The organism is Ruegeria sp. AF5 (assembly GCF_056541905.1).
In genome coordinates, this window is sequence record NZ_JBQFYZ010000003.1 from 1 (window position 1) to 55,905 (window position 55,905).

General features: G+C 57.9%; 54 protein-coding genes (1 of these 54 only partly in view). 27 read left to right on the forward strand and 27 right to left on the reverse strand.

Translation table 11 applies throughout. The annotated features are described in order from the left end of the window. Positions 1-203 precede the first annotated feature (203 nt). The 3 genes from ACR0DS_RS06230 to ACR0DS_RS06240 form a co-directional block, all read right to left on the reverse strand. Positions 204-2,024, reverse strand: coding sequence for a M3 family oligoendopeptidase (locus tag ACR0DS_RS06230; RefSeq protein WP_480558667.1), 1,821 nt, complete (start codon positions 2,022-2,024; stop codon positions 204-206). Positions 2,025-2,109: 85 nt separating this feature from the next. Further along, positions 2,110-3,084, reverse strand: a complete 975-nt coding sequence (locus ACR0DS_RS06235) for an alpha/beta hydrolase (RefSeq protein WP_480558665.1) — start codon at positions 3,082-3,084, stop codon at positions 2,110-2,112. Beyond that, positions 3,084-3,374 carry an SCP2 sterol-binding domain-containing protein gene (locus ACR0DS_RS06240; RefSeq protein ID WP_209504212.1) on the reverse strand — a complete coding sequence of 97 codons (291 nt, stop codon included), beginning with the start codon at positions 3,372-3,374 and terminating at the stop codon, positions 3,084-3,086. The genes ACR0DS_RS06235 and ACR0DS_RS06240 overlap by 1 nt, the downstream gene beginning before the upstream one ends. A gap of 69 nt (positions 3,375-3,443) precedes the next feature. Between ACR0DS_RS06240 and ACR0DS_RS06245 the strand changes: the two genes are divergently transcribed. The 6 genes from ACR0DS_RS06245 (at position 3,444) to ACR0DS_RS06270 (ending at position 9,304) form a co-directional block, all read left to right on the forward strand. Beyond that, the gene (locus ACR0DS_RS06245) at positions 3,444-4,013 is read left to right on the forward strand and encodes a tetratricopeptide repeat protein (RefSeq protein ID WP_480505551.1); all 570 of its coding nucleotides are present in this window, start codon (positions 3,444-3,446) and stop codon (positions 4,011-4,013) included. Positions 4,014-4,033: 20 nt separating this feature from the next. After that, entirely contained in the window at positions 4,034-6,859 is a 2,826-nt protein-coding gene (locus ACR0DS_RS06250) for a helicase-related protein (protein ID WP_480558663.1), read from the forward strand. 6 nt (positions 6,860-6,865) lie between these two features. After that, positions 6,866-7,231 carry an RNA-binding S4 domain-containing protein gene (locus ACR0DS_RS06255; protein ID WP_480558661.1) on the forward strand — a complete coding sequence of 122 codons (366 nt, stop codon included), beginning with the start codon at positions 6,866-6,868 and terminating at the stop codon, positions 7,229-7,231. A 66-nt stretch (positions 7,232-7,297) separates the two neighbouring features. Next, positions 7,298-7,636 carry a ferredoxin FdxA gene (gene fdxA, locus ACR0DS_RS06260; RefSeq protein ID WP_480558659.1) on the forward strand — a complete coding sequence of 113 codons (339 nt, stop codon included), beginning with the start codon at positions 7,298-7,300 and terminating at the stop codon, positions 7,634-7,636. 279 nt (positions 7,637-7,915) lie between these two features. Further along, positions 7,916-8,425, forward strand: coding sequence for a CarD family transcriptional regulator (locus ACR0DS_RS06265; protein WP_209504207.1), 510 nt, complete (start codon positions 7,916-7,918; stop codon positions 8,423-8,425). Between the two features lie 117 nt (positions 8,426-8,542). After that, positions 8,543-9,304: a potassium channel family protein gene (locus ACR0DS_RS06270; RefSeq protein WP_480485945.1), complete on the forward strand. Its 762-nt coding sequence runs from the start codon at positions 8,543-8,545 to the stop codon at positions 9,302-9,304. Here the strand turns inward: ACR0DS_RS06270 and cobS are convergent. Then, on the reverse strand, positions 9,301-10,065 hold the full coding sequence (cobS, locus tag ACR0DS_RS06275; RefSeq protein WP_480616713.1) for an adenosylcobinamide-GDP ribazoletransferase: 765 nt from the start codon (positions 10,063-10,065) through the stop codon (positions 9,301-9,303). The two genes, ACR0DS_RS06270 and cobS, sit on opposite strands and share 4 nt — an antisense overlap. A 78-nt stretch (positions 10,066-10,143) precedes the next feature. Between cobS and cobT the strand changes: the two genes are divergently transcribed. Next, positions 10,144-11,154 carry a nicotinate-nucleotide--dimethylbenzimidazole phosphoribosyltransferase gene (cobT, locus tag ACR0DS_RS06280; protein ID WP_480537630.1) on the forward strand — a complete coding sequence of 337 codons (1,011 nt, stop codon included), beginning with the start codon at positions 10,144-10,146 and terminating at the stop codon, positions 11,152-11,154. A 30-nt stretch (positions 11,155-11,184) separates the two neighbouring features. On the opposite strand, the gene ACR0DS_RS06285 is transcribed toward cobT, so the two are convergent. Both ACR0DS_RS06285 and ACR0DS_RS06290 read right to left on the reverse strand, forming a co-directional pair. Continuing rightward, positions 11,185-13,065 (reverse strand): monovalent cation:proton antiporter-2 (CPA2) family protein, encoded by a 1,881-nt coding sequence (locus ACR0DS_RS06285; protein WP_480558657.1) that lies wholly within the window; start codon positions 13,063-13,065, stop codon positions 11,185-11,187. Positions 13,066-13,084: 19 nt separating this feature from the next. After that, complete coding sequence (locus ACR0DS_RS06290; RefSeq protein ID WP_209504202.1) at positions 13,085-13,540, reverse strand: Lrp/AsnC family transcriptional regulator; 456 nt, start codon at positions 13,538-13,540, stop codon at positions 13,085-13,087. 147 nt (positions 13,541-13,687) lie between these two features. Between ACR0DS_RS06290 and hppD the strand changes: the two genes are divergently transcribed. Continuing rightward, a complete protein-coding gene (gene hppD / locus ACR0DS_RS06295) occupies positions 13,688-14,785 on the forward strand; it encodes a 4-hydroxyphenylpyruvate dioxygenase (protein WP_480558655.1) in 1,098 nt (365 codons plus the stop codon). Between the two features lie 87 nt (positions 14,786-14,872). On the opposite strand, the gene ACR0DS_RS06300 is transcribed toward hppD, so the two are convergent. Continuing rightward, complete coding sequence (locus ACR0DS_RS06300; protein ID WP_480558653.1) at positions 14,873-16,825, reverse strand: hypothetical protein; 1,953 nt, start codon at positions 16,823-16,825, stop codon at positions 14,873-14,875. A 155-nt stretch (positions 16,826-16,980) separates the two neighbouring features. Between ACR0DS_RS06300 and ACR0DS_RS06305 the strand changes: the two genes are divergently transcribed. After that, positions 16,981-17,685: an SIMPL domain-containing protein gene (locus ACR0DS_RS06305; protein ID WP_480604233.1), complete on the forward strand. Its 705-nt coding sequence runs from the start codon at positions 16,981-16,983 to the stop codon at positions 17,683-17,685. Between the two features lie 2 nt (positions 17,686-17,687). Here the strand turns inward: ACR0DS_RS06305 and ACR0DS_RS06310 are convergent, their stop codons facing one another. From ACR0DS_RS06310 to ACR0DS_RS06320, 3 genes are all read right to left on the reverse strand, one after another. Then, entirely contained in the window at positions 17,688-18,398 is a 711-nt protein-coding gene (locus tag ACR0DS_RS06310; RefSeq protein WP_480505537.1) for a GNAT family N-acetyltransferase, read from the reverse strand. Between the two features lie 2 nt (positions 18,399-18,400). Continuing rightward, positions 18,401-19,693 carry an O-acetylhomoserine aminocarboxypropyltransferase/cysteine synthase family protein gene (locus ACR0DS_RS06315; RefSeq protein ID WP_480485932.1) on the reverse strand — a complete coding sequence of 431 codons (1,293 nt, stop codon included), beginning with the start codon at positions 19,691-19,693 and terminating at the stop codon, positions 18,401-18,403. Between the two features lie 71 nt (positions 19,694-19,764). Continuing rightward, entirely contained in the window at positions 19,765-20,760 is a 996-nt protein-coding gene (locus tag ACR0DS_RS06320) for a hypothetical protein (RefSeq protein WP_480558649.1), read from the reverse strand. 144 nt (positions 20,761-20,904) lie between these two features. On the opposite strand from ACR0DS_RS06320, the gene ACR0DS_RS06325 reads away from it, so the two are divergent. From ACR0DS_RS06325 to preA, 4 genes are all read left to right on the forward strand, one after another. Continuing rightward, a complete protein-coding gene (locus tag ACR0DS_RS06325) occupies positions 20,905-21,537 on the forward strand; it encodes a cupin domain-containing protein (protein WP_480558647.1) in 633 nt (210 codons plus the stop codon). 159 nt (positions 21,538-21,696) lie between these two features. Then, on the forward strand, positions 21,697-23,031 hold the full coding sequence (locus ACR0DS_RS06330) for an NAD(P)-dependent oxidoreductase (RefSeq protein WP_480558645.1): 1,335 nt from the start codon (positions 21,697-21,699) through the stop codon (positions 23,029-23,031). Between the two features lie 46 nt (positions 23,032-23,077). After that, positions 23,078-23,914 carry a class I SAM-dependent methyltransferase gene (locus tag ACR0DS_RS06335; RefSeq protein WP_480558643.1) on the forward strand — a complete coding sequence of 279 codons (837 nt, stop codon included), beginning with the start codon at positions 23,078-23,080 and terminating at the stop codon, positions 23,912-23,914. A gap of 18 nt (positions 23,915-23,932) precedes the next feature. Further along, on the forward strand, positions 23,933-25,237 hold the full coding sequence (gene preA, locus ACR0DS_RS06340; RefSeq protein WP_480481342.1) for an NAD-dependent dihydropyrimidine dehydrogenase subunit PreA: 1,305 nt from the start codon (positions 23,933-23,935) through the stop codon (positions 25,235-25,237). A gap of 47 nt (positions 25,238-25,284) precedes the next feature. Here preA and ACR0DS_RS06345 read toward each other — a convergent pair whose 3' ends face one another. Beyond that, positions 25,285-25,893: a TetR family transcriptional regulator C-terminal domain-containing protein gene (locus ACR0DS_RS06345; RefSeq protein WP_480558641.1), complete on the reverse strand. Its 609-nt coding sequence runs from the start codon at positions 25,891-25,893 to the stop codon at positions 25,285-25,287. A gap of 172 nt (positions 25,894-26,065) precedes the next feature. On the opposite strand from ACR0DS_RS06345, the gene ACR0DS_RS06350 reads away from it, so the two are divergent. From ACR0DS_RS06350 to ACR0DS_RS06395, 10 genes are all read left to right on the forward strand, one after another. After that, on the forward strand, positions 26,066-27,316 hold the full coding sequence (locus ACR0DS_RS06350; protein ID WP_480558640.1) for a Zn-dependent hydrolase: 1,251 nt from the start codon (positions 26,066-26,068) through the stop codon (positions 27,314-27,316). Between the two features lie 92 nt (positions 27,317-27,408). Beyond that, a complete protein-coding gene (hydA, locus tag ACR0DS_RS06355) occupies positions 27,409-28,863 on the forward strand; it encodes a dihydropyrimidinase (RefSeq protein ID WP_480558638.1) in 1,455 nt (484 codons plus the stop codon). Positions 28,864-28,917: 54 nt separating this feature from the next. Continuing rightward, on the forward strand, positions 28,918-29,715 hold the full coding sequence (locus ACR0DS_RS06360) for an ABC transporter ATP-binding protein (protein ID WP_480558636.1): 798 nt from the start codon (positions 28,918-28,920) through the stop codon (positions 29,713-29,715). Continuing rightward, positions 29,705-30,148, forward strand: coding sequence for an N-acetyltransferase family protein (locus ACR0DS_RS06365; protein ID WP_480558634.1), 444 nt, complete (start codon positions 29,705-29,707; stop codon positions 30,146-30,148). The genes ACR0DS_RS06360 and ACR0DS_RS06365 overlap by 11 nt, the downstream gene beginning before the upstream one ends. Then, on the forward strand, positions 30,145-31,062 hold the full coding sequence (locus ACR0DS_RS06370; protein WP_480558632.1) for an ABC transporter permease: 918 nt from the start codon (positions 30,145-30,147) through the stop codon (positions 31,060-31,062). The genes ACR0DS_RS06365 and ACR0DS_RS06370 overlap by 4 nt, the downstream gene beginning before the upstream one ends. Then, positions 31,059-31,904, forward strand: coding sequence for an ABC transporter permease (locus ACR0DS_RS06375; RefSeq protein ID WP_480558630.1), 846 nt, complete (start codon positions 31,059-31,061; stop codon positions 31,902-31,904). The genes ACR0DS_RS06370 and ACR0DS_RS06375 overlap by 4 nt, the downstream gene beginning before the upstream one ends. A 65-nt stretch (positions 31,905-31,969) precedes the next feature. Next, positions 31,970-32,965: an ABC transporter substrate-binding protein gene (locus tag ACR0DS_RS06380; protein WP_480558628.1), complete on the forward strand. Its 996-nt coding sequence runs from the start codon at positions 31,970-31,972 to the stop codon at positions 32,963-32,965. A 158-nt stretch (positions 32,966-33,123) separates the two neighbouring features. Beyond that, positions 33,124-33,837, forward strand: a complete 714-nt coding sequence (locus ACR0DS_RS06385; RefSeq protein ID WP_480485912.1) for an ABC transporter permease — start codon at positions 33,124-33,126, stop codon at positions 33,835-33,837. Then, complete coding sequence (locus tag ACR0DS_RS06390; RefSeq protein WP_480558626.1) at positions 33,830-34,564, forward strand: ATP-binding cassette domain-containing protein; 735 nt, start codon at positions 33,830-33,832, stop codon at positions 34,562-34,564. The genes ACR0DS_RS06385 and ACR0DS_RS06390 overlap by 8 nt, the downstream gene beginning before the upstream one ends. Before the next feature lie 20 nt (positions 34,565-34,584). Continuing rightward, positions 34,585-35,400 carry an ABC transporter substrate-binding protein gene (locus tag ACR0DS_RS06395; RefSeq protein WP_480558624.1) on the forward strand — a complete coding sequence of 272 codons (816 nt, stop codon included), beginning with the start codon at positions 34,585-34,587 and terminating at the stop codon, positions 35,398-35,400. Between the two features lie 64 nt (positions 35,401-35,464). Here ACR0DS_RS06395 and ACR0DS_RS06400 read toward each other — a convergent pair whose 3' ends face one another. From ACR0DS_RS06400 to ACR0DS_RS06445, 10 genes are all read right to left on the reverse strand, one after another. Then, positions 35,465-36,337, reverse strand: coding sequence for a substrate-binding domain-containing protein (locus tag ACR0DS_RS06400; protein ID WP_480558622.1), 873 nt, complete (start codon positions 36,335-36,337; stop codon positions 35,465-35,467). After that, positions 36,338-36,463, reverse strand: coding sequence for a hypothetical protein (locus ACR0DS_RS06405; protein ID WP_480485904.1), 126 nt, complete (start codon positions 36,461-36,463; stop codon positions 36,338-36,340). It abuts the gene before it with no gap. A gap of 13 nt (positions 36,464-36,476) precedes the next feature. Further along, positions 36,477-37,739 (reverse strand): c-type cytochrome, encoded by a 1,263-nt coding sequence (locus ACR0DS_RS06410; protein WP_480558620.1) that lies wholly within the window; start codon positions 37,737-37,739, stop codon positions 36,477-36,479. Then, the gene (locus ACR0DS_RS06415) at positions 37,740-38,942 is read right to left on the reverse strand and encodes a formate dehydrogenase subunit gamma (protein WP_480558618.1); all 1,203 of its coding nucleotides are present in this window, start codon (positions 38,940-38,942) and stop codon (positions 37,740-37,742) included. Between the two features lie 75 nt (positions 38,943-39,017). Then, positions 39,018-39,611 (reverse strand): formate dehydrogenase FDH3 subunit beta, encoded by a 594-nt coding sequence (fdh3B, locus tag ACR0DS_RS06420; RefSeq protein ID WP_209504177.1) that lies wholly within the window; start codon positions 39,609-39,611, stop codon positions 39,018-39,020. 12 nt (positions 39,612-39,623) lie between these two features. Continuing rightward, positions 39,624-42,518, reverse strand: a complete 2,895-nt coding sequence (locus ACR0DS_RS06425) for a formate dehydrogenase subunit alpha (protein ID WP_480558616.1) — start codon at positions 42,516-42,518, stop codon at positions 39,624-39,626. Between the two features lie 104 nt (positions 42,519-42,622). Further along, positions 42,623-42,811: a ubiquinol-cytochrome c reductase iron-sulfur subunit N-terminal domain-containing protein gene (locus ACR0DS_RS06430; protein ID WP_480558614.1), complete on the reverse strand. Its 189-nt coding sequence runs from the start codon at positions 42,809-42,811 to the stop codon at positions 42,623-42,625. A gap of 57 nt (positions 42,812-42,868) precedes the next feature. After that, entirely contained in the window at positions 42,869-43,480 is a 612-nt protein-coding gene (locus ACR0DS_RS06435) for a TorD/DmsD family molecular chaperone (protein ID WP_480476674.1), read from the reverse strand. A gap of 4 nt (positions 43,481-43,484) precedes the next feature. Then, positions 43,485-44,060, reverse strand: coding sequence for a DUF3306 domain-containing protein (locus ACR0DS_RS06440; RefSeq protein WP_480558612.1), 576 nt, complete (start codon positions 44,058-44,060; stop codon positions 43,485-43,487). Further along, positions 44,057-44,611, reverse strand: coding sequence for a DUF3305 domain-containing protein (locus ACR0DS_RS06445; RefSeq protein ID WP_267365561.1), 555 nt, complete (start codon positions 44,609-44,611; stop codon positions 44,057-44,059). Before ACR0DS_RS06445 ends, ACR0DS_RS06440 begins: the two co-directional genes overlap by 4 nt. 289 nt (positions 44,612-44,900) lie before the next feature. Between ACR0DS_RS06445 and ACR0DS_RS06450 the strand changes: the two genes are divergently transcribed. Continuing rightward, positions 44,901-46,853, forward strand: coding sequence for a 4Fe-4S binding protein (locus tag ACR0DS_RS06450; protein ID WP_480537660.1), 1,953 nt, complete (start codon positions 44,901-44,903; stop codon positions 46,851-46,853). Here the strand turns inward: ACR0DS_RS06450 and ACR0DS_RS06455 are convergent. Beyond that, positions 46,847-47,575, reverse strand: coding sequence for a hypothetical protein (locus ACR0DS_RS06455; protein WP_480485895.1), 729 nt, complete (start codon positions 47,573-47,575; stop codon positions 46,847-46,849). The genes ACR0DS_RS06450 and ACR0DS_RS06455 overlap by 7 nt on opposite strands. A 132-nt stretch (positions 47,576-47,707) precedes the next feature. Between ACR0DS_RS06455 and ACR0DS_RS06460 the strand changes: the two genes are divergently transcribed. The 3 genes from ACR0DS_RS06460 to ACR0DS_RS06470 are packed head-to-tail and all read left to right on the forward strand — an operon-like array spanning position 47,708 to position 49,940. Continuing rightward, on the forward strand, positions 47,708-48,769 hold the full coding sequence (locus ACR0DS_RS06460; RefSeq protein ID WP_480558610.1) for an Mrp/NBP35 family ATP-binding protein: 1,062 nt from the start codon (positions 47,708-47,710) through the stop codon (positions 48,767-48,769). Continuing rightward, entirely contained in the window at positions 48,766-49,464 is a 699-nt protein-coding gene (locus ACR0DS_RS06465) for a biotin/lipoate--protein ligase family protein (RefSeq protein ID WP_480558608.1), read from the forward strand. Before ACR0DS_RS06460 ends, ACR0DS_RS06465 begins: the two co-directional genes overlap by 4 nt. Next, a complete protein-coding gene (locus ACR0DS_RS06470) occupies positions 49,461-49,940 on the forward strand; it encodes a DUF6505 family protein (RefSeq protein WP_480558606.1) in 480 nt (159 codons plus the stop codon). The genes ACR0DS_RS06465 and ACR0DS_RS06470 overlap by 4 nt, the downstream gene beginning before the upstream one ends. On the opposite strand, the gene ACR0DS_RS06475 is transcribed toward ACR0DS_RS06470, so the two are convergent. From ACR0DS_RS06475 to ACR0DS_RS06495, 5 genes are all read right to left on the reverse strand, one after another. Beyond that, on the reverse strand, positions 49,937-50,437 hold the full coding sequence (locus tag ACR0DS_RS06475; protein ID WP_480481309.1) for a flavin reductase family protein: 501 nt from the start codon (positions 50,435-50,437) through the stop codon (positions 49,937-49,939). The two genes, ACR0DS_RS06470 and ACR0DS_RS06475, sit on opposite strands and share 4 nt — an antisense overlap. A gap of 90 nt (positions 50,438-50,527) precedes the next feature. Beyond that, on the reverse strand, positions 50,528-51,940 hold the full coding sequence (locus ACR0DS_RS06480) for a 3'-5' exonuclease (protein ID WP_480558604.1): 1,413 nt from the start codon (positions 51,938-51,940) through the stop codon (positions 50,528-50,530). A 2-nt stretch (positions 51,941-51,942) separates the two neighbouring features. Further along, positions 51,943-52,461 (reverse strand): hypothetical protein, encoded by a 519-nt coding sequence (locus ACR0DS_RS06485; protein ID WP_480485883.1) that lies wholly within the window; start codon positions 52,459-52,461, stop codon positions 51,943-51,945. A 27-nt stretch (positions 52,462-52,488) separates the two neighbouring features. Continuing rightward, positions 52,489-54,312 carry a putative nucleotidyltransferase substrate binding domain-containing protein gene (locus tag ACR0DS_RS06490; RefSeq protein WP_480558602.1) on the reverse strand — a complete coding sequence of 608 codons (1,824 nt, stop codon included), beginning with the start codon at positions 54,310-54,312 and terminating at the stop codon, positions 52,489-52,491. A gap of 108 nt (positions 54,313-54,420) precedes the next feature. Further along, positions 54,421-55,905, reverse strand: partial view of a sodium:solute symporter family protein gene (locus ACR0DS_RS06495; RefSeq protein ID WP_480481301.1) — the 3' portion only. Its footprint extends 300 nt past the window's final position; the window shows 1,485 of its 1,785 coding nt (coding positions 301-1,785); its start codon lies beyond the right edge, outside the window; its stop codon occupies positions 54,421-54,423.

Sequence of the window (55,905 nt, forward strand, 5' to 3'; positions counted from 1 at the left end):
ACCTTGCGCCACCTGCCTCGGTCCCATCATCGCCGCACCTCCGCTCATAAAACGAGTGAATCAGCGACAGACCGACCAATCAATGGACTTTTTCAACACTATCTCCGCTTAGCGGGCATTCAGGAGCCCCTTGGGTGTGACATTGCCAAGCATAGCAGGTTATTTCAGCTAGGCAGATGTCGCCACCCTCTGTCGAGGTTGTCTCAGCCCTCCATCGCCTCCAGCTCGTCAATGAAGCCTGAGATCATCGACAGGCCTTTGTCCCAGAACTTGGGATCGCTGGCGTCCAGGCCGAACGGGGCCAGCAATTCCTTGTGGTGCATTGAACCACCAGCGCGCAGCATGTCGAAATACTTGTCCTCAAACCCATCCGCGCCGCTTTCGTAAACGGAATAGAGCGCATTCACGAGGCCGTCGCCGAAGGCGTAGGCATAGACGTAGAAGGGCGAGTGGACGAAGTGCGGGATGTAAGCCCAGAAGGTCTCGTACCCGTCCATGAATTCAAATGCGGGGCCAAGGCTTTCGGCCTGAACGCTCATCCACAGGGCGTTGATGTCATCCGGGGTCAGCTCGCCCTCACGTCGGGCGGCGTGCAACTTGCATTCAAAGTCGTAGAAGGCGATCTGGCGGACCACCGTGTTGATCATATCTTCGACCTTGCCAGCCAGCAGAACCTTGCGCTGTTCCGGGGTTTCGGCCTGTTCCAGCATCTTGCGGAATGTCAGCATCTCACCAAAGACCGAGGCGGTTTCCGCCAACGTCAGCGGGGTGGATGACAGCATCTCGCCCTGACCGGCGGCCAACACCTGATGGACGCCGTGACCCAGTTCATGGGCAAGCGTCATCACATCGCGCGGTTTGCCCAGATAGTTGAGCATCACATAGGGGTGGACATCGGTGACCGTCGGATGTGCGAAGGCCCCCGGCGCTTTGCCCGGTTTCACAGCTGCGTCGATCCATCCTTTTGAGAAGAAAGGCGCCGCGATTTCGCCCATCCGGGGATCAAAGGCGTTATACGCGTTCATCACCGTCTTTTGGGCCTCTTCCCAATTCACGATACGCGTATCTTCCATGGGCAGGGGCGCGTTGCGGTCCCAGACCTGCATGACGTCCAGTCCAAGCCACTTGCGCTTCAGCTCATAGTAGCGGTGGCTCAGCTTGGGGTAGGCGGCCACGACCGCCTCGCGCAGGGCCTCGACCACCTCGGGCTCGACATCATTCGACAGGTGACGCCCGGTCTGAGCGGTCGGCATCTTGCGCCAGCGGTCGACGATTTCTTTCTCTTTGGCCTGCGTGTTGTGAACGCGGGCAAAGGTTTTGATATTGTCCTGAAAGACCGATGCCAGTTCACGCGCCGCGGCCTCACGTTTCGCGCGGTCCTGTTCCGTCAGTAGATTCAGGGTGCCTTCGATGTTCAGTTCTTCACCGTCGACATGAAAGGCCAGTCCGGCAATCGTTTCGTCGAACAGACGTTCCCACGCGTCGCCGACAACCCCCAGATCATGAAGGAACTTTTCCAGTTCATCAGACAGCTGATAGGGCTTCATTGCGCGGATGCGACGGAACACAGGTTCGTAGCGGGCGAGATCCGTGTTCGCCGCAAAATGCGCCTTCAGAACATCGTCTTCGATCCGGTTGATCTCGAGCGTGAAGAACACCAGCGGAGTGGTGAAGATCGTAATCTTTTCCTGCATGTCCGACAGGAATTTGGCGCGCTCTGCATCTGTGGTCAGTTGATAATAGCGCAGACCGGCAAAGGACATGATACGCCCGGCGATGGCGTTGATCTTTTCGTTGCGATGCACACAGGTCAGCAGGTCTGCGGCCTCCAGATCAGCCAGCTTGCCTTCGTAATCAGCAGCAAACGCGGCACATTCACCTTCCAGCCAATCCAGATCGCGCGCTAATTCGGGTGCGTCTTCCGAGGTATAGAGATCGCTCAGATCCCATTCCGGAAGATTGCCCAGATTGCCGGAACCACCGATTGCGTTCGCGTCACGGACAGGGAAGGGAAGGTCGCGCATGGATCACCTTTAGTAGACTGCTTTTGCAAACATCTAGGGCTGGCGCGCCCGGATCACAAGCGGCCAATCCCAAAGGTGAAAAGGTTTACGAGGAAACCAGCTTGGAAGCGCCATTGGCCTGGTTGGCCAGAAAATGCGCCGCGATCTGGTCCAGAACAGGCCCTCGAACCTCGGGTGCTTCCATCAGCACCTCGTGTTCACCATCCGGAATTTCGATCAGCGTTCCGTTGGGCCAATTGGCCATGCGCGCACGAATTGCCTTGCGGTCCACAATTTGCTCATGGCTGCCCAAAAATGTCAGGCAAGGAGTTTTCGGGGCGGGCTGTTCCATCAACCATGCACATTCGTCCAGCGACTCGCGCAGCCACAGGTTTGAAGGGGCACCCAGCGCGAGTTCAGGATGTGCGTTCAACTGATCCTGCATCATCCGGTACATGTCCGGGTCGCGGGTCAGCATGTTTCCCTCGAAAGGTTGCGACAGAACATAGCTTTTGAGCGTCGTGGTGGGGGGTGTGCGCTCGCCCAGGCCAAGTGCTGTGCCCCAATAGGCTGTCACGCGGCTTAGGGGTTTCATGACCGGAGTAAAGAAAATTCCCCACATAGGGCCCGTGAAGGCACACGCGGCAAAGCAGCCATTCTCGATGACGGCACGCAACCCGATTGCACCGCCCATCGAATGCCCGACCACGTACCATGGTTTCGGCAGGTCCAGCGCGCTTGCAAGTTTCAGGGTGACCTGAACGTCCTGCTGGTAATCGGTGAACTGATCGACATGTCCGACCCGAGCATCGTCCAGCAACCGATCTGCAAGACCCTGACCGCGCCAGTCGACGGCCAGCATGGCGAACCCACGCTCTACGAATTCGCTGGCAGTATTGCCGTATTTTTCAATGTATTCCGTGCGTCCCGGAAACATCATGACAGTGCCATGTGCCTTTCCGTCCGGAAGCCAGTGAGCAACGCGGATGCGTTTTTGATCCGACGTCGTCAACCAGTGGGCCTTTCCACCGGCGGGGCCGCCGGCCACGTCTTCAAACAAGAGGGCCGGCGAGAACTCCATCAGGCCAGTACCGATGCCAGCTTCATGGCAACACCCATGTCGCCATCAATGCTCAGCTTGCCGGACATGAACGCACCTGTAGGGTTCAATTCGCCGCTCAGGATTTGTTCGAACGTGTCGGCATCCGCGCTGAGGGTGACATCAGCATCGTCGTCGCTGACCCGCGCACCGTTAGAATCCAGGACAATGGCACCCAGATCGGCGATATCAAACTTGGCCGAGGCATCAAACGCGCCGCCTTCCAGTTTTTCATTCAAAGCGGCGGCTGCCTTTTCAAGAGTCTCGCTCATATTTTTCCTCATATTGTTAGTGCGCCGTGAATGGACATCCCCGGTCGCAACGCTACACTGACTATTGTTATGAGCATTGCAATCTACAATCTCAAAGGTATCGTCGCGGCACTTTTTGTCCTAGTCACGATTTCCTCCACTTGCCTCGCGCAACAGGCGGATTTGCGCGATGAGGGCGAATTGCTGCAAAAACTTGCCCAATCGACGCCCGAGCAGGCCATTGCTCTGGATCGGCAGTTGCAAGCTCTGTGGGCCCAGTCCGGTTCAGCATCGGCCGATCTGCTGCTGGAACGTGGCCGTGAAGCGCTGGATGACGGTGACGTAGGTGCGGCGCTGGAACATCTGACCGCCCTGACGGACCATGCGCCCGATTTTGCTGAAGGCTGGCACCTGCGCGCTTCGGCCTTTTTCGGGATCGAACGGTTTGGCATGGCCGCTGCCGATCTGGAACATGCCCTGACCCTGAACCCCAACAATTACGAGGCAATCTACGGTTTGGGACTGATCTTTGAGGTTATCGGACAACCTGACAAAGCCTACGAGGCCTATTCACGGGCATTGGCTATACATCCCCACCACGAAGAAGTAACCAATGCGGTGAATCGACTGAAGCCGCAGATTGACGGCGCAGCGCTGTAAGGTCCGGGCAGGGGGCAAAGGTGAGCGGGTCATCCCGAATAGTGGCCGTTTTGGGCCCTACGAATACAGGTAAAACCCATTACGCAATCGAACGGATGCTGGGATACCGCACAGGTGTCATCGGTCTGCCGCTGCGTCTGCTTGCGCGCGAGGTCTATGACAAGATCGTCGCCATCCGCGGGCCATCGGTTGTTGCTTTGGTTACCGGCGAAGAGAGGATCGTGCCGCCTCGGACCCAGTATTGGGTCTGCACGGTCGAGGCGATGCCCGAAGGTATGGGCGCGGATTTCGTGGCAATTGATGAAATCCAGCTGTGTGCCGATCCCGAGCGCGGCCATGTCTTTACGGATCGCCTGCTTCGGTCGCGCGGAACAAACGAGACACTTTTCCTTGGCTCTGACACCATGCGCGGCCCGATTGCCGCGCTGGTGCCCGAGGCGCAGTTTGTCCGACGCGAGCGGATGTCGCAGCTGGTCTATTCCGGTTCGAAGAAACTCAGCCGGATGCCGGCCCGCAGCGCTATTGTCGGGTTTTCGGTCGAGAATGTGTATGCCATCGCGGAACTTCTGCGCCGCCTTAAAGGTGGCGCGGCGGTGGTCATGGGGGCCCTGAGCCCACGGACGCGGAATGCTCAGGTGGAACTTTATCAAAATGGCGAGGTTGATTATCTGGTTGCCACAGATGCCATAGGCATGGGCTTGAACCTGGATGTAAACCACGTTGCATTTTCATCCCTGACCAAATTCGACGGGCGGCGGATGCGCCCGCTGGCCCCGAATGAACTGGCCCAGATCGCAGGCCGTGCCGGGCGTGGCATGTCGGACGGCACCTTTGGCGTGACCGGCGAGGCACCGCCGCTGGACGAAGGTGTCGCGCAGGCAATCATGGACAGCCGGTTTACGCCGATGAAAAAGCTGAACTGGCGGAATGCCGCCCTCCGGTTTGGTTCGATTGATGCGCTGATCAGCTCGCTTGAGGTCAGCCCGAGTGACGAACACCTGATCAAAGCCCGCCCTGCTGATGACCTGAATGTGTTGAAATCGCTGTCACAACAGGCCGAGATTGCCGCCCGTGCAAGTGACGGTCCATCCATCCGATTGCTGTGGGATGTGTGCAGAATCCCTGATTTTCGCGGCATCAGCCATGCAGAGCACGCCAGTCTGCTGGAAGTGATCTATGGCCACCTGCACGAACGCGGCAGTATTCCTGATGATTTCATGGCCCGGCAGATACGGCGGATTGACCAAACCCATGGGGATATCGATGCGTTATCCAAAAGGTTGGCATATATTCGCACCTGGACATATGTTGCGCAACGAAACGGTTGGGTGCGTGACGAATCACATTGGCGTGACGAAACGCGCACTGTAGAAGACAGACTGTCTGACGCACTACATGAGCGACTGACTCAAAGATTTGTGGACCGGCGTACATCGGTTTTGTTGCGGCGGCTCAAACAGAAGGAGGCCCTTTTGGCCGAAGTAAATGACAAGGGTGAAGTGACCGTCGAAGGCGAATTCGTCGGTCGTTTGGAAGGGTTCCGGTTCAGCCCGGACAAAAGCGCGCAAGGAACCGAAGCGAAAGCGCTCAAATCGGCATCTTTGCAAGCACTCGCGCCGCAATTCCATCTGCGTGCCGATCGCTTCTACAATGCGCCCGATACCGAAATTGATTTCACCGATCAGGGCGGCCTGATGTGGGGCGAATATGCCGTTGGCAAACTGGTTGCCGGGGCCGAACCTCTCAAGCCTGTGGTCGAGGTTTTTGTGGATGAGGCCGCCGGTCCGGATGTCGAACAGAAGGTGCGGCGCCGGTTGCAACATTTCATCGACCGCAAGATCGCTGCGCTATTCGAGCCGTTGCTGAATCTGTCGCGCGACGAGGAACTCAACGGTCTGGCGAAAGGGTTTGCTTTCCGCATGGTCGAGGCGCTGGGCGTTCTGCCGCGCGCCGGTGTCGCGCAAGAGGTCAAGGATCTGGATCAGGACGCCCGCGGCGCCTTGCGCAAGCACGGTATCCGGTTTGGCCAGTTCACCATCTTCATGCCGCTCTTGCTGAAGCCCGCACCGACGCGTCTGCGCCTGGTGCTGTGGGCGCTGTATGGCGGTTTGCAGGAATTCCCCGAAGCACCGCCTCCGGGGTTGGTAACAGTACCGGTCGCCAAAGATGCACCGCAAGGTTACGATACCATGTGCGGCTACCGCGATGCGGGCGACCGATCGATCCGTATCGATATGCTGGAACGCCTGGCGGACATGCTTCGTTCGGAAGACAGCCGTAGCGGGTTCGAAGCCAAGCCGGATATGCTGTCGATCACTGGCATGACGCTTGAGCAGTTTGCAGACCTGATGCAGGGGCTCGGCTACAAAGCCGAGCGCGGCGAGCGTGGCAAGGTCAAACCGGCACCGGCAGAGCAGCCTGTGACAGAGGCGGCTGAACAAGCCGTTATCGATGAGACGCCAGCACCTGACGAGGCAGCAGAAGATGTCGCCGCGACCGCCGAGGCGACAGCCGAGGCCACCGAAAGCACCGAGGCGGCAGCCGAGGCCGTCGCAGAGGGTCAGGTTGCGGAACCTGCGTCGGATGAACCCGAGGTTGAAGTGTTTTACACCTTCACCTGGGGTCGTCAGCGCCAGCCGAGCCGTGGCCCGCGCCGCGAGCCGGGGCAGGGCAAGGGGAAACCACGGGGCAAACCGCAGGACGGCCGTGGCAAACCGCACGGCAAGAAGGGCGGCAAGCCGCAGGGGGCCAAGACCTTCTCGTCACGGCCACCGAAAAAGGAAAAGGCCATTGATCCCGACAACCCGTTCGCCGCAGCGCTTATGGGTCTGAAGGACGGCAATTGACGCAAGATGGCCGAGGCCAAACTGCGAATTGACAAATGGTTGTGGCAGGCGCGGTTCTTCAAGACCCGCAGCCTTGCCGCCAAACAGGTCAGTGGTGGCCATGTCCGGCTGAATGGAAACAGGGTGCTGAAACCGGCGCAGGCCGTGGTCCCCGGTGACGTTCTGACCTTCTCGCAGGGCCGCATTGTCCGCGTTATACGTGTGGAAAAACTGGGGGAACGCCGCGGTCCGGCGCCCGAGGCGCAAACGCTGTACTTTGATATGACCGAAAACCAGGAAGCGCCTCCTGTAAATCCGGGTTTCGAGGGAAAAGGTCGACCAACCAAGAAAGATCGACGCGCTATTGATCTTTCTCGCCCGGAAGATCACTGATCCTGTCTTGAAGAGCGGGCCAGACTGAATTAGCTAGTCGCTCAAACCGCAAACAGGAATCCGACCATGACCTATGTAGTCACCGAAAACTGTATCGCCTGCAAATACACCGACTGTGTCGAAGTGTGTCCGGTGGACTGTTTCTACGAAGGTGAAAATACGCTGGTCATCCATCCTGACGAATGCATTGACTGCGGCGTGTGCGAGCCCGAGTGCCCCGCCGACGCGATCCGCCCCGATACCGAGCCGGGTATGGAGGAGTGGGTTGAGTTCAATCGTAAGTTTTCCGAACAATGGCCGGTGATTGTCACCAAGAAAGACCCGCTGCCAGATGCGGAGGAGCGTGACGGTGAAGAGGGCAAGATGGAGAAGTATTTCTCGGAAGCGCCCGGCGAAGGCGGCTGAGTGATTCGTTCCAAGCGGCCTGTTTTGGCATAAAGACCGCGGCACAACCTGTTGAATGCAGGTTGAATATGATAAATTCCCGTAAGGTAAACTTTCGGGCGTCGTAAATTTGTGATATACTATATCTACATGATGACCGAGATTGGGATGCGCTCCGTAAGTATGCTCACTTTGGAGTTCTGAATTTGTGACAATATCGCCGCCTGACGGGGCTGAGACAGTCCCCGCATGTGGTGCTTTTGTTGTCCGTGTCCCGTCCGCTAGCAAGGAAAAAACTGAATGACAAAGTCGAAAAAGCTCGAGTTCCGCCCGAACGACTATGTTGTCTACCCCGCCCATGGCGTGGGCCAGATTATCTCGATCGAGGAACAGGATGTCGCGGGATTCTCGCTTGAGCTGTTCGTCATCTCATTTGAGAAAGACAAGATGACGCTGCGCGTGCCGACCAACAAGGTGACCGAATCCGGTCTGCGGTCGCTCAGCTCGCCCGATGTGATCAGTCAGGCGATGAAAACGCTGAAAGGCAAGGCCAAGGTGAAACGCGCCATGTGGTCCCGCCGTGCGCAGGAATATGAACAGAAGATCAACTCGGGTGACCTGATCTCGATCGCCGAAGTGGTCCGTGACCTGCACCGCACCGATGACCAGCGCGAGCAGAGCTATTCCGAGCGTCAGCTATATGAAGCCGCCTTGGAACGTCTGACCCGTGAGGTCGCGGCTGTTTCAGGCGCTGGCGAGGTGTCAGCTGCCAAGCAGGTGGACGAGGTTCTGACCTCACGCGCTGCCTGATCGAAGGTACATTGACAATACGGGCCGCTCCAAATTTGGGGCGGCCTTTTTCGTGGCTTGGTGAATTGTTCAAGTGGCGCTAATTTCATTGTATATGCAGCGAATTACCGGACAGACATGAAGCAGACTGTGAAATACCTGTATATCGGACACGACCCTGTTTCGGTCTGGTTTAGGTATGCACTGATCCTGTTTGACGTGGCGACAATCATTTTCTTTGTCGGGACGGCCCACATCCCGCATGGGCCGGGCTTGACCGTTGCAAGCCAACTGGTCGGCGTGCTGATTTTTCTGGATTTCGCTGCGCGGCTCTGGATTTCAAAAGACCGCTGGAGATTTTTGCGCCAGATCTACACAGTGGCGGATATCGTGGTCGTCCTCTCGCTGGTGCTTGATCCGTTTTTGACAGGAAACCTGGCTTTCCTGCGGATATTACGCGCCCTGCGTCTGATCCATTCATATCATCTGCTCTGGGATCTGCGGCGCGACAGCCGTTTTTTCCGCACGCATGAGGACGCTGTTATCGCGGCGATCAACCTGCTGGTCTTTGTCTTTGCCACCTCGACGGCCGTTTTGGTGTTTTTTATCCCCGAAGACGCGCAAACGCCCTACATAGACGCGCTGTATTTTACCATGGCGACGCTCACTACGACCGGGTTTGGCGACATCACTTTGGTCACACCGGGCGGCAAAATGTTTTCCGTCTTTATTATGGTCGTTGGCGTGGCCTTGTTCGTCCGGCTGGCGCAGGCAATTTTCGCGCCACAGAAGGTCCGTCACAAATGCCCCAGCTGTGGGTTGTACCGGCACGACCCGGACGCCGTGCATTGCAAACATTGCGGCGATACGTTGCGAATTGAAACTGGGGGCGCTTCTTAGATCTGGGCGCTGAGGGCAAGCAGAAACGTGATCTCCGCCAATTGCTGTGACGCGCCCAGAATATCTCCGGTTTGACCGCCTATCTTGGCTTTCGCGACGAGCCCCAATACCGCGACGACCAAAGCCGCGCAGACTATCGCGTTAAGCGCCAGACTTCCGCACAAGCTGAAAGCGACCAGAATCGCGATGCCCACGGCGATACAGGCTGATCCTGCGCCGGGGGTGCCAACTGAATGGCTCAGGCCCGACTTTCTGGCGTTTGGAAGAAGAACCATTAGTGCTGGCATCAGGGCGCGGGAAAATACGCAAGCTGCAACAACCATCCAGATCGGACCAACAGCCAGCATGGTGGAAATCGCGGATATTCGTAAAATCTGCGAGATCATCAAGGCAAGCACGCCGTAAGTTCCAATCTGGCTGTCCTTCATGATCTCCAGCCGCCGTTCAGGGGTGAATCCGCCCCAAAGCCCGTCGAACGTGTCGGCCAAACCATCCTCGTGCATAGCGCCCGTCAACAGGATCAGTACCGCGACCAGCAACGAGGCTGCCACAAACGGGGGCAGTTGAAGCCTCATCGACAGCCAACCGGTCAGGCATGCCAGTCCGCCAACGACCAGCCCAACCAGTGGAAATGCCCATACCGATTGTGCCTGCCGGGCAAACACGGCTTTGGGCAAACGGGGCAGGGGCAGGCGGGTCAACAGCACCAGGGCCAGCGGAACATCCCACAGGGAAAACGGTTTGGTGTCGTTTTTATGCACGCCCGTGCCTTTCGGGGTCTTGTTGGTTTCGATCCTTCGGTTAAACACGCAGGACCACTCTGATGCAATGAGGCTTTCATGCTGCCTGAACTGAATGATTTGAACACGTTCCGTGCTGTCCTGGCGGGGGCGCCGGGCCCGGATGCTGCTGCGGTGCAGGGCGCGGCCGAGCGAAACGGACAATTGACCAAACCCCCCGGCGCGCTTGGTCGGCTTGAGGATCTTGCGGTCTGGTATGCAGGATGGCGAGGGGACGCCCGTCCACAGATCAGCGCGCCTCAGGTCATTGTGTTTGCCGGAAATCACGGTGTTACCGCGCAGGGTGTTTCGGCCTTTCCACCGGAAGTGACCGTGCAGATGGTGATGAATTTCGAACATGGCGGGGCGGCGATAAATCAGTTGGCCAGGGCCGCAGGCGCGAAGATGGATGTACACGCGCTGGATCTGGACAAGCCGACCGCGGATTTCACCCAAGCCCCAGCCATGACAGAGGATGAATTGCTAGCCGCGTTGCGCACTGGCTGGCAGGCCGTTGATCCGCAATCTGATCTTTTGGTGGTCGGCGAAATGGGTATTGGCAACACCACCCCGGCTGCGGCTATTGCCTGTGCTCTGTTTGGTGGCGACGCGTCCGATTGGACAGGTCGCGGAACTGGTGTGGATGACGCAGGTCTGGTCAACAAAACCCGTGTCGTGGCCGAGGGTGTCGCCAAACACGCGTCAGATGATGGTCTGGACATCCTGCGCTGTCTGGGTGGACGCGAGATAGTCGCAATGGCGGGTGCAATTGCTGCTGCGCGGGTGTTGCGCATCCCGGTGATCCTGGACGGGTTCATCTGTTCGGCCGCCGCAGCCTGCTTGTGGAAGTTGTCCGATGGCGCGCTGGATCATGCCGTGGCAGGCCACCAAAGTGCCGAAGCGGCCCATGGTGCCGTGCTGGCGAAATTGGGCAAAGAGCCGTTGCTGAGCCTTGGCCTGCGGTTGGGCGAAGGGTCCGGCGGGGCGCTGGCGATCAACATTCTGAAAAGTGCCGTCGCCTGTCATTCCGGCATGGCAACCTTTGCCGAAGCTGGGGTTTCGGACGGCTGAACTCGCATCTGACCCGGGCAAAGGCTTGGGTCAGGCCGATTTCTTGGCGTGCTCTTCAGCCAGTTCCAGCAGCGCGGTTTCCAGATCCTTTTCCAGCGCCTGCGAACGCTCGATGTATTTCTTGTTTTCGGCGATTGGCATTCCGGGGACCCAAAGCTCGGCTAGATCGCGCACCGCCTTCCTGTCATGGTGGTAAAACGTCTGTTCGGCCTGGGCTGCTTCGTATTCACTCAGTCCGATATTCTCCAGAACATAGCGACCTGCGCGCAGCGAACTGTCGAACATTTCCCGCACGATGTCATTGGCACCCGCCTGATACAACTCGTATACATGGGTCCGGTCGCGGGCGCGGGCGATGATGTGAAGGTCAGGACGCTGCCGTCGGGCATAGCTGACAAGCCGTGTGACTTGCTTGTGATCATCCATAACGGCGACAAGAACGGATGCTTTGTCCAATCCCGCCGCGCGCAACAGTTCCGGCCGAGTGGGATCGCCCAGAAAGCCTTTGACGCCAAATCGGCGCATCAGCTGAATCGTTTCAATATTGTGGTCCAGAACGACTGTCTTGAAACCGCTGGCCCGCACCAGCCGGTTGACGATCTGACCAAAGCGACCAATGCCGGCGATGATGACCGGGCCCTTTTCGTCAATCACGTCAGGTTCGGGGCTGGCCGCGGAATCGCCAATCTTCCGCGACAACGCATCGTAGACGATGAAAAGAAGCGGCGTGATCAACATCGTCAGAGCAACGATCATCAGCAGTTTCTGCGACAGGTCGGGCGGAATGACATTCTGTTTCGTCGAAAATGCCAGCAGGACAAAACCGAACTCACCAGCCTGCGCCAACCCAAGGGTGAACAACCAGTGATCACGTCCCCGCAGTTTGAAGGCCTTGCCCACCAGAAATAGGATGATCCCCTTGGCAAGTATCACAAGCAGCGCCAGTCCAATCAGGTCCAGCGGGTCGTTGAGAAAATAACCGAAGTCTATTCCGGCACCGACCGTGATGAAAAACAGCCCCAGAAACAATCCTTTGAACGGCTCAAGGTCGCTTTCCATTTCATGTCTGAATTCAGAACTGGCCAGAACAACGCCTGCCAGGAACGCGCCCAGGGCAGGTGATAGGCCGACCAGTGTCATCAGAAACGAAATGCCCACGACAATCATCAGTGCCAGTGCGGTGTACATCTCGCGCAGACGGGTTGCGTGGATGAAGCGAAACAACGGTCTTGTCAGGTAGACACCGGCCAGAATGACAAACACCACAACGCCGATTGTGACAAGGGTGACGGCCCAGCCCGGCAGCCCTTCGACCAGCGACAAACTGTGATCGCCTGCGCCATGTGATCCTCCTGCCCCCCGGTCAATCGATCCATCTGCTTGGAAACGTGGCATGGCGGGCAGCGCCAGCAGTGGCAACAAAGCCAGAATTGGGATCACCGCGATGTCCTGCGTCAACAGAACCGAAAATGTCGCGCGGCCGCCGTTTGTCTGCATCAGGCCTTTTTCTGACAGGGTTTGAAGAACGATCGCGGTCGATGAAAGCGAAAGGGTCAACCCTACCGCCAGGGCAACCGACCAGGGATGGTTGGCGTACATGGCCACGGCAGCAATCGCGACTGTTGACAGCAACACCTGCAATCCGCCCAGACCCAATAACTTGTCGCGCATGTCCCACAGGGCGCGTGGCTCCAGTTCCAGACCGATGAGAAACAGCATCATCACCACGCCAAATTCGGCCACATGCTGAAGATTTTCGGTTTCCGCTCCGACAAGGCCCAGTGCGGGTCCGATAATGATCCCGGCGGCAAGATAACCCAGCACGGATCCCAACCCTAGTCTGGCAGACAGGGGAACGGCAATGACTGCCGCTGCCAGATAGATTGAAGCCTGATATAGAAAGTCGTCCATGTGTGTCCTCAGAACCTTTTCAGGTGGGAAGGGGGGCGTCGCGTTTAAGTTGATCCATTACGATCTGGCTTTGTACTCTTGCAACGGCAGGATGCGGCAGGATCACATGATGTAGCAAGCTGTTGAGGGCGGACAGGTCGTCACAGTAGATGTGCAGCAGATAGTCTGCCTCGCCCGTCATCGTCCATGCACTGGTAATCTCGGGTCGGGTGTCGACCATGCGGGCAAAGCTTGCGGATTGCTCGGGGCCATGGGTGCCCAGATGCACCTGAACGAACCCCTGCACCTGTAAGCCCAGTTTCAGCGGGTCCAGCCGGGCAGCATATCCGGTGATGTACCCTTCGACTTCAAGCCGCTGTCGGCGGCGACCCGCTTGACTGGGCGACAGGTTCAGCATTTCACCCAGTTGTTGCGCTGTCAGATGTGCATCTTTTTGCAGCGCGGAAAGCAGTCGCTTGTCGGTTGCATCCAACATGTGCGGAAAAATCCTGATTTTATTAACTGATATGCGCATTTTGCGCGTCATCTTGCAGTTTATACAAAAACAATGCGCAGAAACAGCGTCAGAAAAGTCGTATTTTTGAATCAGCAAAGAAATTCCTGTTTTCGTAGGAGACGCGCCATGGGTCCTTTCCCGCACAATGCCCCGAAATCCGTGATCAGCGAAGAAAACCCTGCCGGTACAGATGGGTTTGAATTCGTCGAATTCGCCCATCCAGAACCGCAGGAGCTGCGTGATCTGTTCGCAAAGATGGGGTTTGATCTGGTGGCCCGCCACAAGGAAAAACCTGCTGTCGAGCTTTGGCAACAAGGGGATGTCACATACATCCTGAATGCTGACCCGGACAGTTTCGCGGCTAAGTTCGTGGCCGAACATGGGCCCTGCGCGCCATCGATGGGCTGGCGGGTGGTGGACGTGCAAAAAGCGTATGAGCATGCCCTGTCAAAAGGTGCGGAACCTTACGACCACGATGACAGAACAATGAATGTGCCTGCGATCAAGGGTATTGGCGGGTCGCTGATTTATTTCATTGATCAGTACTACGACACATCGCCCTATAATCAGGAATTCAATTGGATCAAGGAATCAAAACCTCGGGGCGAGGGGTTCTTCTATCTCGATCACCTGACGCACAACGTCTACAAGGGCAACATGGACAAGTGGTTCGAGTTCTATGGCGACCTGTTCAACTTCCGTGAAATCCGTTTCTTTGACATTCAGGGGAAGTTTACCGGCCTTTACAGCCGAGCGCTGACGTCTCCCTGCGGCCGTATCCGTATTCCGATCAACGAGGACCGCGGCGAGACCGGGCAGATCGTGTCTTACCTGAAGAAATACAAAGGCGAAGGCATTCAGCATATCGCTGTTGGCAGCGACGACATCTACGCTTCAACCGATGCTATTGCTGAAAACGGGCTGAAGTTCATGCCGGGTCCAAACGAAGCTTATTACGAGAAGTCCAGGACCCGCGTGGTCGGCCATGAAGAGCCGCTAGACCGGATGATGAAACACGGCATCCTGATCGACGGCGAAGGCGTCGTTGACGGAGGCGAGACGCGCATTCTGTTGCAGATATTCTCGAAAACGGTGATTGGCCCGATCTTCTTCGAGTTCATTCAACGCAAGGGTGATGATGGTTTCGGTGAAGGGAACTTCCAGGCGCTGTTTGAATCCATCGAGCGCGAACAGATCGAAAGCGGCGAGATTTCGGCAGCTTGATCAAAGTAAACGAACATGTCGGAGGCGGTTCTGCCGCCTCCGACGCGCCTATTTACAGTTAATGGGTCAAGGCCTTGAGTGCCGAAATCAGCCACGCGGCATCGCCAGCGTCACGTTGCGACCTTTCTTTTGATAACGCAGTTCACTGTCACTGATAGCAATGACCTTGCCGCCGTCAATACTGTCCCCAACTTTCAGTTTTTTGTAGCGCCCACTGGGAAGCCGGACCAAGGCGCGACGGTTTGCGGGTGTGCCGTAAACGCCGATCAGATTTAAGCGACGCAGATTGATCGCGTTATCGAGTGTAGCCTGGCGGGCTACAGATGCGGTTGTGGGAATCTTGGGTGCAACCGATTTCGCCTGAAACGATCCGGCGTCGTCTGAACTCTGGTCCAGCGCGGCCGTTGATCCAAGATTGGAGTTACCAGAAGCAGGTGCCTTTGCCGTGTCCAGACCCGCCGGTCGCAACCTAGGGCGCGGGACGCGGACAACGGCCAATGCGGTTGGCGTCTCGTCGATTTCTGTGCGCGCTTGCAGACTGTCCGGGCGTGCTTTTGGTCGCTTGGCCGAAAGCTCTGCCAGAGACCGCCCCCCCAACTGCCCGCGCTCGAAGCTCTCGACCAGATCTGCGGGGCGAGGTTTGGGGCGAAGACCGGCCAGTCTTTCGTCGACCTCGTCAAGTACGGGTTCATCTTCGAAACGCACTGGCGTTGCTGGCGGAACCTTCGACGGTCGACCCTGAAAAACGACAACCCCATCCGGGTTCAGCGTCCCTTCCGGCGTGGGCGTTACCAGCCCGCGATCATCCAGATTGAACCGCGCTCCTGCTATGCCATGTTGCACGTCCCGAACAAAGGGTTCGTCAGTATCGAAACTGGAAGCCGGGGGCAGGGCAACCGCATCGCTGGACAGGTCGGATTTGTCAATCGACGTCAGATACAACTCGTCCGGTTCCGGGGCTTCTGGCACATCCAAAGCGGCCGGAGGCGTTACATTCACACCGGAGGCAGCGCTGATATCCTCATCTGCCTCGGGGTCCTGAGCCACAGATTCAACAGGGGTCGGGGCCACCTTGAGCGCCTCAAGGATTGCCGCGTCGGTAGGCGTGAGTTCCGGTTGTTCTTCGGCTTCGGCGTCAGTAGGTTCCGGTGTTGGGGGCACGTCCCTGTCCAGAGCAGGGTCAGCGGGCAAGTTTTCCGGGGGGGCAATTGCCGCAACTTCTGGCACTATCGGTGGCAGGGCGTCGATAACCGGCTCGGAAACACCTGTCTCGGTTGGAATTGGGCTCGGTGCGGCCTGATCTGTTTCTCCACCGCTGTCCAAGGCCAGCCAAACGCCGAAAGCGCCACCAAGAAGAAGCGCCGCGGCAAATGCCGGGATAGCAAAACGCGGTGCCTGCGCTTTCGTAGTCGCAAACTTATTGTCAGGTGTTTCGGGGGTCAGAAACACGTTTGGTGCCGCTGCGCCTGCAATGGGATGCGCTGGTTTCCCAGAGGATTTTGCCGGTTCGGGCTGGTCTGCGTTTTTTACCGACAGCGGTAGCTCTGCTGGTCGGGTTTCCGATGTGCCTGAACGCTTCGCGAACAATGCCTCTCGGGGGAATGCGTCTGCGTCTTCCTCGGCGCAAAACAAAACCGGTACGAAACCATGGTCCGAGGCAAAGGTACGCGCCTCGCTCAGCGTTTCTTGCGCAACAGCTGCAACATAGGTGGTGCCGCCTTCGGTCTGATAGTCGTAGCTGAGTTCGGACAAAGCGTAAGGCGTTGCGTCGGCAAGTGCGCTTTCAACGCGTTCCACCGTGTCTTGGGGGGGTAAGTCATCGGTTGCAATCTGAAGGTATCGAACTTGTTCGGAAGGCAAAACAAGCTTGCAGCTCAGGTCGTTTTCCAGCGCAAAGGCGTTTTCCCGCAAAACCTGCATCTGACCGGACAGGTCCGGCGAATCCAAAGGAATCGAGCCGATAACGAACCATTCGTCATCCGAGTGATGATACAATGATATTCCGGTCGCAGAAAAAGACAGCGCAAAGGCAGGTTTCATAATCCGCAGGAACCATAATTATCAACGTCGATGCAAACACCTTGGCGTTCGCAGACCGACATTAAAGCAGGAACTTGCCGAGGAAAAGAAAAAGGCAAACTCTCCTCTTGTATGGCAATGCATCGCCGACCCATCTTTAATGCAAGCAAATCGGAGTGATAACATTGAAGACATTCGCTTTTCTGGCCGCGATGATGGCCGCAACGACCGCTGGACTTGCCCATGCGGAAGAACGTCGCATCACCGTAGACGCAACCGGAACCATCGAGGTTGCTCCCGATATGGCGACGATCACATTGGGTGTGACAAATGAAAATGCCGAGGCTTCAGCAGCGATGCAGGCCACCTCGGACGCAGTTGCGAAGGTTCTTGCGCGCCTGACCGGGATGGGGATTGAAGACCGCGATATTCAGACCCGCGATCTGTCGCTTTCCCCTGTTTGGTCTGGGCGGCACGGGCAGAATGGAGAAACACCGGAAATCTCGGGGTTTGCTGCCTCGAACCGCGTGTTTGTACGTGTGCGTGATCTGTCCAAACTTGGAAGCATCATGGATGCGGTCATTCAGGATGGCGCCAACGATTTTGGTGGATTGAGCTTTGGGGTGCAGGATACCAAACCAATCGAAGCCCAAGCGCGCGCGCAAGCCGTCGGCGAAGCTATGGCCAAGGCCGAGCAGCTGGCACAGGCCGCGGGTGTAACCCTTGGCGCGGTGCAAACGATTTCGGAACAAACGGGGGGCGTGCGCCCGATGCCCGAGATGCGCATGATGAGCATGGCTGACGCAGGGGGTGTTCCTGTCGCAGGTGGTGAGGTTTCGGTGTCTGTCAGCGTCTCGATGGTGTTCGAGATCTCGGAATGAATTCAACCTGTCGCACGGGCCGTCAGCGGTTTTCGTTGCTGGCCCGAAGCGTCGAAATTGTCGGGTGACAACCAGGCCTCGAAAGCATCACGGATGCGTGGCCATTCGGTATCTATGATTGAATACCAGGCAGTGTCGCGGTTGCGCCCTTTGTAGTGGGTTGCTTGGCGAAACACGCCTTCGAAGGTAAACCCAAGCCGCTCTGCCGCACTGCGCGACGGACCATTCAGCGCGTCGCATTTCCATTCGTAACGCCGGTAACCCAGTTCATCGAACACGCGCCGCATCATCAGATACATGACTTCGGTTGATTGCGGCTTGCGCTGAAGCAGGGGTGAAAAGTGGATATGCCCAACCTCAATCGCTCCGGCGGCGGGTGCTATCCTGAGGTATGAAGCCATGCCCAATGGTATGTCATCACCGTCCAGAACAGTATGGAACATCGGGTCCGCATCCATGCAGTTGGCGCGCGCCCAGTCTTCGAACTCAGACTCGCCAGCAAACGGGCCGTAAGGCAGGTACGTCCAGTTGCGGCCATCCGTGTCCTTTGCAAACGCCCGGAACAGTCCGGGCGCATGCCTGTTCACATCAAGGGGCACGACAGAACAATACCGGCCCACCATCGGCGTATTGGGTGGCGTCGGGCGTGGAAAGTCACCCGAAACCGGTAAACCGATAGGCTGGCCAAGGTTGTTTGTGTCGTGCTGGGTCATGGTCAGGCGGTTGCTTTGGCCAGGGCTTGATCAAGGTCGGCAATCAGATCGTTCACGTCCTCGATCCCGATGGACACGCGCACCACGCCCGGACCTGCGCCTGCGGCTTCCTGCTGTTCCGGGGTCAACTGACGGTGCGTGGTCGATGCCGAATGAATGATCAGCGAGCGCGCGTCGCCCAGATTGGCTACGTGGCTGAAAATCTCCAGCGCATTGACCAGCTTGATACAGGCGTCATAGCCGCCCTTCACAGCGAATGTGAACAGGGCGCCGGCACCGCGTGGATACTGAGCCTTCACCCGATCCTGATAGGGTGAAGAGGGCAGCCCGGCATAGGTGACGTAGTCCACGCGATCATCCGCTTCCAGCCAGGCCGCGATTTTTTGCGCGTTTTCAACATGACGCTCCATCCGCAGCGATAGGGTTTCGATCCCCATCAGCGTGTAGTGGGCTGCCTGCGGGTTCATGGTCATGCCCAGATCACGCAGACCGATGGCGATGCCATGGAAGGTGAAGGCCAGCGGGCCAAAGGTCTCGTGGAACTTCAGTCCATGATAGGCCGGTTCGGGTTGGCTGAGCGAGGGGAACTTGTCATTTGCCGACCAGTCGAACTTGCCCGAATCCACGATGCAGCCGCCGGTGACGGTGCCATTGCCGGTCAGGTACTTGGTGGTTGAATGCACCACCAGCGTCGCTCCGTGATCGATCGGGCGGCACAGGTAGGGCGTGGCCGAGGTGTTGTCGACAATCAGCGGAATGCCCGCCGCATCGGCCACATCTGCCAGTGCACGGATGTCCGTCACATAGCCGCCGGGATTGGCGATGGACTCGCAGAAAATCGCACGGGTATTCTCATCGATTGCGCCCTTCACCGCGTCCAGATCATCGGTGTCGACAAACTTGGCAGACCACCCAAAGCGTTTGATTGTCTGGCTGAACTGGGTGACCGTGCCGCCGTACAAACGGGTTGAGGCGACCACATTGCAACCCGGACCCATCAGCGGGAACAGCGCCATGATCTGGGCCGCGTGCCCGGACGAGCAGCAAACGGCACCAACGCCGCCTTCAAGAGTCGCCACGCGTTCCTGTAGAACGGCGACGGTTGGGTTGGTCAGGCGGGAATAGATAAAGCCCACCTCTTGCAGGTTGAACAGGGCCGCTGCGTGGTCTGCATCGCGAAACACATAGGCTGTGGTTTGATAAATGGGTGTCTGGCGCGCTCCGGTCGCCGGGTCGGGGCGGGCGCCCGCGTGAATTTGCAACGTGTCGAAACCGTAGGTGGGGCCGTCAGACATCTTGAAATCTCCTGTTGGAATTTGTCTTGCGAAATCTGTAGGCCATTGCCCGCCTGCGCACAACGATCCTGTCAGCGCAGCCAGAGGCCCTTGCTTTTGATCGTGTTGCGGATGGCCTGTTCGCGTCGTGGCAGATGATCCCGGTCAAACAGGGCGCGGACTTTTGCGCCTTTCCCCTGCAGAACCATCTTTTTCAGTGGCTCGTATTGCTTGAGAACCTTCTTGACCTTGTTTGGAGCGACGACGGTTTCCAAGACGTCTATCACATGGTCGCTTTCACGGGCGTAAAGCAAGGGAAACAGGCGATAGTGGCAACTGACGGATCCGTCCAGCAAACCAGAGGGCAAAACATCACGACCACCGCCGAACGAGTGAATGACAAGGGGCAGGGCGGCCTGATCCAGCCAGGGGTCAAGGCTTTGGCCAGTCAGCTCAGGAATGTTTTCGTCGCGGATTGTTCTGGCGTAGTCCAGAAAACGCTCACCAAATTTCCGGGGGCATTTGTAGAAGAAATAGCCTGCATTGAAATACAGGTACCGTCGCCAGTGGTCATGGGGTTGATCGGTGTCCAGCGAGCTTTCGAAATCCAACCCGAAGCGGTCGTAAAGCGCGCGCCAGATACCGTCAAAACCAGGGCCATACAGCGTTGGTTTGGGCCATGTCCCTTCAACTTTCAGTGACGCGCTGGGGCGGTCGAAGTCAAATGGGACGGATGTGATCTCGCCAGTGATCAGCGTGTCGGTGTCAAAGAACACAAAGGGCTCATCTTCCGGCAGGGCCATCAGCGCTTCGATCTTGTTGCCGTAGGGATAGCTTTCACCGAATACATGCGAGTCGAAGGGCAGAATTTCGGCATCCAGTTGTTTCAGGGCATTCAGAACTTCTTCGTCCTGAATGCGGGGATCCTGTTTCCAGCGTGGCCCCGGATTGGGCGTGGCGACAAACAGTTTGCCCTCGAATTGCGGCGAAGAATGGCGCAGTGAAGCCGCAAACAACAGGGCTTCGTATTGCAGGCGGTTGTTTTGACCGACGACCGCGATGTTGAATTTCTGTGACGTTGCCTGCATCTATGCCCGTTTCCCGACAGGTGTTTGACCGTGCACCTTGAAGTTCGGATTACAGCAAGCGGCCCAAGGCGTCAAAAGCGGAAAATTTGAAATTTCATCACGCGATCCCATTTCTTTCAGGGGTCGTAGCAGAAAGGGTTACACATGTGGATCAATGCGGATTTCACAAAACGGGTCGCAGTTCATTTTGACAATAGCGAATGGGTCGCTTCCCCTGCGGCTGGCGTCGAGCGTAAAATGCTGGACCGGATTGGTGATGAGGTGGCCCGCGCAACAACCATTGTCCGCTTTGCGCCCGGCAGCGCCTTTTCCGCCCATACCCATGACGGCGGCGAGGAATATCTGGTGCTGGACGGTGTATTTCAGGACGAGACCGGAGATTTTCCCGTCGGCAGCTATGTTCGCAACCCTCCAACTTCCTCGCACACTCCGTCCGCTGCCGAGGGCGCAACCATTCTGGTCAAGTTGCACCAGTTTGACCCGCAGGACCGGACCGAGGTTCGCCGCTCGATAAATGGCGATTCTGACGTACAGCTGTTCAAAGATGATCATGAGGACGTTTTTGTGCGGACATGGGCTGCTGGGGGCGTGGTCGAACTGGACGCGTGCGACGGCATGGAAGTGTTTGTCATAAGGGGCAGTTTCTCTGAATCGGGGGAAGAATTTTCGAAATGGGACTGGTTGCGCCTGCCTCCCGGAACGCACTCACGGGCTGTTGCAGGGCCTGATGGGGCCCGAGTCTGGATCAAGTCCTGCCACCTTGGTGAAATGGTCTGAAAGCTTTTCGGCCCTGAAATCAGCTAAAATGCCAATAAATCCGGGTTTAACGGCCCGGATTTTCGATTTTTTGACCATTTGGCAAATTTTACCAATTGATAAAAAATTTATTTGTGGCAAGCTGAGGTCATAACAAACATATCTACAGGGAGTAGAGTGATGGCACAGGGCCAGATGGCACCCGGCATTGTCGCGGGGCGGCTTTCAAGCGATGAGCTGACCTCGAATTTCACCGATCTGCATCCGCCATTGGCCCCGCATGAGGCCGCAGTTGCAGCAGACCGTTGTTATTTCTGCTATGACGCACCTTGCGTGACAGCGTGTCCGACAGACATCGATATTCCGCTATTCATCCGGCAGATTCAGGCCGGACAGCCCCAGGCTGCCGGGCGAACGATCTTTCAGCAAAACATTCTGGGCGGAATGTGCGCCCGTGTCTGTCCGACGGAAACACTGTGCGAGGAGGCCTGTGTTCGTGAGGCGGCCGAGGGCAAACCGGTCGAGATCGGACGGCTACAGCGCTTTGCGACAGATGATCTTATGTCCTCGGGCGCGCATCCGTTTGAACGTGCGGCATCGACCGGGAAAACGGTTGCTGTCGTGGGGGCAGGGCCTGCTGGTCTGGCTTGTGCGCATCGTCTTGCCATGCTGGGCCATGACGTGGTGATCCACGAAGGCAAGCCCAAACCGGGCGGTCTGAACGAATATGGGATTGCCGCCTATAAATCGACCAACAACTTTGCGCAGGCCGAGGTCGATTGGCTGCTGAAAATCGGTGGTATCACGATTGAAACCGGGTCGGTTCTGGGTGAAGGCATCTCACTGGATGGTCTGGTCGAAAACTACGACGCGGTGTTCCTGTCCATCGGGCTTGCCGGGGTCAATGCCCTGCGCGCGGATGGTGTTGACAAGGACGGCGTGCGGGATGCCGTCGATTTCATCGCGGACGTGCGGCAGGCTGGTGATCTTGCAAAGCTTCCTGTCGGGCGGAACGTCGTCGTTATTGGCGGAGGCATGACTGCCGTGGACGCGGCGGTAAAGTCCAAGTTGTTAGGTGCCGAGAACGTCACCATTGCCTATCGCCGGGGACGCGACGCCATGGGTGCCAGCCGGTACGAGCAGGATCTGGCAGCCTCGCACGGGGTTCAGATTTTGACCAACGTGCAGCCGGTGGCAGTACACGGCAATGGGACTGCCGCCGAGATAGAACTGGAGTATACCTCAAGCCAGAACGGCCAACTCACCGGAACCGGTGAGACGGTCCGGCTGCGGGTAGACCAGGTTCTCAAAGCCATCGGTCAGACGCTGGAAGGTGCGCCGCAAGGGCTGAAGCTGGACGGCAACAAGATCGCTGTCAGCGGTGCGGGACGCACTTCTGTGGCCGGTGTCTGGGCAGGCGGAGATTGCGCGGCGGGGGGCGAAGACCTGACCGTTACGGCTGTTGCCGAAGGCCGGGATGCAGCGATGGACATCCACGCGACGCTGGTTTCGTGATAGGATGGGGTATTCACCCCATTCCTTTCGCTGCTGAGGTATTCCCATGTCCCAGATCGAACAAGCCGTAGCGCAACACTACACCACCGGAGCACTGACCGACCGCGTCCGCGCGGCGCTTGAGGCCAGCGGTATCGATCCGGATGCGGCCACGGTCGCAGACCTGAAAGCAGGGGACGAGTTCCATACGGGCGGCGTTCTGGCGACCAACAACCTGTTTGCGCAGTTGTCGCCGACCCATGCGACCCGTGTTCTGGATGTCGGATGCGGTATCGGCGGGACCTCTCGCTATGTCGTGGATCGCTATGACTCGACAGTAACAGGCGTCGATCTGACACCGGAATTCGTTGAAACCGCCAAGGTGCTCAGCGATATGGTCGGGCATTCCTCGAAAACCAGCTTTCATGTGGGCAGCGCATTGGACATGCCGGTGCCGGATGCTGGGTTCGACCTGGCCGTCATGATGCATGTGGGCATGAACATAAAGGACAAGGCCGGGCTGTTCGCCGAAGTGTCGCGGGCGCTGGCCAAGGGCGGTACTTTTGCCCTGTTCGATGTGATGGCCGGAGACGTGGACGAGCCGCTGGCTTTCCCTCTGCCGTGGTCCACTGTTGCCGAAACCTCGTTCGTGGATGCGCCGGATGTTTACAAGTCTGCGGCAAGCGCCGCGGGTCTTGAACTGGTGACAGAAACGGATCGCACCGAATTCGCGATACAGTTCTTCGAGGACGTCTTTGCAAAGATTGCCAAATCCGGCCCGGCACCGCTGGGCATTCACCTGATGATGGGCGAGACGGCACCCGAAAAGTTCCAGAACTACGTCAAAAACCTCAAGGCCGGGCGCATACGTCCGACCGAAATGATATTCAAAAAATCCGGCTGAGCCGGGAAGGGAGAAGCCATGGCCGATCTGACGACTAACTTTCTGGGCATTTCCAGCCCCAACCCTTACTGGCTTGCCTCTGCGCCGCCGACGGACAAGGAATACAATGTTCGTCGCGCGTTTGAGGCCGGTTGGGGCGGTGTTGTGTGGAAGACGCTGGGGTCCGAGGGACCGCCGGTCGTAAATGTGAACGGCCCGCGGTATGGCGCGATTTACGGTGCCGACCGCCGTTTGCTGGGACTGAACAATATCGAACTGATCACCGACCGCCCGCTTGAGGTGAACCTCGAGGAAATGGCGCGGGTCAAGGCCGACTATCCGGATCGCGCCCTGATCGCTTCGATCATGGTGCCCTGCGAGGAAGAAGCCTGGAAAGCCATTCTACCGCGCGTGGCCGAAACCGGCGCGGACGGAATCGAACTGAACTTCGGTTGCCCGCACGGGATGAGCGAGCGCGGTATGGGGTCCGCCGTAGGGCAGGTGCCGGAATATATCGAGATGGTCACGCGTTGGTGCAAGCAATACTATGACCGTCCGGTCATCGTGAAACTGACACCGAATATCACCGATATCCGGAAACCTGCGGCGGCGGCCAGAAATGGTGGCGCGGATGCGGTGTCGCTTATCAATACGATCAATTCGATCACCAGCGTCAATCTGGATACGTTCAGCCCGGAACCCTCGATCGATGGCAAGGGCAGCCACGGAGGATATTGCGGCCCTGCCGTGAAGCCGATCGCCCTGTCGATGGTGTCCGAAATCGCTCGGGCCGAGGCGACGCATGGCATGCCAATCTCGGGCATCGGGGGTGTCACCACATGGCGTGATGCGGCCGAGTTTATCTCGCTGGGATGTGGCACGGTGCAGGTCTGTACCGCTGCGATGACCTATGGGTTCAAGATCATTGATGAATTGACTGCAGGTCTGTCGGAATGGATGGATGAAAAGGGGTATACCAGCATTGATGAGGTGATCGGGCGCGCGGTGCCCAATGTCACCGATTGGCAATACCTGAACCTGAACTACATCGCCAAAGCCAAGATCGATCAGGACCAGTGCATCAAATGCGGCCGATGCTATGCCGCCTGTGAAGATACCAGCCATCAGGCGATTTCAATGTCGGATGACCGTGTGTTCGAGGTGATGGATGACGAATGCGTCGCCTGTAACCTCTGCGTTGATGTCTGCCCGGTCGAGGGCTGTATTTCGATGGTGCCGATGGCGGCGGGTGAAATCGATCCGCGCACCGGGAAAGAGGTTCAGCCGACCTATGCGAACTGGACCACGCACCCGAACAATCCGATGGCCAAAGCAGCGGAATGATCGAGACAGGGAATATCCCTGAGGGGCCGCTGACGCGGCCCCTGCATTCATGGCGTCAGAAGCTTTCGGTACAGCGTATCGACAAAGGGTTCTGCACCCTCGAACGGGTTTTCGTGGCCCAGAATAGCCCGCACCTGAACGTCGAAATCGGCATAATGCTGCGTCAGCGCCCAGATCGAAAACATCAAATGATAAGGGTGCAACCGTGCGATTTTGCCCTGATCCATCCAATTGGTGAGTATGGTGACCTTTTCGTCAACCAGTTGTTTGAGATCATTGGACAAAGCGTCGTGAATACGGGGCGCGCCTTGCACAAGCTCATTGGCAAAAAGGCGGCTTTCCCGTGGTAGCTCCTGACTCATTTGCAGTTTCCGGCGAATATAGGACAGCATCTCCTCCATCGGATCACCGGTCTCATCCAGATCGTGCAGGGGCGCCAGCCAGGTTTCCAGCAAGCCCGAAAGCAATTCGGTGTGGATCGCCTCTTTCGACGCGAAATAGTAGAGGAGATTGGGTTTGCTCAACCCCGCCTCGGCAGCAATCTGATCGACGGTCGCCCCACGAAACCCGTGTGCGGAAAACACATTCAGGGCAGCCTCGAGAATCGCGGCTCGGTTCTTCTTCTGGATACGAGTCGGTGCGCGGTCTTTCGGCATGATTTCAGTGTGTCTCTTTTTTCGTCGGATAGGCACGGATTACACTGAAATTTCAGGCTTTGCCGCGCAATTTCTTGACTGATACCGAACCCGTGATAGCGTGAGTTTGACCAGTTGGTCAAATCAAGACACCAATAGCGAGCAAAATCGCAAGCAAACAGGGAATAAGACAATGGCAGCTCCGGCGCAGAATCTCAGGATCAATGGCGACAGGTTGTGGGACAGCCTGATGGAGATGGCCAAGATCGGTCCCGGTGTTGCGGGGGGGAATAACCGGCAAACTCTGACTGACGAGGATGCCGAAGGCCGCGCCTTGTTCCAGAAATGGTGTGAAGAGGCTGGATGCACCATGGGGCTGGACCAGATGGGCAACATGTTTGCGCATCGTGAGGGCACCGATCCGGACGCTTTGCCGGTCTATGTGGGATCGCATCTGGATACGCAGCCGACCGGTGGAAAATATGACGGTGTGCTGGGCGTTCTGGGCGGGTTGGAAGTTATCCGAACGCTCAACGATCTCGGGATCAAGACAAAACACCCCATCGTGGCGACCAACTGGACCAACGAGGAAGGGACGCGATATGCGCCTGCCATGCTGTCGTCCGGTGTCTTTGCAGGAATGCACACGCAGGCTTGGGCGTATGACCGTGAAGATGCCGAGGGTAAGAAATTCGGGGATGAACTGAACCGGATCGGTTGGCGCGGCGAAGAAGAAGTCGGCGCGCGCAAGATGCGCGCTTTCTTTGAGTTGCATATCGAACAGGGCCCGATCCTTGAAGCCGAAGGCAAGGATATCGGCGTCGTTACCCACGGTCAGGGTCTGAGCTGGACACAGATCACGGTGACCGGAAAGGATGCCCATACCGGTTCGACCCCGATGCCGATGCGCAAGAATGCCGGGCTGGCGATGGCGCGCATTCTTGAGAAAGTGGACGAAATCGCCTGGTCTCATGCACCGCATGCGGTTGGTGCTGCGGGGCATATTGACGTTTTCCCGAACTCGCGAAACGTGATCCCCGGAAAAGTCGTTTTTACGGTCGATTTCCGCTCGCCCGAGCTGGAGGTGATCACCGACATGGAAAACCGTCTGCGGGTGGCGGCGGAAGATATTGTCGAAGAAATGGGCCTGCAGATCGAATTCGAGAAAGTCGGCGGTTTTGATCCGGTTAAATTCGACGACGATTGCGTGTCCGCCGTGCGCGATGCGGCTGAAAGGTTGGGCTATTCGCATACCAACATCATCTCGGGCGCGGGGCATGATGCCTGCTGGATCAACCGTGTGGCCCCGACCGCCATGGTCATGTGCCCCTGTGTTGATGGGTTGAGCCATAATGAGGCTGAAGAGATCAGCAAGGATTGGGCGGCAGCCGGGGCAGATGTCCTGCTGCATGCCGTGGTCGAGACTGCCGAAATCGTGGAATAGGGGGCGCTGCCCCCGTCGCCCATTGGGCGACTCCCCCGGAATATTTTTGGCCAGATGAAGCAAGCGGCGCAGACCGCATCAGGGAGTTCAAAATGAGTACTGTTATCAAAAACGGAACCGTTGTCACCGCGGATTTGTCTTACAAGGCGGATGTATTGGTCGAAGGCGGCGTCATCACCGGGATCGGGATGGGTCTGAAAGGGGATAGCGAGCTGGACGCGTCAGGCTGTTATGTGATGCCCGGTGGGATTGATCCGCATACCCATCTGGAAATGCCGTTCATGGGCACCTATTCCAGCGACGATTTCGAAAGCGGTACGCGGGCCGCCCTGGCCGGGGGCACGACGATGGTTGTTGACTTCGCGCTGCCCAATCCGGGCGAAAGCCTGCTGGATGCCCTGAAGCGTTGGGACAACAAATCGACACGGGCGAATTGCGACTACTCGTTCCACATGGCGGTGACATGGTGGGGCGAACAGGTTTTTGACGACCTCAAGACCGTGATCGAGACGCGCGGCATCAACACGTTCAAGCATTTCATGGCCTATAAAGGCGCGTTGATGGTGAATGACGATGAGCTTTATGCTTCGTTCAGGCGTTTGGCCGAACTGGGCGGCATCGCAATGGTGCATGCCGAGAACGGAGACGTCGTTGCCGAACTGAGTGCCAAGCTTCTGGCCGAGGGGAACTCTGGCCCGGAAGCGCACGCTTATTCCCGACCGCCGCAAGTAGAGGGTGAGGCCACAAACCGGGCCATTATGATCGCAGATATGGCGGGCGTGCCGCTGTATGTTGTTCATACATCCTGCGAAGAGTCTCATGAGGCCATTCGCCGAGCCCGAATGCAGGGCAAGAGGGTGTGGGGAGAGCCGCTGATTCAGCATCTGACCCTCGATGAAAGCGAATATTTTAATCAGGATTGGGACCACGCCGCGCGACGGGTCATGAGCCCCCCGTTCCGCAATAAGCAGCACCAGGACAGCCTGTGGAATGGCCTGCAATCAGGATCGCTGAGTGTTGTGGCAACCGACCATTGCGCCTTTACGACCGAACAGAAACGCTTTGGAGTTGGGGATTTCACCAAGATCCCGAACGGGACCGGCGGTCTGGAGGATCGGATGCCGATGCTGTGGACGCACGGTGTGAATACCGGGCGCCTGACGCCCAACGAATTTGTAGCGGTGACTTCAACAAACATCGCCAAGATACTGAATTGCTATCCGAAAAAGGGCGCGATCCTTGTTGGAGCGGATGCAGATATCGTCGTGTGGGATCCTGAAAAAACGAAAACGATCAGAGCCAGTACGCAGCAATCTTCGATTGACTATAACGTGTTTGAGGGCAAAGAGGTCAAAGGCCTGCCGCGCTTTACGCTGACCCGCGGACAGGTTGCGGTACATGATGGTGAAATCCGCACGCAGGAAGGCCATGGCGAGTTCGTAGCGCGCGAGGCAAATACGACCGTCAACAAGGCTTTGAGCGCGTGGAAAGAACTAACCGCCCCTCGGCCAGTTGAGCGGACAGGTATCCCGGCGACGGGGGTTTGATCCGTTGGACCGCTATTTGGGCGGCCCCGGCACCACTCTTTTCAAGGCAGTAGAATGACCACTGAAAGCACGAACCAGCACGTCATCGAAGCAAGGCAGCTTGACCTCACCTTTCAAACCAATGACGGGCCTGTTCACGCGTTGAAAGACGTGAACCTGACGATCGACAAGGGTGAATTTGTTAGTTTCATTGGCCCCTCGGGCTGTGGGAAAACCACTTTCCTGCGCTGTATCGCGGCCTTGGAGTCACCGACCGGCGGGTCGCTGACTGTCAACGGAATGACAGCGGACGAAGCGCGGCGAAACAGGGCCTATGGATATGTCTTTCAGGCAGCGGGCCTTTATCCCTGGCGCACCATCGCAAAGAACGTCAAGTTGCCTCTTGAGATCATGGGCTATTCCGCGTCCGAGCAGGAAGAAAGGGTGAGAAAAGTCCTGGAACTGGTTGATCTTGAAGGGTTCGGTGGGATATTCCCATGGCAGTTATCCGGAGGGATGCAGCAGCGCGCCAGCATCGCACGGGCCTTGGCCTTTGATGCTGATATCTTGTTGATGGATGAGCCGTTCGGCGCTTTGGATGAGATTGTGCGCGACCACCTGAACGAGCAGCTTCTGGCGCTTTGGGCAAGAACCGAAAAAACCATCGGTTTCGTGACACATTCGATTCCCGAAGCCGTATATCTGAGCACCAAAATTGTCGTGATGAGCCCGCGGCCGGGGCGGATTACGGATGTGATCGACAGCCCGCTGCCAAAGGAACGACCGTTGGACATTCGTGACACCCCAGAATTCATCGAAGTGGCCCATCGTGTTCGCGACGGGTTGCGGGCGGGGCATTCTTATGACGACTGATCCGGGGGCAGAAACCATCAGACGGGCCGTGGTAGGTGACGTGCCGGCTTGTGCCCGCGTGATTTACAATTGGGCCTCGCAGACGGACTGGATGCCTGATGAAATGCCGGTGGAGGAATTGGCGGCCTTGATCCGCGATGCGTTCGACAGCCGTGAGATCTGGGTCGCGGGTGATCCGGTTGATTGCTACATGTCCGTTGATCCGGCACAGAGTAAAATCGGTGCGTTGTATTGCAGCCGGACGGGGCAGGGAATTGGCAAGTGTTTCGTTGACAAGGCGAAGGAGGGTCGGACCCACCTTTGGCTGACAACACACAAACCCAATCAGGCGGCGCAGAGGTTTTACCGCCGTGAAGGGTTCGATGTAACCGCCGAAGAACTGCCTGCACCGCCAGACACAGTGCCCGTCTTTCGTATGGAGTGGCACGCATGAAGCAGATCATCGCCGTTTTCACCGTCGTCGCCGTGATCGTTCTGTTCTGGTATGCCGCTTGCGTTCCAATGAACATCAAAGGGGTTTTGACCGAACTTGAACGTGGTGGAGCCGAGGTTCAGCCGCCCACCGCAAGCGCGCGCCGGGATCTGGGAGAGTTCGGTCTGGTTCTGGATAATTCGTTCGCGATTCCAGCAACTTGGGAGCAAGGCAAGCCCCGTTTGCCATCACCTCATCAGGTGGCGATTGAACTGTGGGATACAACTGTTCTGAAGAAAATCAACTCGAAGAGATCGCTGATCTTTCATGGGTGGGTGACACTCAGCGCTACGATGCTGGGCTTTGTCATCGGGACCGGGCTGGGTGTCCTGTTGGCCGTTGGGATCGTGCATAGCCGCGTGATGGATTTGTCGGTCATGCCATGGGCTATCGTTAGCCAGACGATCCCGATTATCGCTTTGGCACCGATGATTATCGTGGTTCTTTACTCGGTCGGGGTTCAGGGGATCATTCCCAAGGCGATCATCTCAGCGTATCTGAGTTTTTTCCCGGTGGTCGTCGGCATGGTGAAAGGGTTGCGCAGCCCTGACGCAATGCAACTTGACCTGTTGCGGACTTATAATGCCAGCCAATCGCAGGGGTTTTGGAAACTGCGCCTGCCGGCGTCGATGCCATACCTGTTCACCTCGTTGAAGATCGGTATTGCGGCGTCGTTGGTCGGCGCAATCGTGGGTGAGCTGCCGACAGGCGCTGTCGCAGGATTGGGTGCTCGGTTGCTGGCAGGCAGTTACTATGGTCAAACCGTGCAGATATGGTCAGCGCTGTTTGCTGCGGCCATTCTGGCCGCCTGCCTGGTCGGTTTGTTGGGATTGATTGAACGGTTGGTTCTGAAGCGGATGGGGATGGCGCAATGATGTTGGTTGTCTTTGCTTTGCTGCTGTGGGCTTTCGGCTGGTGGTTGAACAGCCGATTGGCCAGTGGCCCGCAAGCCGACAGCCAGATGGTGCGCTTTCTGGCACCGGTGATTTTTGGTCTGACCATTGTCGGAGCCTGGGAGCTGGTGGTCCGTGGGCTTGAAGTGCCGCTGGTCATTCTACCGGCACCGTCTGCCATAGCGGTGCGATTTGCAGGTAGCCTTGACATTCTTTGGGCCGACTTTGTTCAGACGATCCTGAAAGGAGCGCTCAGCGGATATGTCATCGGCTGTGGATCGGCCTTCCTTTTGGCGATTGCCGTCGATCGGTGGGATTTCCTGCGTTTGGGGCTATTGCCAGTGGGAAATTTCGTCGCGGCTTTGCCCATTGTGGGAACGGCACCCATTCTGGTCATGTGGTTCGGGTTTGATTGGCATTCCAAAGCGGCGGTGGTCGTTGTGATGGTGTTCTTTCCGATGCTGGTCAACACCGTGGCCGGTCTGCGCGAGGCCACCGCAATGCAGCGTGACTTGATGGAAACCTATGCTGCAAGCTATTGGCAGAGCTTTCTGAAGCTGCGGCTGCCCGCGGCGATGCCTTTCATTTTCAACGGGTTGAAGATTTCGACAACTTTGGCTTTGATTGGCGCCATCGTGGCTGAATTCTTCGGATCGCCGATCGTGGGGATGGGCTTTCGGATTTCTACCAGCGTCGGCCAGCTGTCGCTTGATATGGTTTGGGCTGAGATCGTCGTAGCCGCACTTGCCGGGACCGCCTTTTACGGGCTTGTCGCTGGTATCGAGAAGGTCGTGACGTTCTGGCACCCGTCGCAGCGTCGATGAAAACGAAGGAATAATTCAACAGACCTCGACAACGGGGCAATCAAAAGCAACTAGGAGATAGGAAAATGAACAAGCTACTTAGCGGGGCGGTTGCCGCCTTCAGTTTGGCAGCCAGCACGGTGCTTGCGGCAGACGAAGTGACGTTGCAGCTGAAATGGGTTGGGCAGGCGCAGTTTGCTGGCTACTTTGTGGCAGAAGCAAAGGGTTTCTACGACGATGAGGGGCTTGATGTCACAATCAAACCGGGCGGCCCCGATATTGCACCGGAGCAAGTTATTGCTGGTGGCGGTGCGGACGTTATCACCACGTGGATGGCCGCCGGCTTGGCTGCACGCGAGCGCGGTGTTCCGCTAGTGAACATCGCTCAGCCATTCAAAACAGGCGGTCTTCAAGTTAACTGCCTGAAATCCACAGGAGTTGAATCGCCTGAGGATTTCCCAGGTCGCACCATGGGGGTCTGGTTCTTTGGCAATGAATACCCATTCTACGCCTGGATGGCGTCTCTAGGCATCGAGACCGATGGTGCTGATGAGAACGGCGTTACTGTTCTGAAGCAGGCGTTTTCCGCAGATCCTTTGATCCAAGGGCAAGCGGATTGCATCTCGACCATGACTTATAACGAATACCGCCAGATCCTTCAGGCTGGTATCACCCCGGAAGAGTTGGTGACGTTCAACTATCTGCAGATGGGGTTCGGTATGCTGGAGGACGGGCTTTATGTTATGGAAGAAAACCTGAACGATCCTGCGTTTGTCGACAAGATGGAGCGTTTTGTCCGTGCGTCGATGAAAGGCTGGAAATACGCGGCTGAACATCAGGAAGAGGCCGCTGAAATCGTTCTGGAGTTTGACGAGACCGGCGCGCAGGAGCTGGACCATCAGGTTTACATGATGGGCGAGGTAGCGAAACTGATCGAAGGATCCGACGGTGCGCTAGATCCAGCGGACTACGAACAGACAGTGAAAACGCTGTTGTCGGCCGTATCTGCGGAAAATCCGGCGATCACCAAGGAACCCGAAGGGGCCTGGACGCACCAGATCACGGACGCTGCTCTGAACTGACGCTAACCGTTTATCTGAGTGAAAAAAACGCGGTCCCAATCGGGGCCGCGTTTCGTATTCGTGGTGTCGGAATTGTGTCTGTACTTGGCACCGATATGAAGTAGTATTTCCATGTAATCTAACGTGTTTTGTACGAAGTGTAGGTATTTGGGGAGGAAATGCAGGAATTTTCATCAGAATTCAGCGCTGCGATTGCCTTGATCCTTGGGGGAGATTCTGAGCTGTGGGCAATTGTGCTGTTGTCTCTGAAAGTGTCCGTCTTTGCGGTGCTGGTTTCTGCTCTGATCGGAATGCCCGTGGGGGCTGCGTTGGCCGTCGCCCGGTTCCCCGGCCGCCGGATGCTGATCGTCCTGATGAATGCACTGATGGGGTTTCCACCGGTTGTCGTTGGCCTGCTGGTCTATCTGATGCTGTCCCGTTCGGGTCCCTTGGGGGTTCTTGAGCTTTTGTACACTCCGACCGCCATGATCATTGCGCAGGTGGTGTTGGTCACTCCCATTGTCGCGGCTCTGACGCGCCAGGTTGTTGAAATGTTGGCTGAGGAATATTCAGAACAGCTGCGGTCCTTGGGAGTGTCACGGCTGGCCTCGGTCCCGGTTTTGTTGTGGGATGCGCGACTGGCACTGGTCACGGCCTTGCTTGCCGGTTTCGGACGCGCCATCGCCGAGGTGGGCGCGGTTATCATCGTTGGCGGAAACATCAATCATGTGACCCGCGTGATGACCACAACCATTGCGCTTGAAACGTCGAAGGGAAATCTGTCGCTGGCACTGGCGTTGGGGGCGATCCTGATCGGGATTGCAATTGCCGTAAACGCGATGGTCAGCGCGGTCAGTTTGCGGGCCGAACAGGAGGGGTTGCGCCATGCGTGACGTGATCTGTGACATGTCGAACTGTCTGACGGTTGAAAACGTGCAAATTCGCAGCAACGGCAAGGTTTTGCTGGATGTTCCTTCATTGGTTCTGGATGGTCCGGGGCCGACGTTGCTTCTTGGCCCTAACGGTGCGGGCAAAAGCCTGTTGCTGCGGTGCTTGCACGGCCTGATTTCGCCGGATCGCGGGCGGGTGGTGCAGGATGGAAACCCTCTGGGCGCCGCGCAGAAAGCGCGCCAAGCCATGGTGTTTCAGAGACCGGTTCTGTTGCGACGGTCTGTTGCTGCAAACCTGGGCTTTGTCCTCAAACGACAGGGCATTGGGCGAACAGCAAGAAAGGCACGTATCACCGAGTTGCTGGCCGAAGGCGGGCTGGATGGTAAGGCCCGGCAATCCGCCCGATCACTGTCGGGCGGCGAGGCCCAGAGGCTGGCCATATTGCGTGCCTTGGCGCTGGAGCCCGAAACACTGTTTCTGGACGAACCGACCAGCGCCCTTGATCCCGGCGCGACACAGATGATCGAACGTATGGTTCTGCGCGCCTCTGCGCGGGGTGTACGGATCGTGATGGTGACACATGATATTGGTCAGGCCCGTCGTTTGGCCTCGGATGTGGTCATGATGCAGGGCGGTCTTGTGGTTGAACACGGTCCCGCAAAACAGGTTTTGGATACCCCGGTAAGCGAAGCATCGCGCCGCTACCTCGCGGGTGGATTGGTTACTTAAAAGATAAAACGGAGAGTATGATGTTCCGCGCAATATTTCGGGCAGCAGTGATAGCCCTTGGTCTGTCGGCAAGTGCGGCCAGGGCAGAGACTCCGTTCATTGTCGTTCAATCTACGACATCCACCCAGAACTCGGGGCTGTTGGACTATATTCTGCCGTGGTTCGAGGCCGATTCGGGCATTGACGTGCGCGTCGTGGCCGTAGGAACAGGTCAGGCAATTCGCAACGCAGTGAACGGTGACGGTGACGTCCTGCTGGTTCACGCCAAATCCGCCGAAGAGAAATTCGTCGCTGATGGATATGGCGTGGAGCGGAGGGACCTGATGTATAACGATTTTGTATTGGTGGGCCCCAACGCAGATCCCGCCGGAATTCGCGGTGGTGCCGACATTCTGAGCGCTCTTACAGCGATTGCAAAGGCTGAAGCCCCGTTTGCGTCGCGCGGTGATGACAGCGGAACGCACAAGGCCGAGCTGCGGCATTGGTCGGCTGCGGGGCTTGACCCAACCGGCGCGTCCGGCAGTTGGTATCGGGAAACCGGTTCAGGTATGGGGGCGACGCTGAACGTTGCCAGCGGCATGGACGCGTACACTCTGACAGATAGGGCGACGTGGCTGTCCTTTGGTAACAGAGGCAATCTTGAGATCATGGTCGAAGGCGACCCGCGTCTATTCAACCAATATGGTGTGATCCTCGTGAATCCTGAAAAGCATCCGCATGTACGGGCGGCCGCTGGTCAGCGTTTCATCGACTGGTTGACCGGGCTCGACGGGCAGCAGGCGATCGCCTCTTTCCAGCTGGACGGTCAGCAAGTGTTTTTCCCCAATGCGCAATAAGCTGGCCTGCGGCCAGCCCCTGCGGGGCGAGTATTTTTGAAAAGATGAAGGCGCGGGTGGATTTTCACCCGCTGGCCCCATTGTGGTGGATCGTGCCAAGACCAGACAGGTCATAGCCGCCGAACTCGCGCGCCCGCTGGGCGAACTGACCCGAGCGCAACAGGGTTAGCAGTTTCTGTATCGGCGGATCGAAAAAGGCCCGACGCCAGATGGCAAGATCCAGCCGCTCGGAATGAGTGGGGACAAAACCTAAGTTGTAGAGACCGGCTAGGGCGCCAAGCCCAAAACCGGCCTCGGCCTTCCGGTCATGCAGCGCGATCGCAAGCTCTTCTTCTGTGCGTGCGCAGCCTGGTCGAATATCCAGATCATCCCGGCGCAGGCCGTGGGCGTCCAGTTGGGCGTCAAACAGGCGCTGGCTCGCCGCACTGTCCTGACGCAGAATGACGGTGCGGGACTTGAGGTCGTCAAAGGAAATGATGTCGGATATGCCCGGAGCAAGAAGCAATCCACGCTCACGTCGGGCGATTTCAAACAGGATTACCGGGGCTTCGCCCAAAGTGTCTTGCAGGGATTCTTTGTTGAATCCGCCATCTTCGTGGATGTGCAACACAGCGGCCTGCGCGCTGCGTTCGCTGAGCCTGATCAGCCCGTCAAAAGAACCGTCGTAATAGGTGGCCAGCCCCGATCCACTTTCACGCAACGCCCAGTCCAGCAAGGGATCGTGGCTGCCCGCTATGATCGGGGGCAGGGGCGGTTCGGCAACCTGTGGGCCGGATCGCGACGCGTTGAGCCAGGCAATGATCTCGACCCGCGGAAACAACAGCTTACCCATGGCGCGCACGCACGGTATTTCGCCTGACGAGGCAAGGTCATAAGCCTTCCGCTCGCCAATGCGCAGCAGATCGGCCAGTTCACGGGTGGTCAGGTATTGTGGCATTCAGTCGAGGCGCACGGCGATGCCGGACGTAGTGTCAGCGGTGCTGAACCCGATCTGTTCCAGCACAAGCGGGGCTGCGCCTGCAATAACGACCATCGCGGCGACGGCGGCAAGAAAGGCTTTCATGGGCTCCTCCGGTTCAGTTCCGGTCAGTTGTTGCGCGACGCAAAAAAGCAATAAGATCCTTGCGATCCTGTGCTTTGGCAATTCGCTGCATCGGCATTTTCGACCCCGGAATGTAGTGGTCTGGCCCCTCGTCGAAAAGGGCATTTATTGTCTCGTCATTCCAAATGATATCAGAGCCTTGCAATGTATCCGAGTACAAATATCCACGAACCGTGCCGGCCTGACGTCCAAATACACCGTGCAGGGTTGGGCCTGCACGTCGCGCGTTATCGGAGGACAGGCTGTGACAGATCGAACATTTGCGCGCAAACTGGCGTTCCCCGTTGTCCATCTCATCAGGATTTTTCAGGAAACTCGGTTCTGCCGAGGCCATCTGGTGTTGGTCGGACAGAGCGTCCACAGGCCAGCTGTACATCGCCTCGTCAAGTCCGCCCGCATGGATGTTTTTACCGTCTTTGGAAAATGCCAAAGCCCAGACCGGACCGCGCAACGTGGCGCGAAAATCCTGTGCAATGCGCCAATCGACGGTGTCGATGACCATAATATACCCTTCGCCATCGCCTACGGCCAAAAGTTTCCGATCCGGGCTGAGCGCAAGGGCAAGGATCGGGCGGCGGTCCAGAGTGAAATCGCGCTCTTCCCCGGTGGCAAGGTCAAGGATACGCGTAACACCGTCAACCGCACCATAGGCGATCCAGTTATCTTGTGCATTCAGGGCCAGTTCATTGATGCCGAACCCGTGCTCGACCAGACGCCTTTTTTCCTGCCTGCTGGATACATCCCATAGCCGCAAAGCGCCGTCGACGCCCGCCGAAAATAGCTGTGTGCCGTCAGGTGAGAATGCGACCGCATTCACGCCACTGCCGGTCGGTCCAAGCCGCGCGGGTTCTGTGCCATCGATAGGCCACAGGCCGATTGTTCCATCCCAGCTGGCGGTCGCAATTACGGTTTCTGAAGCCGCAAGGCTGACAATCTTGCCCTTGTGTCGGCCAATGACTTCACCGCCGGGCCATTTGCGCAGGGTGAAGTCGTCTCCGGCAGAATAGAAAGCGGAGCCGTTGAACGCGACTGTGTTCACGGCGGCTTCGTGCCCTTCGTACCATTCTGGTGTTTGCCCGGTCCAAAGGCCCACAGAGTTGTCGAAACTGGCTGTTGCGATGCGACCGTCAGGCGCGGCGGCGATGCCCATGATGGGGCCGCCATGCCCTTTCAGCGTGAAGAATTCTGCCACGGCGGGCAGGGGCACCAGCACCAGCGCCAGAACCAGCCCACGCATCTATTCAGCGGGTGAGGCGGCTGCTGTGTCAGCCTCTTTTTTCTGCACCTCTTCCAGCCAGAGTGAGTGATGCTCGCGCGCCCATTGTTCCTCGACCTCTCCGGTTCCCATGGCGTCAAACGCGCCCTCCATCCCGACCGAGCCGAGATAGATATGAGCGACGATGATCGCGATGAACACATAGGCAATCATGACATGCCAGACTTGGGCGAATTGCATCTCTTCCTGCGGTGACATCTGCACCGGCAAGGTCAGACCCAGCGCCTGCGGAATGCCCGTGGCGTTTGCGACAGAGAAGGTTTTGGCGAACAGGGGCATCTCGAACGGGAACAACAGTGACAAGCCGGACAGGCTGATTGACACGCCCAGAAGGATGCAGGCCCAGAAGATGATCTTCTGCCCCGCATTGAATTTCCGGGCGGGCGGGTGGTTGCCCTTGGTGAACAGGCCCCCGCCAGCGGCCAGCCATTTCAGGTCAGTGCGGTTGGGGATGTTATGAGCAATCCAGTTCACCGTGACGATGATCAGACCCAGCATAAAGGCCCAGGCCAGATTGTTATGCAGCCACTTACAGCCCAGTGCGATGGTAGCGAAACCTTCCTTGCCGAAGATCGGAATCAGGAAGTCGCGGCCATAGAGCGTGAGCAAACCAGTAATGCCGAGGATTAGGAACGATCCTGCAAACAGCCAATGACCGAAACGTTCAATCCCGTTGAAGCGGGTAACCGTGCGGCCCGTTTTCTCTCCATCGATGCGGATTTTCCCACGGATCAGGAAGAACAGCAGAATGATGCCCAGCATCCCGGCGATGATATAGGTGCCATATTCGCGCAGCGGTCCGCTGCGGAAGTTCAGCCACCACATGCCGCCATCCTGTATCAGCACACTTGCCGCCGGGCCATTTGACGATACGGTCACATTGGCCGAGCCATAGCGCAACGCACGGTACACATCACTATCCGACGCGACTCCACGGGTGCCAAGCTGACCCATCAGGCCCTCGACATTGCTCTGGCCGGTATTGCCGGAGCGATATCCGTTATCAACCTGCTCACCACGTTGTCGGGCGAGAATGTCTTCGAGGGTCGTCGCTCCGCCGGTTCCCGCCCTTTCAGGCGTGGCGTTGCTGTCATCGGTCGTTTGGGCGGCTGCCGAAAGGGTCAGCCCAAGGGTCAACAGAAAAGCGATGAGAAAGCGGAGCATCTGAACCTCGGTCAAATTCCAAGATCGGACAACCCGCGCCGAGCGGGTTGTCCATTGCTTTGTGCAGACAGCGGCTTAGCCGTCTTTCTGGTCGTAGGCAGTACCCCAACCCCAGGCGCCCGAGCCGAAACCGCGCGCCACGACGCGTTCACGGTAAACAGCCGACACCACGTCGCCGTCACCGGCAAGCAGGGCCTTGGTGGAGCACATTTCGGCGCAGATGGGCAGTTTGCCCTCGGCGATCCGGTTGCGACCATATTTGGCGAACTCTGCGGTCGAGTGGTTTTCTTCGGGACCACCGGCGCAGAAGGTGCATTTGTCCATCTTGCCGCGTGAACCGAAATTGCCCGCCTGCGGGTATTGCGGCGCGCCAAATGGGCACGCGTAGAAGCAATAGCCGCAACCGATGCACAGGTCCTTGGAGTGCAGGACAACACCTTCTTCGTTCTGATAGAAGCAGTCGACCGGGCACACCGCCATGCAGGGCGCATCCGAACAATGCATACAGGCCACCGAGATCGAGCGTTCGCCCGGATTGCCGTCATTGATCGTCACCACCCTGCGGCGGTTGATACCCCAGGGTACCTCATGCTCGTTCTTGCACGCGGTTACGCAGGCGTTGCATTCGATGCAGCGTTCAGCGTCGCAGAGAAACTTTGCTCTAGCCATTAATCGTCCTCCTTACGCTGCCGAGATCTTGCAGAGAGTACACTTGGTCTCCTGCATCTGGGTCACTGAATCATAGCCATAGGTCTGGGCGGTGTTGGAACTTTCGCCCAGAACATAGGGGTCAGCACCGGCGGGGTATTTGTGCCGCAGATCCTCGCCCTGGAAATGGCCGCCAAAGTGGAAAGGCATGAAGGCGACACCGGCACCAACCCGATTGGTCAGCATCGCCATCACCTTTACCTTGCCGCCTTCCGGACCTTCGACCCAGACCTGTTGTCCGTCCCGAATGCCAAGGTTGTTGGCATCGCGCGGGTTGATCTCGACGAACATATCCTGCTGAAGTTCAGCAAGCCATGGGTTAGACCGGCTTTCGTCACCACCGCCTTCATATTCGACCAGACGACCAGACGTCAGGATTATCGGGTAATCCTTTGAAAAATCGTTCTTTTGGATCGAAGCATAGAGGGTGGGCAGGCGATAGGAGTGCCGATCCTCGTAGGTCGGATAGTCCGCCACCAGATCACGCCGGTTCGTATAAAGCGGCTCGCGATGCAGTGGGATCGGATCCGGGAAGGTCCAGACGACCGCGCGGGCCTTGGCGTTCCCGAAGGGCGCGCAGCCATGCTTGATCGCCACCCGCTGGATACCACCTGAAAGGTCGGTTTTCCAATTGGTCTCGGGGCCTGCAACGGCATCGATTGCAGCGCGTTCTTCAGCCGTCAGGTCACCGTCCCAGCCAAGATCCATCAGCATCTGCATCGTGAATTCAGGGTATCCGTCCTGAATTTCTGATCCAACGCTATAGACCCCTTCGGCCAGCAGGTTGTCGCCATCGCGTTCCACACCGAACCGGGCGCGGAAGGTCAGGCCACCTTCGGCCACCGGTTTGGACATGTCATAGAGGTTCGGTGTCCCCGTATGACCCATCTCAGCGGTTCCCCAGCAGGGCCACGGCAGACCATAGTATTCGCCGTCGTTTGGTCCACCAATGGCCTGCAGCGTGGTTCTGTCGAACGTGTGCTGATTGGCCATATGGCTTTTCAGACGTTCCGGCGACTGCCCGGTATAGCCGATGGTCCAGAGGCCCGAGTTGAACTCACGCGTGATGCTTTCAACATTCGGGGTCTCGGGGTCTTCCATCTCGATATTGCGGAACAGGCGATCCGCCCAACCGAACTTGTTGGCGAACTTGGCCATGATGACCTCGTCCGGCAGGCTTTCGAACAGCGGTTCGACGACCTTGTCACGCCACTGTAGCGAGCGGTTTGACGCGGTGACCGAGCCACGGGTTTCGAACTGCGTACAGGCGGGCAAAAGATAGACGCCATCGGTGCGGTCATGCAGAACAGCGGAAACGGTGGGATACGGGTCGACTACGACCAGCATGTCCAGCTTTTCCATTGCCGTTTTCATTTCCGGACCCCGCGTTTGCGAGTTCGGCGCGTGACCCCACAGAACCATGGCACGGACATTGTTGTCCTGATCCATGTTCGCAGGGTCTTCCAGAACACCGTCGATCCAGCGGGATACCGGGATACCGCTTTCATTCATCAGCGGTTTGTCCTTGCCGTCTTTGCCCTTGATCGTGGCGAACTGGCCCTTCAACCAATCCAGGTCTTCACCCCAGACGCGGCTCCAGTGGCCCCATGCGCCCGCGGACAGGCCGTAATAGCCGGGCAGGGTATGGGACAATACACCAAGGTCTGTCGCGCCCTGCACGTTGTCGTGGCCGCGGAAGATATTGGTGCCACCACCCGAGGTACCCATATTGCCCAGCGCAAGCTGAAGCACGCAATAGGCGCGGGTGTTGTTGTTGCCGTTGGTGTGCTGTGTGCCGCCCATGCACCAGATGACCGTGCCGGGGCGGTTGTTGGCCATGGTTCGGGCAACACGTTTCAGTTGCGAGCCAGGCACGCCGGTGACGCGTTCTGTTTCTTCAGGCGTCCATTTGGCCACCTCATCCTGAATCTGGTCCATGCCCCAGACACGGGTGCGGATGAACTCTTTATCCTCCCAACCGTTGTCGAAGATGTGCCACAGGATGCCCCAGATCAGTCCAACGTCTGTACCCGGGCGGAAACGGACATATTCATCCGCATGGGCCGCGGTGCGCGTAAATCGCGGGTCGCAGACGATCAGCGGTGCGTTGTTCTGCTCTTTCGCGCGCAGAACGTGCAGCAGAGAGACAGGGTGCGCTTCAGCCGGGTTGCCGCCGATGATGAAGATGGCGCGCGAGTTGTGGATGTCGTTATACGAATTGGTCATGGCGCCGTAGCCCCATGTATTCGCAACACCCGCAACCGTGGTCGAGTGGCAGATACGGGCCTGATGGTCCACGTTGTTCGTGCCCCAGTAGGCGGCGAATTTGCGGAACAGATAGGCCTGTTCGTTATTGTGCTTTGCAGAGCCCAGCCAATACACGCTGTCGGGCCCGGATTCTTCGCGGATCGACATCATGCCATCGCCGATCTCGTTGATCGCCTCTTCCCAGCTAATGCGCTTCCACTCGCCGCCTTCCTTTTTCATCGGATATTTCAGTCGGCGTTCACCATGGGCGTGCTCGCGAACCGAGGCCCCCTTGGCACAGTGTGCACCAAGGTTGAACGGGCTATCCCAGCCGGGTTCCTGCCCGACCCAGACACCGTTCTGCACTTCGGCAACGACAGTACAGCCGACCGAACAGTGGGTGCATACGGATTTGATGTTTTCAACGGCCTGTTTGGCCGCCGTCTGGGCACTGGCTGGCGTCACGGTTCCACCTGTGGCGCTGATCGCGGCAAGGCCGCCGATCGTCAGGCCCGAGCCACGCAGGAATGCGCGGCGATCGACGGTTTTCTCGCCGACCTGGGACAGGATACTTGTCCGCTGGGGGCGTCTCGCAACCCCGTTGGTCTTTTTCCTAAGCATGTCTTTCCTCCCTTGCGTGCCGTGTAAGCCACGGCTGGCTTGGTACTGCTGAAACCGACGTCAGGGCCAATCGCAACCGTCTGTCGGTGTGAGAGCGTCCGATCCTAGAACCGGGTGCTCTCGATGTAGGCGCGTGTATGCACAGTATCCTGAATGCGGGTTTCGTCGGCCGGCAGCGCGGCGGCTTCGGCCTTCCCGGTCAGGCTGGCGGCGGCAACGGCAGCGGGTGCTGCGGTTCCGGCCAGTTTGAGGAAGTCACGGCGGGTGGCGCCTTCTTCCTTGGTCTTGCTCATGGGAACCTCCTTTCCCAATTGCGGTTTGGCGCCCATAGGACACCGGCGATGTGCGGGTTACCCCGCCGTCATCCGGAACGCTTCGCGCTCGATCTCCATGAACACCCGACCGGCAGTGCCGACGGATGCATAAAGAACCGAGTTCTCGGCTGCTTCCAAATCCGAATAGAAATGCGTGGCCCAGGGGCCGATATGCTTGCTCCAGAATGCCTTTTGGTCATCCAGGGATGCCGGGCTGCCAAAACGCCCGACGATCATTCCGGCCATCATCTCCATCAATGAGGCGATGTTATCTTCGGGCTCGAACACGTTTTGGGCACGTGTGATCCCGCGAACCGCCATGTCATTGCGCAGCTGAGCCAAGGGTTTCTCGTTCAGGAAGCCCGTCAGGTAGAAACTGGCGTAAGGCAGCAACTCACCCCGGCCCAATCCGATGAACAACGCATTGAATTCCCGTTCGGCAGCGGCTGGCTTGGTGACCTTGGCAACCCGCGCCATGGATTGAATGGCCTTGCCGAGATCCGTGTCATCTCCGACCAGACCAGCCATTTGGTTCAGCAACATCTGGTCCGGAGGACCTGCCAGTAACAGACCCAGAAAGTTATAGAAATCCGCGCGCAGGCGATCCTCGGCTGAAACATCCAGAGTGTGCGCGTCACTTGCGGTCATTCGGTCATCCTTCAAATTCAAATGTCATTCGACGTGGAGACGGGGGACGGTCGACTTCTTCCGGCTCTTCCACCTGAACCACTGAAACCGGCTGTGGCACGGGATCGGGGTCAACTGGCACGACCTCTGGTTCAGAGAGCGTATCAGTTTCGATTTCGTTTTCTTCCGTTTCTTGCGCGTCGGCGGCCAGCGCTTCGACATGCGCCAGCATGCCTTTTCCAACTTGATAGGCGGTTTGGATGTTTTCGATCACGCAGGCCGCATCGGTATAGTCCTCGCCGTAATCGACCAGCCCGTCGACATTGGCTAGAACAGGGTTCAACCGCCACAGCCGACGCAGGGCGCGGCGCCGCAGGCGATCAGGCACTGCCTTGGACATAAAGCCCGAAACATCATCGCCGGGTCCGAGGGTATCCGGATCGGGAAGGTTGAATTCGGCCAAAATCTCGGCGTCACTCTTTTCTTCAAGTTCGGTGTGATGTGCTGCGATCACCCGTTCTTCGAGGGCCATCGCCTCGGCTTCAGCTTCGGCCTGAACGGCTGCCTTCCGGCGCGACCAGAAATCACGCCGCTCTGTCATTGCAGCACCCGTCTTGGTGCGCGAAATACATCCGATGCCTGCCGGATACGCGCGTCGCCCTTACCATCCTCCACCAAATCGGTTCGCTTTCTGTCGCGACGGCGCTTGACGAACACTTCGTGCTGGTGATGTTTCAGGGTGAAATCCCGTACCCAGGCGATCAACCCTTCGGTCATTGGGATTTTCTCGACAATCTCTTCGCCGGTGTCCGCGTAATCCTGCCCCTGGAACGGAGAAGCGGTGATCAGAACTGCATTCAGGGGCGTGTCGCCCTTCAGCTCATTCCGCAGTACAAGATAGATCGAGGGTTGCCCGTCCGACAGGTTGACCAGGTAGGCTTCAGTCTCGTCCGCCCAGAGGGTCAGGGGAAGGGTGGCAGCGTGGTATTCGACCGCCTCGCCTTCGCGGCGCAGTTCCTGCCAATCGGCTGGCCCTGCACCGGGCAACACGGCGACCGCGCGCCAGTTCCAGCGGGCCCAACGTGTGACCCCGGGTGTTTTGCGCACAATGACGCCAACCGGCATGTCGATCTGGCTTGCGGCCTTGGCCACTGGATCCTCCCCGAAAGGCTCTCCCCTGCCTTTCCATGTCCACTATGGTACACAAAATAGCCACGTGCCAAGCCTGCGCTTTAATACTTTGGTCGTATTCCCGGTAGCGTCTTCGTGATCAAAGCCTGAGAAGGCTTTTGTTTTATGGGATTTTGCCGCGAAACTCTGCCGGGCGCGCTGTGCACTTCGCAGGGTTGAAGTTGCTTCATCGGGAATGCAGCCTAAAGTGCAAAGGCGGGAATGCAGCCTAAAGTGCAAAGGATCGGGACTGCTTCCCGAGGGAGGGGACATGGGCACGAAACTTTTGCTCTGCGATTGCGCGGGAACTCAGGCGCTGGATCCGGACAGGATCGAAAGCGCCTGCGGGATTACCTGTTCAAAGGTGCATACCGCGCTTTGCACAAAAGAACTGCAATCTGCTGCATCCTTGATGCAAGAGGGCGATACCGTCATCGCCTGTCTGCAGGAACAAGAGGTGTTCCGGTCGCTTGCCGAAGATATGAATGTCGAAATTCCCGGCTTTGTCGACCTGCGGGATCGCGCCGGTTGGTCCGATCAGGGCGCGGATGCGACGGCCAAAATGGCTGCCTTAGCTGCCGAAGCGTTCCTGCCGCAACCGGTGACGCCCAGCGTTGATGTTATCAGCGAAGGCACGTGTTTTATCATTGGTCCTGGTACCGTTGCCTTTGGACTGGCGGAAAGGTTGGCCCGAACACTGGCGGTAACCGTTCTGGTCACGGATCAGGCTGAGCCAGACTCTCGGGCCTTCGATGTCATTCGGGGACAATTGCGGTCTGTTTCGGGTGCTCTGGGTGGGTTTTCCTTGCGTCTGGACAATGTGCAGCAAGTGGTTCCCGCAGGCAGAGGTGCTTTCAATTGGACAGAACCAAGAGATGGGGCGCAATCGGCCTGCGATATCATTGTTGACCTGACGGGGGGCACGCCCTTTGTGCAGGCTCCGGCCAAGCGCGAAGGGTATTTGCGGGCTGATCCCAAGGATGCGGTTTCTGTAGAACGTCTGGCTTTTGACGCCGCCCAACTGGTCGGAACATTCGAAAAACCTCTGTACGTGCGACTGGAGGAAACACTTTGCGCCCATTCGCGGGCGGAACAGGTCGGATGCTCAAACTGTCTGGATATCTGCCCAACCGGTGCAATCACACCCTCGGGCGAGCATGTGGCGATTGATCCGATGGTCTGCGCCGGGTGTGGCGAATGCGCGGCGGTCTGCCCGTCATCGGCGATAACCTATGAAGATCCACCTGTTTCGGCCTTGCTGTCACGGATGCATATTCTGGAACGCACGTACCGAAGGGCAGGCGGAATCGCACCCCGGTTGCTTGTGCACGACGCCTACGGTGCCGAGATGATAAGGCTTACAGCAAGGTTCGGCCGGGGATTGCCTGCGGATGTTATCCCGCTGGAATTGAAAGTGATATCCGGGTTCGGCCATTCGGAAATGCTGGCCGCGCTGGCACATGGATTTGCGCGTGTGGATGTGTTGCTGGCCCCGAAGACCGAACGGGATGCGCTGGATCGCGAAATTGAACTGGCACGTGCCATAACCAGTTCGGATGCGATCGGGCTGATCGAGGAGGTGGACCCTGATGCGATGGCAGACTTGCTGTATGCGCAAAATGTCCCCGAACCGTTGGCAAATCCGGTCTTGCCACTTGGCAACCGCCGACAAATCGCGCGGCTGGCAGCACAGGCCCTGAACCCGCAGGCCAAAGCCCCGCTGCCATTGCCTGAAGGTGCGCCTTACGGTGCCGTTGCTGTGAATACAGACAGTTGCACGCTCTGTCTAAGTTGCGTGTCGCTGTGCCCGTCCGGGGCTTTGATGGATAACCCTGACAAGCCCCAGTTGAACTTTCAGCAGGATGCGTGCCTGCAATGCGGAATGTGCAAGACGATCTGCCCCGAAGACGCGATCACCTTGGTGCCGCAACTGGATCTGAGCGATGCTGCCCTGTCTCAGCAGGTCCTGAACGAGGAGGAACCGTTTGCCTGCATCGAATGCGGGGCTTTGTTCGGGGTGAAATCAACCGTTGAACGGATCATGGAAAAGCTTTCGGGCACGCACCCGATGTTTGCCACGTCGGATCAGGCACGGATGATCCAGATGTGCGACAATTGCCGGGTGAATGCTCATTTCCAGCAGCAGGACAATCCGTTCCAGTCAAAACCCAAGCCTCGGGTCGTTACCACCGAGGATTACTATTCGGATAGAAAGGATCACTGAAGCTTTAGCGGCGCGCCCAGATCAGCGGCGTCTATGCGCGAAACAAACGCCAGGATGGCTTCAAGATCGTCCAACGTCATCTTGACCGGGTGAATTGGGGATGGGCGCTCGGGATCAAAGGGCGGTGTCAACCCGTCGATCTGCGTGAATGCGGGGTGGGGATTGAGGGCAAAGAACGCTTCGAACCGTTCCGACCAATCCGGCATCGCGCGCAGGACGGCGAAAGAGGGGGTCGAGCCAAGCCCGTTCATCCGATTGCGGGGGCCAATCACATGACATCGACCACAATGGGTCATCGACAGTTCTTCGCCCAACACGGTGTTGCCGTCCAGGGTATCGTCCGACTGGGTGACCTTGGGATCAAAGCTGGCGCTGAACGGTTCACCCACCACAGGAGGAAAGCTTTCGACAGTGCGCTTGCCGATCTCTGATTGCAGCCAGTCGCGAAACCGGATTTGACGATCATCGCCTTCGATCCGCAGGTGATAAACCACGCCACCACGGGCAAAGACAGGATCGCCGGGTGGTTCGGTTACCAGCACCATGGCACCGGCATCATCTGCGACAACGCGTATCCCGGTCTTGAGAGAGAAGCGAGGAAGGATATGTTGCAACAGACCGGAGTCGTTAACCTCTGCCGGGGCCGCAAGGCCAATCGCCTCCTGCGACAAGGAGGGGGTGGCGGTGAGCGTCAGGCTCAGGCACAACAAGACAAGGCGCATGGTTTAGCCTAACTATGAAGGCTGTTACGCGTCAAATGAACAGAAAGAGACGGAGACACATGCAATGAGCGGCGACCAATACATGTCGACACGCACGCCCCTGTCGGCGGGGCATACCAAGGAGAGAACAGCGTGAGTGTTCGTGACGCGGTTCTGGCGAACCTGAAAAAGATCACCGATCCGGTTTCAGGTCAGGACATTGTCAGTGCGGGCATCGTGCGTGCGCTGAATGTCGAGGGCGATACGGTTCGCTTTGTCCTTGAGATCGACCCGAAGCATGCCGAAAAGATGGAACCTGTGCGCGCAACAGCTGAAAAGGCCGCACAGATGGTTGAGGGCGTCGTAAATGTATCGGCCCTGATGACTGCTCATTCCGACAAGGCGCCGCCGGATCTGAAGCCGAAACCCAAGCCCTCGCAAACTGGACCACAGGCCGTTCCCGGTGTCGACCGGATCATCGCGGTTGCTTCTGGCAAGGGGGGGGTGGGCAAATCCACCGTGTCGGCCAATCTGGCCTGTGCACTGGCAGCAGAAGGGCGGCGCGTGGGTTTGCTGGACGCGGATGTTTACGGGCCGTCGCAGCCTCGAATGCTAGGCGTCTCGGGCCGTCCGGCCAGCCCCGATGGCAAGACTATCCTGCCGCTGCGCAACCACGGCGTCACCATGATGTCGATGGGGTTGATGACCAATGAAGGGCAGGCCGTTGTCTGGCGCGGGCCGATGCTGATGGGGGCGCTGCAACAGATGATGAGCCAGGTGCAATGGGGTGCCCTGGACGTGCTGATCGTCGACCTGCCGCCCGGCACCGGCGACGTGCAACTGACGCTGAGTCAGAAATTCAAGGTGGACGGCGCTATTGTCGTCTCGACGCCGCAGGACGTGGCGCTGATTGATGCCCGCAAGGGAATCGACATGTTCAATCAGCTCAAGACGCCTATCGTTGGGATGATCGAAAACATGTCCACGCATATCTGTTCGAACTGTGGGCACGAAGAACATGTTTTCGGTCATGGTGGTGTCAAGTCCGAGGCCGAGGCGATGGGCGTGCCGCTGCTGGGTGAAATCCCGTTACATCTGGACATTCGTGTCGCCGCAGACGGTGGCGCGCCAATTGTGGTCAGCAAACCAGACAGCCCTCAGGCTGAGGCTTTCCGCAAGATCGCCCGCGACATGATCGCCAAAGGCACCGCATGAGCCAACCGGTCTTTCCCCCTTTGTTGACGGGTCACCCGGTTCAGGGTGGGGAAGACCCGTTTGAACGCGCCCAGGCTATGGCGGCTTTGGGCTGCGATGCGGGGGCGGTTGTTTATAACATTCAGGCCGATTACCTGCGTGTCGCGATCGTTTTCGCGCCCGAGGTGCCGCTTCGGGACGCGATGGCGATGCTGCCGCTTTGTGCTATTGGGTTTCAGAATGCGCTGGGCGCTCTGGCCCCGCCTGAAGTGGCAGTGCATCTGGGGTGGGACGGTCTGATTTGCGTGAATGGTGCGAAATGCGGTGTGTTCCGCGTTTCGGCCTCCGGGGGAAACGCGGAAGAAGAACCGGATTGGCTGATTGTCGGCTGGGAGCTCGCATTGATGCAAACCAGCAGCGCGCCCGGCGAAACGCCGGATGTCACAGCCCTTTATGATGAAGGTTGTGCCGAGGTTTCGGCCACGCAACTGGTCGAAAGCTGGTCACGCCATATGCTGACCTGGCTCAACCGCTGGCAGGAGGATGGCAACGCGCCCCTGCATGCCGAATGGATGGGCCTGCTGCGTGGCGTAGGTGAGCCACTGGTTGATGGCGGTGTATTCCTTGGCACGGATGAGCGGTTTGGAATGCTGATCCGCGACGGGGTCAACACCCGTCTTCGCCCGCTGACGGAACTATTGGAGAACGGACGATGAAACTGGCCCGCGCGATCCATTTCGATGAAAGCGACATGAACGTGTTCCATTCTCCGGCACGTACGGGCGAATGGTGCGTTTCGGGCGGGTTCGAGTTTTCGAACTGGAGCGGCGCGGATCTGGAAGGTAAGGCGCGTCAGGCTTTTGCGAATGGTTGGCTGGGGCTGGAAACCTTTGGTCGGGTGACATTTGTGGCGGTAACCCAGATCGAAGCGGCTGAAAGGGGTCAGATCACCCGCAATCTGGCAGAACACTTCGTGCAGTATTACGGAGCGCCCTCGGTCGAAGCAGCATTGAGCGTGGCACAGAGCGAAATCGATCACATGTCAGAGCTGTGTGAAGACCATGCCGCCAACACGCTGCTGACCGTCGCCAGAGAATTGTCTGAGACAGGAGTGCACGAAGCCTTTCGTGTGATCACTCCGCAAGACGCACAGCTAGAGGTTCTGGCGGTGCATGGGTCGTTGGACGACTAGAAAGGGTCGACAAACCCGCCGAACTGACCGCGCTTGAAGATCAGACCCTTGCCAGTGCGGTACATGACCTGATCCACATGACCCACAATGATCAGATGATCTCCGGCCTCGTGCCGGGCATGCAACCGGCAGTCAAACCGTGCCAGACAATTGGCCAGCTGTGGGCGATCAGCCTCGTCCGTCGTCCACTCGGCATGGGTGAAATCGACACCGTCACGAGCAAATCTTAGCGCCTGATCCTGTTGATCCTGAGCCATGACGTGGATCGAGTAATGGGTGCAGGTGCTGAAAGTGTCGAAGCGGTTTGACTCTCTGGCCAGGCACCACAACACCAGCGGCGGGTCCAGGGACACCGACGCAAACGAGTTTACGGTGATTGCACGTGGGCCGTCATCGGTTTGCGCAGTTATCACGGTGACGCCTGTTCCGAAACATCCCAGCGCCTCACGAAAGGCGTGGCTTTGATCCGGGGTCGGTGTGAAAATCTTTTCCGTCATATCGCGCGCGTGTTCCTTGGCCGCGCATCAGGTGCCATGCGTGGCCCGGATTGTCCACGAAAAGCTGAACGGCGTTTGCAAATTTCGGTGTTAATTCAGGTCTTCCAGAAGACGTCCGTGTTTGCGGGTCTGGACGATAACTTCGCCAAAGGTGTTCAGCCCGCGCGCCTGCAGAATGGGCAGCATCTTGACCAGCGCCTCGGCCGTTGCCACCGCGTCGCCCAATGCCGTATGGCGCAGCGCCTCGGGGATAGTGATGTCCAGCCGTTCGCACACTGCGTCCAGTGTATGTGTATCGCTTGCGCCGAACAAAACAGCCGACAGCAGCACAGTGTCGAGTATCGGATGATCCCATTCGACTTCCATACGCTTGGCATGGCGGCGCAGGAACGCCATGTCGAACGGGGCGTTATGGGCTACGATCACCGCATCGCGTGAGAATTGGTGAAACACACGCCCGGCTTTGACGATATCCGGCGCGCCCTGAACCATGCGATCACTGATCTTGTGCACGCGGGTCGAGGCAGCAGGGATCGGAATGCCCGGATCAACAAGCATGTCCAGATGCTCGCCCGCAACGATCTTGCCTTTCACAACGCGGACCGCGCCGATTTGAACGATCTCATCCTTGTGCGGCAGCAAACCGGTTGTTTCCGTGTCAAAGACCACAAAACACAAATCCACCAAAGAGCGGTTTTCGAACGCGCCGTCACCCGGCGTGTCCAGCAACTCGAAATCATAGACCAGCGGGCGGGCCTCATCTGGCGACATACGGGCAACGCTGTCTTCGAACACCAGCATGTAACCGGGTGCGTCCCCCAGTGGCTTCATGCGGGCCGAATAGGTTTGTCGGCCGTCCACGCTGGTCAGGGTGCAGAAGACATCCTTACCAGATTTGCACAACTTCCCATACGCGTCCGTCAAACCCGTCGATTCGATGTATTCGAAGAGAGAAGCGTTTAGGCGAGGATGCGCGATCTGGGCCAGCACCTCGGCCGCCTGTCCGTCATACAAAACGATTTGGTGTTTCGGACTGGCCAGCAACATGGCGACCGGGATTTCGGTCAGAAGGGCGGTGAGGCGCTGTTTTTCCGCCGCCAGATGAGCGGTTTCGGCTGCCACCGCCTCGGCCGTGTGCATGGCATTTGTGGCAAGTTGTTCGGCAAGGCCGGCCGCTGCAGGGGCCAGATCGCCCAGGTATCGCGCGGCCTGCATGTCCAGATTGGTGCTGACACCGGCATGAGCGCGGGCCCGCAATTGCGCTGAAAGCCGTTCGATCGGCTTGGCGACATTGTCGTCAAACAACAGCCAGACACCTGCGATCAAAGCCAGCAATCCAAACCCGATCAGAACCTCGGCAAAGATGAAGTCATCAAACAGGTCAGGTTGTGCGGCCCGGGCATAGGTGATCCACAGGGCGGCGGAACTGATTGATATCCCGCCGAGCGCGAGCAGGCAGAAAAACAGAAATATCCTGAGCCTGAGGCTTAACCCTGTGAGCATGGTCAAACCCCGCAGGTGGCATCGATGATGGGGTCGGCAGGCCCGGCAGATATCCAGTCTGCATTCAGAAGACGTCCGTCATCGGAAAACTCAGCACCGTCCGCAAGGTTGGCGCGACGATTCTCGGCACAGTTTACGGCCACGGGCAGTTTTGAAACCGGGGCCCAGCGTCCGAAGAAGTAAAGATCGACAAGCCGTTGATCTGGCACGTTTTCGTTTGTTCGCACCGACACGGTATCGATGGCGGCAAAGCGGTCGACGAAGGGCATGGCGTAGGTCCACGGGCGGTAGAGGGCGCGGCTTTCAACCTCTTGCACGATTGCCATCTCCTTGGGAAGCTGTTCGCGCGTACGCTCATACCAGGAATACTCGCTGGAGATGGTCACAGCGATCATCCCCAAACCCGCCGCGACCGGAGTAACCCATTTCGGCAACCGCCCTCCGGTCAACTTGTTCAGCACAAGAACGATACCCGCAAAAGCGAAGCCCGCAAAAACAGTGCCGATCAATTCCAGAAACATCGTGTCACTCCGTTCTTCAGATGCATGTCAGCCCAGTAATCCCTTGCCGTGGCCGACCGCCGATTGCATCGTTTTTACCACAACGAAGGCATCACGAAGATGACTTCGCTCAAAGTCCGAAAGATCGGAAGGTGGCAAATAATTGTCTGGTTTCTTGCCCGATTTGACCAGTTGGACCTGATGTTCAAGCCGGGTTTCGGCGATCAGATCATAGGCGTCCAGTAAGTCGTGTGCGCCCGACGCGCTGAGAACGCCATTGGCCTCAGCCGCTTTAAGGCGGGCGCGGGTATTGGCCTCGGGCAGTTCGCCTTGCAAGGCGTAGATCCGCGCCAGATCCACGACCGGAACAACACCATTGTGTTTCAGATCCAGCGTATTGCGATGTTCGCCCGACCGGATGGTCGCAAACCCACGCAGCAGCCCTAGCGGTGGCGTGTGTTTCAACGAGTTCGAGATCATATGTGCGACGAAGATCGAATTGGCCCGAGCTGCGGCCAATGTGTCGGCCTGCAGGTCGGCGAACAGGTCGAACGCGCCGCCAATCGGGCGCAAGTCAAACATGACCGAGGCCAGCATCTGCGCTTCGGGGTTCGGTTTGGCGATCCATCCCTTGAAATAGTCGCGCCAGACACGCACCGGCTGACACCAGCGCGGATTGGTCGCCATCATGTCGCCGGGACAATAGAAATAGCCACAGGTATCCAGCCCGTCCGACACGAACCTGGCCAGCTTTGTAAAGTATTCCATATCCGCATCGGTCACGCTGTCGTCCAGCATCATGCAGTTGTCCTGATCCGACACGCCTGTCTGCTCTTGCCGCCCTTGCGAGCCGCAGGCCAGCCATAGATACGGCACCGGGGGCGGGCCCAGTTTCTGTTCAGCAAGGGCCAGAAGGCGCCGGGTAACCGTGTCGGCAATGTCGGTGATCAGGCGCGTGACGATTTCGTGACGGTTCCCGCCTGCAACCAGTTGCACCAGCAGCTGTGGGATTTCCGCCGTTACCCGCGCCATATTTTCGGCGGTATGTGCCTGTGCGATGCGTCGCACCAGTTCGGCCGAGTTCACGGCCTGATAATATGTCAGATCGGTTTGTGTGACGATACCGACCAGCCGACCGCCCTCGGAAATCGGGACGTGGCCGATGCCGCGTTCCATCATGATGTGCAACACGTCCGAACCAATGTCGCCGGGTGACAGGGTGACGGGGTTCGCGGTCATGATTTCGGAAATCGGCGTGGACGGAGGCAGGCCGTCCGCAACGTACTTGCCCGAGATATCCCGCAGCGTCGCGATGCCCTGCAACGTGTCGCAGTCTGTGATGCACAGCGACGAGATGTGTTTATCGCGCATGATCTGCGCCGCTTTCTGAACTGGCGTATCCGCGGGGCAGGTGGCCGGGTTATGTGCCATCAGAATATCAATGGAACTGGTCGCAAGGCTTTGCGGGCCACTTCTGTCGCCGCGTGTCCGGTCGAAGAACTTGGCGACCACATCGTGACCGTCGATCAACTCGCGCACCAGATCCGGTGGCAAAACAATCAGGACCGACGGAGTATGCGCACGCGCCTTGGTGGCTGCCTTACCGTCTTTCAGCAGTCCGCGCTCTCCAAAAGAATTGCGCAAACCCAGTTGAGAGACAACGGCACCATTCTCATCGGTGATTTCAACCTGTCCTTCATAGATCACGAACACACCAGGAAGCGCATGACCCAGTTCATAGACCGAGGTGTCCTCCTCGACTTCCCAAACCTCGATCTGTTTTACGATCTGATCCAGGGCATCAGCCGGTAACGCGTCATAGGGATGAACGGATTTCAGAAACCGGGCGATTTCATCGTGGGACAGGGGCATCTGATGTCTCCGATGTTTTGGTGGAAAAATCCCGCCCAGTGGTATGCCGGGCGGGAGTAGTGGATCGAAAGACGCGGTCGAAGGCAAGTGCCAACGACCGCATCAAGCTCACTTGTTCTGAGCTGCACCCGCACCACGGGGAATGCGAACGCTTTCGACCAGTTCCTTGATCTCCTGCGGAGTTTCCTTGGTCATGCCAGCCACAACATAGGCGACAGCGAAGTTGACCATGGCACCGACAGCGCCGAACGAGGTCGACTGGATCGGACCCAGCAACGGATCGGCATCGGTGAACGAGTTGGTGTCCGGAATGAACAGCCATCCCTTGTGCAGGAAGATGTAGACCAGTGTAACGACCAGACCTGCCAGCATACCTGCAACAGCACCGGTGTTGTTGATGCGGGTCGAGAAGATCCCCATCATCAGTGCCGGGAAGATCGAGGCTGCCGCCAGACCAAAGGCCAGAGCAACAGTCTGTGCCGCAAAGCCCGGAGGATTCAGACCCAGCCAGGTCGCTACAGCAATCGCCACAGCCATCGCAATCCGTGCCGACAGAAGCTCGCCTTTTTCCGAGATCTGCGGGTTGATTGCGCCCTTGATCAGGTCGTGAGACACGGCCGACGAAATCGCCAGCAGCAAGCCGGCAGCAGTCGACAGAGCAGCCGCAAGACCACCAGCAGCGACCAGACCAATCACCCAACCGGGCAGGTTGGCAATCTCGGGGTTGGCCAGAACCAGGATATCGCGGTTGAACTTGGTCAGCTCGTTACCGACCCAGCCTTTTTGTTCCGCAATTGCCTGCATCGATTCAGACTTGTCATTGTAGTACTGAATCTTGCCGTCGCCGTTCTTGTCTTCCCAATCCAGCAGACCGGTTTTCTGCCATGTGGCCATCCAGTCGTACCGAGCATCATTGTCGATCTGTTCGACTGTAACGGCACCACCTTCGATGCCACCATTGGGCCACATCATGTCGGTGATATTCAGGCGGGCCATTGCGCCAACAGCCGGAGCGGTCAGATACAGCAGCGCGATGAAAACCAACGCCCAGCCAGCCGACCAGCGTGCATCAGCAACTTTGGGAACGGTGAAGAAGCGCATGATAACGTGCGGCAGACCGGCGGTACCGATCATCAGCGACAGGGTGAACAGCACCATGTTCAGCGTGTTCGAGTGATGGGCCGTGTATTCGTTGAAGCCCAGCTCTGTCACGATGCCGTCCAGCTTGGTCAGCAGCGGTACACCGCTTGCAGTGTCGCCAAACAGACCCAGTGCCGGAATCGGAGTGCCGGTCAGCTGTAGCGAGATAAAGATGGCAGGGATGGTGTAGGCGGTGATCAGCACGCAGTACTGAGCGACCTGTGTATAGGTCACGCCCTTCATCCCTCCGAACACCGCGTAGGCAAACACAACGCCTGCACCGATCAACAGCCCGGTGGTGTTCGACACTTCCAAGAAGCGGCCAAAGGCAACCCCAACACCGGTCATCTGACCGATAACGTAGGTCACCGATGCAACAATCAGACAGATCACCGCAACGATGCGTGCTGTCTGGCTGTAGAAGCGGTCGCCGATGAACTCCGATACGGTGAA

Bases quoted from the DNA above. Each gene is read 5' to 3' on its own strand.
- ACR0DS_RS06465 (WP_480558608.1), top strand. From the start codon at position 48,766: ATGAGCCAACCGGTCTTTCCCCCTTTGTTGACGGGTCACCCGGTTCAG.
- ACR0DS_RS06315 (WP_480485932.1), bottom strand. From the start codon at position 19,693: ATGTCTGACGGCCCCACCTACGGTTTCGACACGTTGCAAATTCACGCG.
- ACR0DS_RS06390 (WP_480558626.1), top strand. From the start codon at position 33,830: ATGCGTGACGTGATCTGTGACATGTCGAACTGTCTGACGGTTGAAAAC.
- ACR0DS_RS06360 (WP_480558636.1), top strand. From the start codon at position 28,918: ATGACCACTGAAAGCACGAACCAGCACGTCATCGAAGCAAGGCAGCTT.
- ACR0DS_RS06485 (WP_480485883.1), bottom strand. From the start codon at position 52,461: ATGTTTCTGGAATTGATCGGCACTGTTTTTGCGGGCTTCGCTTTTGCG.
- fdh3B (WP_209504177.1), bottom strand. From the start codon at position 39,611: ATGGCTAGAGCAAAGTTTCTCTGCGACGCTGAACGCTGCATCGAATGC.
- ACR0DS_RS06330 (WP_480558645.1), top strand. From the start codon at position 21,697: ATGGCACAGGGCCAGATGGCACCCGGCATTGTCGCGGGGCGGCTTTCA.
- ACR0DS_RS06470 (WP_480558606.1), top strand. From the start codon at position 49,461: ATGAAACTGGCCCGCGCGATCCATTTCGATGAAAGCGACATGAACGTG.
- ACR0DS_RS06450 (WP_480537660.1), top strand. From the start codon at position 44,901: ATGGGCACGAAACTTTTGCTCTGCGATTGCGCGGGAACTCAGGCGCTG.
- ACR0DS_RS06335 (WP_480558643.1), top strand. From the start codon at position 23,078: ATGTCCCAGATCGAACAAGCCGTAGCGCAACACTACACCACCGGAGCA.
- ACR0DS_RS06230 (WP_480558667.1), bottom strand. From the start codon at position 2,024: ATGCGCGACCTTCCCTTCCCTGTCCGTGACGCGAACGCAATCGGTGGT.
- ACR0DS_RS06440 (WP_480558612.1), bottom strand. From the start codon at position 44,060: ATGACAGAGCGGCGTGATTTCTGGTCGCGCCGGAAGGCAGCCGTTCAG.
- ACR0DS_RS06415 (WP_480558618.1), bottom strand. From the start codon at position 38,942: ATGCTCCGCTTTCTCATCGCTTTTCTGTTGACCCTTGGGCTGACCCTT.
- ACR0DS_RS06345 (WP_480558641.1), bottom strand. From the start codon at position 25,893: ATGCCGAAAGACCGCGCACCGACTCGTATCCAGAAGAAGAACCGAGCC.
- ACR0DS_RS06285 (WP_480558657.1), bottom strand. From the start codon at position 13,065: ATGGACGACTTTCTATATCAGGCTTCAATCTATCTGGCAGCGGCAGTC.
- ACR0DS_RS06255 (WP_480558661.1), top strand. From the start codon at position 6,866: ATGGCCGAGGCCAAACTGCGAATTGACAAATGGTTGTGGCAGGCGCGG.
- ACR0DS_RS06395 (WP_480558624.1), top strand. From the start codon at position 34,585: ATGTTCCGCGCAATATTTCGGGCAGCAGTGATAGCCCTTGGTCTGTCG.
- preA (WP_480481342.1), top strand. From the start codon at position 23,933: ATGGCCGATCTGACGACTAACTTTCTGGGCATTTCCAGCCCCAACCCT.
- hppD (WP_480558655.1), top strand. From the start codon at position 13,688: ATGGGTCCTTTCCCGCACAATGCCCCGAAATCCGTGATCAGCGAAGAA.
- ACR0DS_RS06245 (WP_480505551.1), top strand. From the start codon at position 3,444: ATGAGCATTGCAATCTACAATCTCAAAGGTATCGTCGCGGCACTTTTT.
- ACR0DS_RS06310 (WP_480505537.1), bottom strand. From the start codon at position 18,398: ATGACCCAGCACGACACAAACAACCTTGGCCAGCCTATCGGTTTACCG.
- ACR0DS_RS06320 (WP_480558649.1), bottom strand. From the start codon at position 20,760: ATGCAGGCAACGTCACAGAAATTCAACATCGCGGTCGTCGGTCAAAAC.
- ACR0DS_RS06240 (WP_209504212.1), bottom strand. From the start codon at position 3,374: ATGAGCGAGACTCTTGAAAAGGCAGCCGCCGCTTTGAATGAAAAACTG.
- ACR0DS_RS06365 (WP_480558634.1), top strand. From the start codon at position 29,705: ATGACGACTGATCCGGGGGCAGAAACCATCAGACGGGCCGTGGTAGGT.
- ACR0DS_RS06235 (WP_480558665.1), bottom strand. From the start codon at position 3,084: ATGGAGTTCTCGCCGGCCCTCTTGTTTGAAGACGTGGCCGGCGGCCCC.
- ACR0DS_RS06475 (WP_480481309.1), bottom strand. From the start codon at position 50,437: ATGACGGAAAAGATTTTCACACCGACCCCGGATCAAAGCCACGCCTTT.
- ACR0DS_RS06425 (WP_480558616.1), bottom strand. From the start codon at position 42,518: ATGCTTAGGAAAAAGACCAACGGGGTTGCGAGACGCCCCCAGCGGACA.
- ACR0DS_RS06385 (WP_480485912.1), top strand. From the start codon at position 33,124: ATGCAGGAATTTTCATCAGAATTCAGCGCTGCGATTGCCTTGATCCTT.
- ACR0DS_RS06405 (WP_480485904.1), bottom strand. From the start codon at position 36,463: ATGAAAGCCTTTCTTGCCGCCGTCGCCGCGATGGTCGTTATTGCAGGC.
- ACR0DS_RS06290 (WP_209504202.1), bottom strand. From the start codon at position 13,540: ATGTTGGATGCAACCGACAAGCGACTGCTTTCCGCGCTGCAAAAAGAT.
- ACR0DS_RS06300 (WP_480558653.1), bottom strand. From the start codon at position 16,825: ATGAAACCTGCCTTTGCGCTGTCTTTTTCTGCGACCGGAATATCATTG.
- ACR0DS_RS06400 (WP_480558622.1), bottom strand. From the start codon at position 36,337: ATGCCACAATACCTGACCACCCGTGAACTGGCCGATCTGCTGCGCATT.
- cobT (WP_480537630.1), top strand. From the start codon at position 10,144: ATGCTGCCTGAACTGAATGATTTGAACACGTTCCGTGCTGTCCTGGCG.
- fdxA (WP_480558659.1), top strand. From the start codon at position 7,298: ATGACCTATGTAGTCACCGAAAACTGTATCGCCTGCAAATACACCGAC.
- ACR0DS_RS06325 (WP_480558647.1), top strand. From the start codon at position 20,905: ATGTGGATCAATGCGGATTTCACAAAACGGGTCGCAGTTCATTTTGAC.
- ACR0DS_RS06375 (WP_480558630.1), top strand. From the start codon at position 31,059: ATGATGTTGGTTGTCTTTGCTTTGCTGCTGTGGGCTTTCGGCTGGTGG.
- ACR0DS_RS06480 (WP_480558604.1), bottom strand. From the start codon at position 51,940: ATGCTCACAGGGTTAAGCCTCAGGCTCAGGATATTTCTGTTTTTCTGC.
- hydA (WP_480558638.1), top strand. From the start codon at position 27,409: ATGAGTACTGTTATCAAAAACGGAACCGTTGTCACCGCGGATTTGTCT.
- ACR0DS_RS06270 (WP_480485945.1), top strand. From the start codon at position 8,543: ATGAAGCAGACTGTGAAATACCTGTATATCGGACACGACCCTGTTTCG.
- ACR0DS_RS06430 (WP_480558614.1), bottom strand. From the start codon at position 42,811: ATGAGCAAGACCAAGGAAGAAGGCGCCACCCGCCGTGACTTCCTCAAA.
- ACR0DS_RS06410 (WP_480558620.1), bottom strand. From the start codon at position 37,739: ATGCGTGGGCTGGTTCTGGCGCTGGTGCTGGTGCCCCTGCCCGCCGTG.
- ACR0DS_RS06380 (WP_480558628.1), top strand. From the start codon at position 31,970: ATGAACAAGCTACTTAGCGGGGCGGTTGCCGCCTTCAGTTTGGCAGCC.
- ACR0DS_RS06435 (WP_480476674.1), bottom strand. From the start codon at position 43,480: ATGACCGCAAGTGACGCGCACACTCTGGATGTTTCAGCCGAGGATCGC.
- ACR0DS_RS06265 (WP_209504207.1), top strand. From the start codon at position 7,916: ATGACAAAGTCGAAAAAGCTCGAGTTCCGCCCGAACGACTATGTTGTC.
- ACR0DS_RS06490 (WP_480558602.1), bottom strand. From the start codon at position 54,312: ATGCCCCTGTCCCACGATGAAATCGCCCGGTTTCTGAAATCCGTTCAT.
- ACR0DS_RS06370 (WP_480558632.1), top strand. From the start codon at position 30,145: ATGAAGCAGATCATCGCCGTTTTCACCGTCGTCGCCGTGATCGTTCTG.
- ACR0DS_RS06455 (WP_480485895.1), bottom strand. From the start codon at position 47,575: ATGCGCCTTGTCTTGTTGTGCCTGAGCCTGACGCTCACCGCCACCCCC.
- ACR0DS_RS06350 (WP_480558640.1), top strand. From the start codon at position 26,066: ATGGCAGCTCCGGCGCAGAATCTCAGGATCAATGGCGACAGGTTGTGG.